This window comes from Rhodococcus sp. 06-470-2 (assembly GCF_002258235.1).
GTDB lineage: Bacteria > Actinomycetota > Actinomycetes > Mycobacteriales > Mycobacteriaceae > Rhodococcoides.
Genome location: NZ_NOYB01000004.1, coordinates 1 through 57671, shown reverse-complemented (window position 1 = coordinate 57671; position 57671 = coordinate 1). Strand labels below are relative to the sequence as shown.

The following is a 57671-nucleotide window of genomic DNA, read 5'->3' as shown; positions in this document are numbered from 1 at the left end:
TGCAGGTGCGTCAACTCACCGGTGACCTGACCGGTGACGCGTCCGTACACCTGGCGCAGATACTCGATCCACGTTCGACGAAAGGACCGCGGCCATGACCGCCAGTTCGACCACCAGCCTCACGCGTCCTACCATCACGGCTCCGACCGACCTGTTCATCGCGGGCACGTGGACCGCCGCAGCGTCCGACGCCCGGTTCGATGTCATCGATCCCGCCAGCGGCGAGGTCATCGCCAACGTCGCCGACGGCGGCATCAAAGATGCCGAGAACGCCATGGCCGCAGCGGTCGACGCCGCCGCCGACTGGGCCGCGACGCCGCCGCGTGCACGTAGCGAAATCCTCCGCGCGGCATACGAACTGATCATGGCGCGGTCGGAGGAGCTCGCTGCGATCATCACCGCGGAAATGGGAAAGCCACTGGCCGATGCGCGGGGTGAGGTGGCGTACGGTGCCGAGTTCTTCCGCTGGTTCTCCGAGGAGGCGGTGCGCATCTCGGGCGATCACACCCTCACCGGAGACGGCAAGAACCGCATCGTGGTCACCCGAGCACCCGTCGGACCGTGCATTCTCGTCACTCCGTGGAACTTCCCATTGGCCATGGGAACTCGCAAGATCGGCCCTGCATTGGCGGCAGGATGCACCGTGGTGTTCAAGCCGGCCGAGCAAACTCCGTTGACGGCACTGGCCCTGGCCGAAATCCTGCGCGACGCCGGTGTTCCGGCGGGAGTGGTCAATGTCGTGACCACCACCGACGCGTCGGGTGTCGTGGGCTCGTGGATGAGCAGCGGTTCGGCCCGCAAGATCAGCTTCACCGGGTCGACGGCGGTGGGCAAGATCCTGCTCGAACAAGCCGCATCGACGGTGATGCGCACCTCGATGGAGCTCGGTGGCAACGCACCCTTCATCGTCATGGACGACGCCGATCTCACGCGCGCCGTCGACGGTGCGATGGTCGCCAAGATGCGCAACATGGGTGAGGCGTGCACCGCCGCCAACCGATTCTTCGTACACCGCAGCGTCACAGCGCAGTTCGCGGAGGCGCTCGCCGAGCGGATGGGTGCACTGTCGGTCGGGGCCGGAAGTGCACCCGGAACCGAGGTGGGTCCACTGATCGACGACGCGGGCCGCACCAAGGTGCAGACACTGGTCGACGACGCCCTCGGGCGCGGCGCACGTGCGATCGTCGGGGGAGTGGCCCCGGACGGACCCGGCTACTTCTACCCACCGACGGTCCTCACGGACGTCGACGCGACGTCGGATCTGATGTCACAGGAAATCTTCGGGCCGGTGGCAGCAATCGTTCCGTTCGACACCGAGGACGAGGTGATCGCCCTCGCGAACGACACCGAATGGGGACTCGTCGGATACGTCTTCACCCAGGACATCGACCGTGCTCTTCGGATGGGTGAGCGCCTCGAGGTGGGCATGGTCGGCCTCAACACGGGGCTGGTGTCCAATCCGGCTGCGCCGTTCGGTGGCGTCAAACAGTCCGGACTCGGCCGCGAGGGCGGAAAAGTCGGCATAGACGAATTTCTGGAGTACAAATATTTCGCCATTCCCCGAGGCTGAGAGAGGTTTTCGATCATGCCCAGTTCGAGACGACTGACGCCCATCGACGCACGCAACACGTCGATGGTCATTGCCGACCAGATTCGCGACCGCATCATCGACGGGTCCTACGCCCCAGGGGAACAGATCAACGAGGCCAACGTCGCCGCGGAACTCGAGATCTCGCGGGGACCGGTCCGGGAGGCGTTGCAGCGTCTCAATCAGGAGGGGCTCCTCGTCAGCTACCGGAATCGAGGCGTGTTCGTCGTCGAGCTGAGCAGCGAGGATGTCACCGAGATCTACGAATCCCGCGCGGCGATCGAGGTCGGTGCCGCGTGGACTCTGGTGCACGGCGATCGCGCTCGTCTGGTTTCGGCTGCCGATGAGCTCTCGGCCATCGTGATGCAGATGCAGCCGTTCATCGATCGGGCGGACTGGCGAGGTCTTGCCGAACGGGATCTGGCGTTTCACACCGCCCTGGTCGCGGCAACGCGCAACAGCCGAATGTCGCGAATGTACGCCACGCTCGCTGCAGAGGCGCGAATCTGCATGGCCAACCTCGAAACCGCGTACTACCGGCCCGAGGCGCTGGTGGAGGAACACCAGCTGATCGTCGACCTCCTGCTCGGATCCGACTGGGACGCACTGGAAAAGGGCGTGCACGAGCACATGGACACCGCTATCCACGATCTGACTCGCGCCATGGTCGAGGAGCAGGCAGAACACTCGGCGCTGGCCACTCCGGGTTAGTCGCCTGCCCGCAACACAGCATTTACATCCGAAGTCTTGCGAACCTCTCGCGCCAGCGCTTAGCCTGATTGTCAACAATCTACTAAAACGACTTCCTTGAAGGGGGTGCCCGTGAACGACTCACCCGACGCCGCCTACGTCACCGCACTCGGACCCGACGAGACCACAGGACGGGCCGCTCCAGGCCTGGCTCGGTACCCCGATGTTCCGAACAGCACGCCGATCACCTTCACCGACGAGGAGTACGCCGCCCGGCTCGCTGCCGTCCGAGAGCGGATGGCAGCGCAGAACCTCACCGCGCTCATCGTCACCGATCCCGCGAACCTGTACTACCTGCTCGGCTACAACGCCCTCTCCTTCTACACCCCGCAGATGCTGTACGTGCCCCTCGACGGAGAGATGTACTTCTTCGCCCGCGAGATGGACGCCAACGGCGCGTTTCGGACGTCATGGCTGCCGCAGGATCGAACGTTCGGCTACCCCGAAACATTCGTACAGCGCAAGGACACCCACCCGTTCGTCTGGGTCGCCGCAAAGCTGCGGGAACTGGGACTGGTGAACAACTTCGAGCACGGCCAGGTCGGGTTGGAGATGGACTCGTACTACTTCAGCCCGAAGGCATTCGAGGCACTGGTGAAGTCGCTACCCGAATACCGCTTCACCGACTCCTACGAACTGATCAACTGGGTGCGAGTGGTCAAGTCGCCGGCGGAGATCGCCCTGATGCGCGGTGCCGCCCAGGTGTGCGAGTCGGCGATGTCGGCCGCGTACCGGTCGATCTCGGTCGGTGAACGGCAGTGCGACGCAGCTGCTGCCATCATGAACGCACAGGTACGCGGCACCGAGGAGTTCGGCGGCGACCACCCCGCCATCGTCCCGATGCTGCCCACCGGTGCCGGAGCCGACACCCCTCACCTGACCTGGTCGCATCAGCGCTTCGTGCGGGGCGAGACCACCGTCGTCGAACTGGCCGGAGTGTTCCGGCGCTACCACGTCCCGATGGCGCGCACCATCGTTCTCGGAAAGCCAAGTCCGCGTTTGGATTACCTCGCCAAGTCCACCGGGGAAGCCCTGAACGACGTGCTCGCAACCGTACGGGCAGGCGTCACCGCCACCGAGCTGGCGCAGGTGTGGAACACCAGCCTGGCCAAGCACGGACTGCACAAACCGTCGCGCATCGGCTACTCGATCGGCATCGCCTACGCACCCGACTGGGGTGAGCGCACCGTCAGCCTGCGCACCGACGACGAGACCGTACTCGCCGAGAACATGACGTTCCACATCATCGGCGGAATGTGGATGGACGACTACGGATACGAGGTATCCGAGGCCGTTCGTGTCACCGAGAACGGCCTCGAAACCTTCACCGCATACCCCCGAGAACTACTGACGAAGGAGTGAGCATGACCGCCACCGCACAAGGTCGCCCCGCAGGCTCCACTCCTGCCACCCATGGTCGTTCCGCAGGCTCCACTCCTGCCATCCATGGTCGTTCCGCAGGCTCCACTCCTGCCATCCCCTGGGCACTACGAACCGACAAGCTGGTGGGATCGGTGATCGATTCGTCGACATCGCTCCTCGCCGCGCAGAAACACGACATCGTTCGATTCGCCATGGGATCTCCTGCAGCCGAGACCGTCCCGGCCGCTGCGTTCACCGAGATCGCCGGCAGCGTACTCACCGCGGACGCATTCGATTACGGTGCCACCGAGGGTGATCCGGGTTTGATCGACGCGTTGCTCGCATACCTCGACTCGGTGGGCGAACCCACGATCGAGGAGCGGGTGGTGATCACCTCAGGCGGAATGCAGGGCCTCGACATCGCGTGCAAGCTGTTCATCGACCCGGGCGACCTGGTGATCGTCGAAAGTCCCACGTACACCAACGGAACTGCCACCGTACTCAGCTACGGAGGTGACATTCTCGAAGCTCCGATGGACAGTGACGGCCTCATCGTCGAGGCGTTGCCCGAGCTCGTCGAGCGCGCAGGTCGAGTGCCGAAGATGATCTACGTGATTCCCAACTTCCAGAACCCGTCCGGGGTCACCCTGTCGCTCGAGCGGCGTCAGCTGCTCATCGAGCTGGCACACCGGTGGGGATCGGTCATTCTCGACGACGATCCGTACGGCCTGCTGCGCTTCTCGGGGGATCCGATTCCCAGTTTCGGCACGCTCAGTCCGAACGACCCGTTGATCTTCTCGGTTCGGACCTTCTCCAAGATGATCGCTCCAGGACTGCGAGTGGGGTGGGTGGACGCCGCCCCCGAGGCTCGGCAACTGATCGTCAACGCCAAACAGGCCATGGACACATGCACCAACCTGCCCGGTCAGCGGATGGTGGCCGAGTACATCCGGCGCGGCCTGCTCGACGAGCATCTTCGATCGTTGGCCTCGGTGTACCTGCCCCGCAAGGTCGCGATGCAGAACAGCATCGAGAGGTACTTCGGCGAGTCGATGTCGACGACGGATCCCGAGGGAGGCTTCTTTCTCTGGGCGACGTTGCGCGGCAACGATGTCGACTTCTCGACGCAGGACCTGTTCGAGACGGCGCTGGCCGAGGGCGTGGCCTACATACCGGGGCCGGCATTGTCGGTGGGTGGGAAGTTCCACGACTCGTTACGGCTGTGCTTCGCCTCGTCGACGCCCGAACGTATCGACGAGGGGATCAGGCGGCTGGCGGCAGCGGTGGAGAAGTCCAAGCATCTGCTCGCCTCCGATCCCACCCGATGACCGTCTCGGATTCCGAACGCGCTCTGCTGGATTCGATCGACGAGCACGAGATCGTCACTCTGACAGCGGCATTGATCGACGCGGGCGGCGAAAACCCCGGCGACACGGAGGAGAAGACCGCAAAGGTCCTTGCCGAGCACTGTCGCGCACTGGGATTCGACGTTCGAACCGTCGAGGTGGTTCCGGGTCGGCCCAACGTCATCGTCTCGATCGGATCCGACGATCGCCCGGGAGTCCTCTTCGTCGGGCACTCGGACGTGGTCCCCGCGGGAACGGGCTGGACCACCGACCCCTTCTCCGCCGTGGTTCGAGACGGCCGCATCGTCGGCCGCGGGGCCTGCGACATGAAGGGCGGCCTCGCCGCCGTCGTGGCCGCGATGACCGCGGTGCAGCGCGCCGGTCTTGCCGACGAGCATCCGATGACGTTGGCGTGCCTGGTCGACGAGGAGGACACCGGTCTCGGCATCCGAGCGTTCGTGGCCGACCCACCACTGCGGAACCACAGCCACTGCGTGGTGGCCGAGCCGACGGATCTGGTCACCATTGTCGGTTGCCGAGGCGCCGCCAATCTGGAGATCGAGATTCGCGGCCGCTCCGCACATGCGGGACAACCTCGTAACGGAGCCAATGCCATAGCGGCTGCAGCGCGCATCATCGCGATCATCGAAGACTGGCAGATCGAGCTGGACGGCAAACCCGACCCCGAGTTGGGCCCCGCCACCTGGAACGTGGGAACCATCTCCGGTGGGACGGGAACCTCGATGGTCGCCGATCGCTGCACGCTCACCATCGATCGGCGACTGCTTCCCGGCGAGCGCGCCATCGATGTCGTCGACGAATTGCGCTCACGTATCGAAGCAGCGGATGTGACCGGATCCGGTATTGAGGTGACAATCGACGTCGCGATGGAGATGCCCGGCTTTCTGACCAGCGCAGACAGCGGATTGGTCAGCACCGCAGTGCAATCGGTCCTCGACACCGGATCTGCGAGTTCGACTGACATCTGGACTGCTTCGTGCGATGGTGGTTTCGTGGCACAGCAGATGGGTATCGGCACCGTCGTGCTCGGTCCGGGGGAGATCGAAAACCAGGCACATCGGCCGGACGAATCCGTGGCCGTGCGGCAATTGACCGACAGCGCAAGGGCGTACGCGTTGATAGCCACCAGAATCGCTGCGCCACCTGGTCTTTAGCTTCCGAGAAGGGGGTTGGCCGAAAAGCACGTTCCGGTTGGCCGTACAGTCGAATGCTGCGAAGTACCACACCGACGCTCCATGTTGTTCACAAAAGCGAGAGGTATTTCGACCGTGACCGAAAATTCAGGGTCGGCATCCACGCCGACCGGATATCCACCGAGCACTGACACGCTGAGCCCGAACGAGACGAAGATCCTGCACCGAGCGATCGGCGGATCGGCGCTCGGAAACGCAGTCGAGTGGTTCGACTACGCGGTGTACGGCTATCTGGCCGTGTACATCGCCGCGAACTTCTTCCCGTCCGAGGACGGGGGCGCAAGCCTGCTCTCCACTTTCGCCGTGTTGGCCGCGTCGTTCATCATCCGCCCCATCGGCGGCATCGTGCTCGGCCCACTCGGCGACCGCATCGGTCGTCAGAAAGTCCTCGTGCTGACCGTCTCGATGATGACGTTGGCCACGGCGACGATCGGTGTGCTGCCGACATTCGACACCATCGGCATCGCCGCACCGTTGTTGCTGCTCGTCTGCCGATTGGTGCAGGGCTTCTCCACCGGTGGTGAGTACGGTGGTGCAGCAGTGTTCATGGCCGAGTACGCGCCGGACAAGAGGCGCGGATTCTTCGGATCGTTCCTCGAATTCGGCACCCTCGCCGGCACCGTGGGCGGTGCCACCCTGTGCACCCTGCTCAACGTCGCGCTCGGCGACGAGACGATGGAGGCCTGGGGCTGGCGCATCCCGTTCCTGGTCACTCTGCCGCTGGGCATCGTTGCACTGTGGTTGCGGACCCGCCTCGAAGATTCTCCGGTGTTCGCCGAGGCCAAGGAGGACGGCGGCACGGTCGACGAGGGTGCGGGCGGAGCGATCACCTCGCTCAAGGCCACCATGACGTACTGGCAGCGGATCCTGATCCTGATGGGATTCGTGTTGCTGCTGAACATCGCCTACTACACGGTGCTGACGTTCTTGCCCTCGTATCTGAGCGACACGTTGGGCCACAGCACGACTCAGTCCAACTTCACTCTCGTGGCCATCATGATCGTCATGATGGCGATCATCAACCCCATCGGCGCTCTGTCCGACCGAGTGGGCCGAAAGCCGTTGCTGCTGGCGGCCTGCGTCGGGTACTTCGTGCTCAGCGTTCCGCTGTTCCTCCTGATCATCAACACCGGACTGATCGGCCAGAGCATCGGCCTGCTCGGTCTCGGAGTGTTGCTGGTCATCATGTGCTCGTGTGTGTCGTCGACCCTGCCCGCGCTGTTCCCCACTCAGGTGCGCTACGGAGCGTTCGCCATCGGATACAACGTCTCGACGGCGCTCTTCGGCGGTACCGCTCCGCTGATCCTGACGTTCCTCATCGAACGGACCGGCTCGAACCTGGTCCCGGGCTGGTACATGATGATCGCGGCGGCCATCGCCTTCGTGCCGATTCTGCTGATGCCGGAAACCGCAGGCCGTTCGCTGCGCGGAACCCAGTGCCCCGGCGACAACGACGACGAGGTGGCCGCGTCCGGCGTCGAACTCGTCGGCTACAAGAAGAAGTAGTGGCACCGGTACTCGTCGTTCTGCACGCCGGCGACCTCCCCGACGGGCTCGACGCCGTCGCGGAGGTCGCCGACGTCCGGTACGCCACTGCCGACACCCTCGGTGATGCGGTCGACGGTGCCGACGCGTTGTTGCTGTGGGACTTCTTCTCCTCCGCAGTCGAATCGGCATGGCCGCGCTGCAGTTCGCTGAAGTGGATCCACATCGCCGCCGCAGGCGTCGACTCGTTGATTTTCGACGATCTGGTCGAATCCGATGTGGTCGTCACCAATTCGCGGGGAGTCTTCGACCGACCGATCGCGGAGTTCGTACTGGCCCAGATTCTGGCGTTCGCCAAGGACTCCGAACGCTCACGTGCTCTGCAGCTTTCGAAGGTCTGGCAGCACCGAGAGACCGAGCGCATCGACGGTGCCCACGCGATGATCGTGGGCACCGGCGCGATCGGCCGCGCGATCGCGAGCCTGCTGAGCGCGGTGGGAATGTCGATCTCGGGTGTGGGTCGAACGGCACGAGAGGGCGACCCAGATTTCGGCACCGTCTGTGGCAGTGCCGATCTCGCGGCTCGAGTAGAGCGTGCCGACTACCTGGTGCTGGTCGCCCCGCTGACCGATCTGACGAGGGGGATGGTCGACGATTCGGTGCTGGCCGCGATGAAGCCCGGCGCGCGGGTGATCAACGTGGGCCGCGGGGAGTTGCTCGACACCGAGGCACTGCTGGCGCACCTGGCCACCGGGCACATCGCAGGTGCCGCACTCGACGTGTTCGAGACCGAACCGCTCTCGGCCGACCATCCGTTGTGGACGGCCGAGAACGTGATCGTCACACCGCACATGAGCGGTGACGCGTCGGGATGGAAGCTGCGACTGGCAGAATTGTTCGCCGACAACGCCCACCGGTACTTCCGCGGCGAACCGTTGCTCAATGTCGTCGACAAGAAGCTCGGCTTCGTGGTCTGAGGTCTCAGTAGGCCCGCTCGTACTGCGGTGCCACGGCCGGGAGCATCTCGACGCCGAGTTCTCGGGCGGCGCGCCGCGGCCAGTACGGATCCCGCAGTAGCTCGCGCGCCAGCAGCACGGCCGTCGCCTCGCCCAGCGAGACGATGTCCTCCGCCTGCTTGGGTTCGGTGATCATGCCGACCGCGGCAGCGGGCATGGTCGTCTCGTTCTGGATGCGCCGCGCGAACGGAACCTGGTAGCCGGGACCGACCGGAATCTTGGCGTGCACGTTTCCGCCGGTCGAGGTGTCGACCAGATCCACCCCGTGCTCGGTGAGGATCTGCGCCAAGGCCACCGTCTGATCCGACGTCCAGCTAGGAGCCTCCAATGCGGGCGTGCCCTCCCCACCGGGTCGTTCCGCAGACTCCACTCCTGCAGCATTCTCGGGCTCGTCGAGCCAATCCGTCGCCGAGAGGCGAACGAAGACCGGAAGCTCGGCCGGCCACACCTCACGCACCGCGTCGACGACCTCGATCAGCAGCCGCGTGCGACCCGAGAAGTCGCCGCCGTACGAGTCGGTCCGCGTGTTGCTGGCGGGGGACAGGAACTGGTGCAGCAGGTAGCCGTGTGCGCCGTGTATCTCGACAACCCGGAATCCTGCTTTCAGCGCGCGCTGGGCGGCAGTCCGGAAGTCGTCGACGATCTTCGCGATGTCCTCGGCTGTGGCCTCCCTCGGGGTCGCGTAGTCACCGAACGCAACCGCGCTCGGGCCGACGGTCTCCCAGCTTCGGGGATCCTCGGCGGGCAAGGACTTGCCACCCGACCAGGGAGCCGCGGTCGACGCCTTGCGGCCCGCGTGTGCCAGCTGGATACCCGGCACGGTTCCGAAGGATTCGATCTCGGTGACGATCGCCGCCAATGCGTCGGCCTGAGTGTCGTTCCAGATACCCAGGTCCGACGGGCTGATGCGACCCTCGGGGCTCACCGCGGTCGCTTCGGTGATGATCAACCCGGCACCGCCGATCGCCCGGCTCACCAGGTGGGTGCGATGCCAGTTGCCGGCGACACCGACACTGTCACCCGCCTCGTCGGCCGAGTACTGGCACATCGGTGCCATCCACACCCGGTTCGGGAAGGTGACCTCACGCAGGGTCAGAGGCTCGAACAGCGCACTCACAAGTGGTTCCTCCGGTCTTCGGGCGGCGTCGACGGTCGGTCGACGATCTTCACGCTGTGCTGCAACGACGCGGCGATGCAGCTTCATTCCCGGCCCCTATTAGTGTGTAGTTCATGACAGCTTCCGTCTCGGCCGAACCGGTGACCACGACTGCCGACGAGCGAGAGAACGTGCACGCCGCAGCCCGCCGAGCGCGCACCGCATCACGCGCGCTCGCGCTGCTGACGACTGCAGAGAAGGACGCTGCGCTGCATTCCGCGGCCGACGCGGTCGTCGCTGCAGCGGAGTCGGTACTCGCCGCGAACGCAGTCGATATCGAGAACGCGCGAGCGGCCGGTACCGACGAGGGGCTGCTGGACCGCCTGCGGCTGACCGCGTCGCGCATCGACGGCATCGCCGCCGGTCTGCGACAGGTGGCCGGGCTGCCCGATCCGATCGGCGAGATCATCCGTGGTTCGACGCTGCCCAACGGGCTGGAGATTCGGCAACTGAGAGTTCCGCTCGGCGTGGTGGGCATGGTCTACGAGGCTCGACCCAACGTCACCGTCGACGCGTTCGGTCTCGCGTTCAAGTCCGGCAACGCGGTGCTGCTTCGTGGTTCGTCGTCGGCGGCACGGTCCAACGCGGCACTTGTCGAGGCACTGCAGGGAGCGTTGCGCGGTCACGGTCTGCCCGAGGCCGCGGTGCAACTTCTCGGAAGCGCCGACCGTGCCACGGTCACCCACCTCATCCAGGCGCGCGGCCTGGTGGACGTGGTGATCCCGCGCGGTGGAGCAGGACTGATCGCTGCGGTCGTGCGCGACGCAACGGTCCCCACCATCGAGACCGGCGTCGGAAACTGCCACGTGTACATCCATGCTTCTGCCGATCCGGAGACGGCCGAGAAGATCGTGCTCAACGCCAAGACCCGACGGGTCAGCGTCTGCAACGCAGCCGAGACCGTGTTGGTGGACTCCGCGATCGCCGAGACCATGGTGCCCCGGCTGCTCCAGGCGTTCCAGATGCACAGCGTCACGGTGCACGGGGACCTGCCCGGGCTCGTGCCTGCGCGCGACGAGGACTGGTCGCAGGAGTATCTCTCCCTCGACATCGCGCTGAAGGTCGTCGGCGGTATCGACGAGGCGATCGAGCACATCGACCGATACGGCACCGGCCACACCGAGGCGATCGTCGCCGCCGACATCGGTGCCGCGCGCGAGTTCACCCAGCGGGTCGATGCGTCCGCGGTGATGGTCAACGCGTCCACGGCGTTCACCGACGGAGAGCAATTCGGCTTCGGAGCCGAGATCGGTATCTCGACTCAGAAGCTGCACGCGCGTGGACCCATGGGATTGCCCGAATTGACCTCGACCAAGTGGACCGTGTGGGGCGACGGACACGTCCGAGACTGACACCCCTCGAAGTACCGGCCAGACCCGATCATCAGGAGCTGTGACATGGATCGTGCCCTACCGACGACACCCCCGCTGTTCGCCAGCGTGGACGACGTCCAGAGGCGCCTGGCCGAGACGGGCTATCTGGCCGACAAGGCCACCGCCACCTCGGTGTTTCTCGCCGATCGCCTCGGCAAGCCGCTGCTGATCGAAGGTCCGGCGGGAGTGGGCAAGACCGAGTTGGCCCGTGCCGTCGCGCAGACGACCGGGGCCGAACTGGTGCGGCTGCAGTGCTACGAGGGTGTGGACGAGGCTCGCGCGCTGTACGAGTGGAACCACGCCAAGCAGATCCTGCGCATCCAGTCCGGTACCGCGGCCGATTGGGACTCGACCAAGCTCGATGTCTTCTCCGAGGAATTCCTGTTGGCGCGGCCGCTGCTGCAGGCGATTCGTCGTACCGATCCCACGGTTCTGCTCATCGACGAGACCGACAAGGCCGATGTCGAGATCGAGGGTCTGCTGCTCGAGGTGCTCAGCGACTTCGCGATCACCATTCCCGAACTCGGCACGATCGTGGCCGAGCGGACGCCGTTCGTGGTGCTCACCTCCAATGCCACCCGTGAACTGTCCGAGGCCCTGAAGCGTCGCTGCCTGTTCCTGCATCTGGACTTTCCCGACGCCGACCTCGAGCGTCGGATTCTCGCCAGCAGGGTTCCCGAACTGCCCGAGGCCGTCGCCGAGCAGATGATCAAGACCGTGCGGGTACTGCGCGCGATGCAGCTCAAGAAGTTGCCCTCGGTGGCCGAGACCATCGACTGGGGACGCACTCTGTTGGCGCTCGGTATGGACACCCTCGACGACGATGCGGTTCGCTCCACACTCGGTGTGGTGCTCAAGCATCAGTCGGACCAGGTCCGCGCGGCAGCCGAACTCCGGCTCAACTGACATGCAGGCCCCGCACGGAATTCCCGGTCACCTCGTCGGTTTCGTCGATGCGCTGCGTCGGCGTGGAATTTCGGTCGGGCCGTCGGAGACGGTCGATGCCGGACGCGTCCTGTCGGTTCTCGACCTGCTCGATCGGGAGGCCGTGCGCGAGGGTCTGGCCTGTGCACTGCTGCGCCGGCCGACGCATCGCGGAGTCTTCGACGCCCTGTTCGACCTGTGGTTTCCGGTGGCATCGGGCACCAGGGACTCGGGGCAGATCGATACCGCGTTGCCTCGCACCGACGCCGGCGACGTCGACATCGATGCGCTCCGCGAGCTGTTGGTGGATCTGCTCTCGGACGACTCGGCCGAGGCCGCGGAGTTGACCCAGATGCTGGCTGCGCAGATGGTCGAGGAACTCGGACAGTACAAGTCCTCCAACGGGCCTTCGTTCTCGGCGTATCAGGCCCTGCGCGACGTTGCGCCCGAAACGTTGCTGCGCAAGATTCTCGACGGATTGCTCGGGCGCAGCGAAAACGCGCCCGATCGCCCCACCGACGACTACGAGTCCGAGGTCGCCAAACGCACTGCCGCGCAACGTATCGCAGACCTACGCAAGATGGTCGAGAGCGAGACGAGGCGTCGTTCGGCAGAGAAGCTGGGCCGTGAGCGGGTAGCGAGCTACGGGGTGCCCAAGCTCGCCGAGGAAGTCGACTTCCTGCGGGCCTCGGACACCGAGATGGCGGCGCTGCGGCGTAACGTCACCCCTCTCGCCCGGCTGCTGGCGTCGCGACTTGCGGTGCGGCGCAGCCGAAGCAGACACGGCTCGATCGATCTGCGTCGCACGCTGCGCAAGTCGATGTCAACCGGCGGCGTCCCGATCGACCTGGTCGAGCGCAAGCCTCGGAGAGCACGCCCCGAACTCGTTGTGCTGTGCGATGTCTCGGGCTCGGTGGCAGGATTCAGCAATTTCACTCTGCTGCTGGTGCATGCACTACGCGAGCAGTTCTCGCGCGTGCGCATCTTCGCGTTCATCGACTCCACCGACGAGGTGACGCGATTCTTCGATTCCGGTTCCGATCTCGGAGCCGCGATGAGCCGAATCATCGGCGAATCCGATCTCGTGACGTACGACGGACACTCGGACTACGGCCATGCACTGACGACGTTCGACGAGAAGTACGCCCATGCGGTCACCAGTCGCAGTTCGGTGCTGATTCTCGGTGACGCCCGCACCAACTACCGCGAGCCGAAGCTGCCGGCGTTGGCGCACATCGTGTCGGTGGCCAAGCATGCGTACTGGCTCAATCCGGAACCGAAATCGCAGTGGGGTTCCGGCGATTCGGCGGCCAAGGTGTACTCCGGCGTGATCGCGATGCACGAGTGCCGATCGGCTCAGCAGCTCGCCACCGTGGTCTCGCGTCTGCTTCCGGTGTGAGGCGTGTGACGCCCAGCGGCAACCCGGACGTAGAATCGGCGGTTGTGCAGCGCGAATCCGAACCCGGCGACGATACCGGTAGGCAGTCCGTCCGCCGTTTGGGCGTGATGGGCGGCACCTTCGACCCGATTCATCACGGGCACCTCGTCGCCGCCAGCGAAGTGGCGAACAAGTTCGCTCTGGACGAGGTGATCTTCGTCCCCACCGGAAACCCGTGGCAGAAGGAAGGCAAGTCGGTCAGCCCGGCAGAGGATCGCTACCTGATGACCGTCATCGCGACGGCGTCCAATCCGAGATTCTCGGTCAGCCGGGTGGACGTCGACCGGGAGAAGTCCACCTACACCGTCGACACCCTGCGCGATCTGCGATCGCAGCATCCCAATGCCGAGCTGTTCTTCATCACCGGCGCGGACGCGCTCGAGTCGATCCTCACGTGGCAGAACTGGGAGGAGTTGTTCGAGCTCGCCAAGTTCGTCGGCGTCTCGCGTCCCGGGTTCGAGCTCGGCGTCGAACATCTGGCCAACCACCTTCGATCGCTACCCGCCGACACTCTCACATTGATGGAAATCCCTGCACTCGCGATATCGTCGACGGACTGTCGACTTCGAGCCGGTGAGAATCGGCCGGTCTGGTACCTCGTACCGGACGGCGTCGTGCAATACATCTCGAAGAGGAATCTCTACAGACCACGAGGCGCTCAGCGTCTCGACGGATCCGTCACCATGTCGGAACCAGCGCCCCAGAAGAAGCAACCGGCAGGGTCGGTCACCAGCGCAATGACCGAGAACCCGAGCCATACGAGTGGGAGTACACCGAAGTGACTGCAACAGCCGAAGCCGCCGAGATGGCGCGGATCGCCGCGCTCGCAGCCGACGACAAACTGGCCGGCGACGTGGTGATTCTGGACGTCTCCGATCAGCTCTACATCACCGATTGCTTCGTCATCGCCTCCGCGCCCAACGAGCGTCAGGTCAACGCGATCGTGGAGAACATCGAGGACCAGCTGCGTGAGGCCGGACACAAGCCGGTCCGCCGCGAGGGCACCAGAGAAGGCCGTTGGGCGCTGCTGGACTACTCCGACATCGTCGTGCACGTCCAGCACAACGAGGAGCGGAACTTCTATGCGCTCGAGCGGTTGTGGAAGGACTGCCCGACCATCGAGGTTCCCGGTCTCGGACAGCATCCGGCTCCGGAATCGGAGCAATGATCAGACGGCTCATCCTGCTTCGGCACGGTCAGACGGAGTACAACGCCACCGACCGCATGCAGGGTCAGCTCGACACCGATCTGTCCGAGCTCGGCCGCAGCCAGGCGAAGACGGCCGCCGCCGAGCTGGCGACGCGTGATCCGATCAGGATCGTCTCCTCGGATCTGCGGCGAGCTCTGGACACTGCGAACGCGCTCGGAGACGCAGCCGGTGTGGCGGTGTCGACGGACGAGCGTCTGCGCGAGACCCATCTCGGTCAGTGGCAGGGGCTGACCCACACCGAGGTCGACGACATCGCTCCCGGGGCACGACCGGCCTGGCGCGCGGACGCCACCATCGCCCCACCCGGTGGGGAGAGCCGCATCGACGTTGCCCGACGCAGCGTGCCGCTGGTTCGTGAACTCACGGCAGGCGTCCCCGAGTGGGGTGCAGGCGGCAGCGAGCGACCGCTCGTCCTCGTCGCGCACGGAGGTCTGATCGCGGCGCTCACCGCCGCGCTGCTCGATCTACCGACCGATCGCTGGCCGGTACTCGGAGGCCTCGCGAACACCAGCTGGGTTCAGCTCGGCGCGCACGGCCCCGGCGAGAACCCGTCCTGGCGACTGGACGTGTGGAACGCCTCCGCGCGGGTGGCCAGTGACGTCCTCTGAGACGGCGCGGCCCGCGCTGCTCGTCCTCGCGGACTCGTTGAGCTACTACGGACCCGAGGGCGGACTGCCCGTCGACGACCCGAGACTGTGGCCCAATCTCGTTGCAGCGGAACTGGATTGGACGGTCGAGTTGGTTGCGCGCATCGGCTGGACGAGTCGTGACGCGTGGTGGGCCCTGACCCAGGATCCGCGAGTGTGGGCAGCCATTCCCCGTGCCGGTGCCGTCGTGCTCGGAATCGGCGGCATGGATTCGCTCCCGTCACCGCTGCCGACTGCGCTCCGGGAGCAGATCAGATACGTCCGACCGCCTGCCCTGCGGCGCGTGGTTCGCGCGGGATACCAAGCGGTGCAACCCGTTCTGTCGCATCTCGGTTGGCCCGTCGCGCTGCCGCCGCGGCTCAGCGTCGAGTATCTGGAACAGACCCGTGCGGCACTGGCGTACGTGCGTCCCGAACTTCCCGTCATCGGAACCTATCCATCGGTGCACCGCTGCGATGCCTACGGCAAGGTGCACTCCGGTCGCGAACCCGCCGTCCGCGCACTGCGTGCGTGGAGCACGGACAGGAACGTCCCCATGGTCGACCTCGCCGACGCCGTACGACCGAACATCGAGTCCGAGAACGCGAACCCCGACGGCATCCACTGGGGATGGGACGCCCACATGGCAGTCGCCGATGCGATGCTCGAGGTGCTGCGACCCGTCGCCGCCGCCCGATCGACGACCGAAACGCCGTGACCGTCTCCGTCGTCACCGACTCCTCCTCCTGCCTGCCGGCCTCACTCGCCGCAGCGCGAGGCATCACGCTGGTGCCACTGCACGTGCTGGTCGACGGAATCGACCACCGTGAGGGTATCGACGAGATTCCTGATCAGTCCTCTTCGGGCAAGCAGGTGACCACTGCGGGGGCCTCTCCGGGTGAGCTCACCGAGGTCTACGCCGCGGCTCTCGAACGCAGTCGAGGTGCCGGTGTGGTGGCACTGCACATCTCTCGGGGACTCTCGAGCACCTGGGAAGCTGCGCGCCAGGCCGCAGATCACGTGGGCTCGGCCGTCCGAGTCGTCGATTCCGCCTCGGCCGGAATGGGACTGGGCTTCGCAGTACTGGCTGCGGCAGCCACCGCCGCCGGGGGAGCAGAACTGGACGCGGTGTACCGCGACGCCGTCGCCGCGTCGACGACGTCGCGATGCTTCATCGTCGTCGATCGACTCGACCACCTGCGACGCGGCGGCCGAATCGGTGCCGCTGCCGCCTTGCTCGGCACGGCGCTGGCGATGAAGCCGGTCCTGCACATCACCGACGGCAAACTCGTGTTGCGGGAGAAGACGCGGACCTCGTCCAAGGCGCTGACCAAGCTGGTCGATGCAGCCGTCGCTGCCGCGGAGGAGGTCGGTGACGAATCGGGGGTTGCGCTCGCGGTGCACCACATGCAGTGCCCCGAGCGGGCCGAGGACGTAGCCGCGATGCTGACCTCCCGGATACCGCATTCGACCAGCATCGACGTCTATCCTTTCGGTGCCGTTCTGGGTGCTCACGTAGGCCCGGGCGCGGTCGGTGTCGTCGTGGCGTCCGGACGTCGATAGGCGCGTCGCGTCCCGCGTTCATCCACAGCCTCCGGGTTCGTGCACAGGGCAGTCTGCGACCTGCAGTCCTCGGTGAACGAACCGATCGTGCGCACTAGCGTCCTCGAGCATGGGCGGCAACGACGATCGGGCGCACACGGTGGCGCGATTGAACTCCGTGCGCAGACAACACGATTCCTCCCGCGATCGTGCCGTGCCCGAGGGCGTGCGACCCGACGCCGAGTCCACGGATCCGGATTGGCTGCTGCCGGAAGCACAACGAGAAGGTGCCCCGTGGTCGGCCCTGCTGCCGGCGCGGTGGCGATCCGCCCGCGTGAACCCGGGGAAACAGGGGGCGCTGGCGATGGCGGCGGCCGGAGTCTTCGTCGTGCTGGTCGCGGGATTCGCGGTGGCCAGGGACGCACCGAGTCCCGCACCGGCACCACCCCTCGCTGTGGTCGCGACCGACAGCTCGGACACCGATGGCACGGTGGATACCGATGGCACGGTGGATTCTGTGCCGACCGCCGAGGCCGAACTCGTGGTGAGCGTCGTCGGGCTCGTGACGCGTCCCGGATTGGTTCGGCTGCAACCGGGTTCGCGAGTTGCCGACGCGCTGGCCGCGGCAGGCGGCGCTGTCGAGGGTGCCGACCTGCTGGCGCTCAACATGGCCGCGCGAGTCGCCGACGGTGATCAGGTCGTCGTCGGCGTCGTGCCGCCCGAGGCAGCTCCACCGGTCAGCAGTACGACATCCGAGATCGAGGCATCGACAGACGGTAGCGGCGTACCGGCCGGGGTCGGAGGTTCCGCGCCCGGCGGGACGGTGGACCTCAACGCCGCGACCGTGGCAGAACTGGACGCGTTGCCCGGGGTAGGGCCGGTCACCGCGACTTCGATCGTGAAGTGGCGAGAGATCAACGGCCGCTTCACATCCGTGGATCAGTTGTCCGAGGTGGACGGCATCGGGCCCGGCAGACTGGCGAAGATCCGCGACCTGGTGCACGTCGGATGACCACCGGTGCCGCGTCCGCCCCTGCGCCACAGACCGAGGATCTTCTGCCGTTCGACGTGCGACTGGTTCCGGCCGCTGCGGTGTGCTGGTCGATCACCGCGGTCGGAATTCTCGGAGGACCCGCTGCTGCCCTGGCTGCTACCGCCTCGGCGGTTGCGGTGGTCCTGCTCCTCGCGGTGGCACTGCACGGGTTGTCTGCTCGGCGTGCCTGGCCGGGTCCGAGTCGGTCCGGTGCGGCGGCGGTGATCGTGCTGGCGCTGTGCTTCGGGGGAGCGATCTGGCTTCAGATGCGCTCGCTGGCAGAGCATCCCGTGGCGGCGGCGGCAGAGAACGGAGCCTGGATCACCGCGACGGTGCGGCCGGCGGAGGACCCGCGCCGTCTGACGGCTCCCGGGCCCGCGACCGTGATGGTGAGGGCCGCGATGACGCGCGTCGACGTGGGCGGCGAGGCGTGGAACGTCGGTGGAATGGTGTCGATCATCGCACCGGAGTCCAGTTGGTCGGCATTGCTGCCGGGCCAGGTGGTCACCGTGCGGGGCAGGCTCGGCGAGCCGATTCGGTCGGACATGACCGTGGCCGTGATCCGCACTTCGGGTCCGCCGGTCACCGTGGACGAGCCTGGAACGATCTCTGCTGCGGCCGGCACTTTCCGATCGAATTTGGCTGTGGTGGCGCAGAATTCGATGCCACCCGATCGTTCGGGTCTGCTGCCCGGTCTCGTGGTCGGCGACGTGTCGCGGCTGGACGAGACGGTATCGGACAATTTTCGGGCGGCAGGCCTCACACATTTGACGGCTGTGTCCGGAGCGAACTTCTCGATCCTGATCGGTGCGATTCTGTTGGTGTTGCGAGGTATCGGGGTCGGACCCCGCACCACGGTCGCGGTGGCGTTCGTCGTAGTCGTGGCGTTCGTGATCGTGGCCCGGCCGTCGCCGAGTGTGCTGCGGGCGGCAGTGATGGGGTCGATCGGCTTGGTGGCGTTGGTCACCGGCAGGCGCAGGCAAGCGGTACCGGCACTGTGCGGTGCGGTGTTGGGGCTGCTCGCGTGGTGGCCGAGGCTCGCGGTGGACGTCGGGTTCGTGCTGTCGGTGTTCGCCACCGCCGGGCTCGTACTCGTCGCTCCGATCTGGGTCGACTGGCTTCGGGCCCGTGGCTGGCCGAGAGCTGCAGCGGAAGTGGTGGCGGTCGCCGCGGCAGCGCACGCGGTGACGGCGCCTATGGTCGCGGCCGTGTCAGGAACGTTCAGCGTAGTGGGAGTGGCCGCGAACGTGCTTGTGGCACCGGTCGTCGCTCCGATCACCGTGGTGGGCTTTCTGACGGCCGTGACCGCCACCGCCAGCACCTCGCTCGCGGAGCTGATCGCGCAGTTGGTGTCGGCACCGCTGTGGTGGCTGATCACGGTGGCAGAGAGGGCCGCGTCGGTGCCGGGCGCGGGCGTCGTGGTCCCCGATGGCGTCGGGGGCGCAGCACTGGCAGCGTTCTCGACGACCGCGCTGCTGACGGCGTTGCGTTTCAGGGTGTTTCGATGGACGGCCGCGGCCGTGGCGATGGCGACACTCGCGATGTGGACGGCGCACGTTCTCTGGTGACCGCTCGGTCTTCGAGCGGATGCTCGCAGTGTCGGTCGCACATGGCACGATCATGGTCGTGACTTCGAGTGTGGCTCCTCTGCATCTGGTCCTCGGCGACGAGGAACTTCTGATGGATCGCGCGGTAGCCGCGATCGTGGCTCAGGTGCGTACGAATGCTGCGATTCCGGGGGAGGACCTGCCGGTCACGCGGTTGCGCACCGGTGATGCCAGTGCCCCGGAACTCGCCGAACTGCTCAGTCCCTCGCTGTTCGCCGAGGATCGCGTCGTGGTGCTCGAGGCCGCGGCCGAGGCAGGCAAGGACGCTGCTGCTCTGGTACTCGACGCCGCTACCGATCCGCCCGAGGGTGCAGTGGTCGTGGTCATGCACTCCGGCGGCGGCCGGGCCAAGGCGATGGTCGGTGCGCTGCAGAAATGCGGTGCTCAGGTGCACGAGTGCGCCAAGCTCACCAAGCCCGCCGAACGTATCGACTTCGTACGCGGAGAGTTCCGTACCGCCGACGTCCGGGTGAGCGGCGACGTGATCGAGGCGGTCGTCGAGTCGGTGGGCAACGAACTTCGTGAATTGGCGTCGGCCTGTTCGCAGTTGGTCTCCGATACCGGGGGCAAGGTCGATCTCGCCGCGGTGCGTCGGTACTACTCCGGCAAGGCCGAGGTGTCCGGGTTCGACGTCGCAGACAAGGCGGTGATCGGAGACCGAGCCGGCGCGCTGGAGGCTCTGCGGTGGGCCATGCACCGGGGCGTGGCGCACGTGTTGCTCGCCGATGCGTTGGCCGACGCCGTCCGCACGATCGCGCTGGTGGGTTCGGCGGGCCGCGGCGACCCCTTCCGCATGGCAGGGGAGTTGGGCATGCCGCCGTGGAAGATCAAGAAGGCGCAGGGTCAGGCGCGCGGGTGGAACGGTCGATCCATCGCCCAGGCGCTGCGTGTGGTGGCGCAGTTGAACGCCGACGTCAAGGGTCAGGCAGCGGACGCGGACTATGCAGTGGAGAAAGCGGTGGCCGAGGTCGCATCACTGGGCAGGTAGCGTCGACCGACCGCAGAGCGCAGGACAGGCACAGCGCAGTACAAGCCCTGCGCACTGGAAGTTCGGCGCACGAGAAAGCCCGCCGCGTCCTTCTCGGATGCGGCGGGCTTTCTCGAGCTCAGAGAGTTATCAGAGCTTGTTGACTGCGAGAGCCAGTGCCGACTTCTTGTTGGCTGCCTGGTTCTTGTGGATGACGCCCTTGCTGGCGGCCTTGTCGAGCTTGCGGCCTGCATCGAGAAGAATCTCGGAAGCCTTGTCCTTGTCGCCCGCAGCCTGTGCCTCGCGGAACGAGCGGATGACGGTGCGAAGGGAGGACTTCACCGACTGGTTGCGCAGGCGTGCACGCTCGTTGGTGAGAATCCGCTTCTTCTGGGACTTGATATTGGCCACGCGTAAAATCCTTGTCGTCTTCGTCGGTATTCCGGTCAGGGCGATCCATGCTGGAATGCCCGAAGTCTGCTGCTGAGCGTTGGAGCCCTGCGCCGAAGATCGAGAATACCAGCACGATCGGCCAGAACCCAATCCGGACCGGGGTGACGATGCGTTTCAAGAAATTAACGCTTCTACCGCGCCTAACTCCTGTCTCTGTAGCAACATGGCCAGAATGAGTCCGCGATCGGCAACGCATGCCACCACCAAGGCCAAAGCGACCAAAACCAAGTCAGCGGATCGTGACGAACCCGAAGCCGACGGAGTGTTCGGCGGGTATTCCGACGTCGGAAAGTACAGTCTCGCCTTCGACGAGATGTTCGACGCCGACGGGCGCACCCGAACTCCGTACAAGGGCATCCACACCGCACTCGCCCCGGCGAACGCGGTGGACCTGGATGCGAGATCCGACGCGCTGGGACGAGCCTTCATCGACCAGGGCATCACCTTCTCTCTGTCCGGCCAGGAACGCCCCTTCCCGCTCGACCAGGTACCCCGTGTCATCGCGGCGGGCGAGTGGTCACGTCTCGAGCGCGGCATCAAGCAGCGCGTCAAAGCTCTCGAGATGTTCCTCGCCGACATCTACGGCGACCAGGAGATCCTGCGCGACGGAGTGGTACCCAAGCGGCTGGTGACCTCCTGCGAGCACTTCCACCGAGAGGCGGTCGGCATCACACCGCCCAACGGTGTGCGTATCCACGTCGCGGGCATCGACCTCATTCGCGACGCGCAGGGCACGTTCCGTGTCCTCGAGGACAACCTCCGGTCACCGTCGGGCGTGTCCTACGTCATGGAGAACCGTCGCACCATGGCCCGGGTGTTCCCCGATCTGTTCGCCAGCCACCGCGTCCGCGCCGTCGGTGACTACGCCTCGCATCTGCTGCGGGCACTGCGCGCGTCGGCCGCCCTCAACGAGGCCGACCCGACCGTGGTGGTTCTCACTCCTGGCGTCGCCAACTCGGCGTACTTCGAGCACTCGCTGCTCGCGCGACTGATGGGCGTCGAGCTCGTCGAAGGACGCGACCTGTTCTGCCGAGACAACATCGTCTACATGCGCACCACCGAGGGCGAGCGTCAGGTCGACGTCATCTACCGACGCATCGACGACGACTACCTCGACCCCATGCAGTTCCGTCCCGACTCGGTGCTGGGAGTTGCAGGTCTGGTCAATGCCGCTCGGGCAGGCAACGTCGTCATCTCGAGCGCTGTCGGGAACGGCGTCGGCGACGACAAGCTCGTCTACACCTACGTGCCGACCATCATCGATTACTACATGGGCGAGAAGCCGCTGTTGGCCAACGTCGACACGTTCCGGTGCTGGCTCGACGACGAGTGCGAGGAAGTTCTCGACCGCATCGACGAACTGGTCATCAAGCCGGTGGAAGGCTCGGGCGGCTACGGCATCGTCTTCGGGCCCGACGCCTCGCCGAAGGAACTCGCCACGATCAGCAAGAAGGTCCGCGCGGATCCGCGCGGTTGGATCGCCCAGCCCGTCGTGCAGCTCTCGACGGTGCCGACCAAGATCGGCGATCGATTGGTACCGCGCCACGTCGACCTGCGGCCGTTCGCCGTCAACGACGGCGACGACGTCTGGGTGTTGCCCGGCGGCTTGACCCGGGTTGCGTTGCCGGAGGGATCCCTGGTGGTCAACTCGAGCCAGGGCGGCGGCAGCAAGGACACCTGGGTACTCGCCACCCGAACCTCTCTGGAGGAGCAGGAGCTTGCCGGCGAGGAGATCGTCAGCGTTCCACCGGAGTCGCCGATGGCCGAACAGGGCCCGGAGCTGACGATGGACCAGCAGATGAATCAGCAACAGCAACAACAGCAGCAGCAACAGCAGGCAACGAACTCGGACTCGAACGGCGGTGGACAGTAAATGCTCGCGCGCAACGCAGAGTCGCTCTACTGGATCGGACGGTACGTCGAGAGAGCGGACGACACCGCCCGCATTCTCGACGTCACCGTCCACCAGCTTCTCGAGGACGCCACGGTCGATCCGGACCACACGTCGCGAGTGTTGTTGCGAGTACTCGGCTTCAAGCACGAGCCGGACGTCTCGCTCGACGTGTGGTCGCTCACCGAGGTCGTCGCCTTCAGCCGGGACGGGTTGGGTTCGATCGTGGACTCACTGTCCAGCGCACGTGAGAACGCCCGTGGTGCACGAGAAGTCACGTCCAGTGAGATGTGGGAGTGCTTGAACACCACGTACAACGGTTTGAACGAGCGCATCAGGGCGTCCAAGCGCACCGGCCCGGCCGAGTTCTTCAGCTACATCGAGGAGCGCGCCGCGATGTTCGCCGGTCTCGCGGACTCCACCCTCAGTCACGACGACGGCTATCGCTTCCTCCTGCTCGGTCGCTCGGTCGAGCGCATCGACATGATCGTTCGGTTGTTGCTCTCGCGAGCCGGTGACCGGCCGTCGTCGCCGGCTTGGGTCACGGTGCTGCGCTCCGCCGGTGCTCACGACACCTACTTGCGCACCTACCGCGGCGCGCTCGACGCCCAGCGAGTTCTCGAATTCATGTTGCTGGACAGGCTCTTTCCGCGCTCGGTGTTCTACGCACTCAACGAGGCGGAACGTTCGCTCGATCAGCTCGACCATCAGCCCAACAGTCGAGTCGGTGCACGCGCCGAAGCGCAGCGCCTACTCGGCCGCGCTCGTAGCGAACTCGAATTCCTTCGTCCCGGTGAAATTCTCGACGATCTGCAGGAGCGCCTGCTCTCCCTGCAGGAAACCTGCCGTGAACTCGGTGACGCGATCTCCAAGCAGTATTTCCATGCAGCTCCGTGGGTTGCGTGGACGGACGCCGGCTCGGGAACATTCGAAGATCAACTGGAAGGTGAACTGTGAGCTGGCGTATGCGTGTCGTGCACACCACGGGCTATCAGTACGACGCACCGGTGACGTCGTCGTACAACGAGGCTCGGTTGACGCCGCGAAGTGACAACCGGCAGAACGTGATTCTGAACCGAGTCGAGACCGACCCGGTGACGCGTTCCTACCGCTACACCGACTACTGGGGCACAGCGGTGACGGCGTTCGACCTGCACGCACCGCACACCGAGCTCGAGGTCACCGGATCGTCGGTGGTCGAGACCGACCCCTTCGTCTACCCGGACGAGAACGCCTCCTGGGAGGAGCTCGCGAGCGAGCAGGTGATCGATCGCTTCAACGAGGTCCTCGACAACACCGAGTACGTGCCGAAGAACAGGCAACTGGCGTCGGTGGCGAAGAAGCTGTCCAAGGGCCTACCGCCGCAGGAATCGGTGGTGGAGATCGCCAACTGGGTCAACCAGGAGATGTCCTACGTGCCGGGGACCACCGGCGTGCACACCTCGGCCGTCGAGGCGTGGTCGGAGAAGAAGGGCGTCTGCCAGGACTACGCCCACTTGACGTTGTTGATGCTGCGCAGCATCGGCATCCCCAGCCGGTACGTCTCGGGCTACCTGCACCCGAAGAAGCAGGCCGCGATCGGTGCGACCGTCGAGGGCCAGAGCCACGCCTGGATCGAGGCGTGGACCGGCGCCTGGTGGGGTTACGACCCGACCAACGCGATCGCCGTCAACGAGCAGCACGTGTCGGTCGGACTCGGCCGTGACTATGCCGACGTGCCACCGCTGAAGGGCATCTTCTCCGGCGGCGGTTCGACGGCTCTCGACGTGGTCGTGGAAATCACCCGGTTGGCGTGAGCCCGATGCGCGTTGTGCGTCCTTCGCGGGACGCACAACGCGCGCGCATCAGTTCCAGCCGAAGTCGCGACGCAATCTGTTTGCGACGGAATCGAATTGGGGCTTGCTCAGAATCGCACCCTCGCGGCGGATGCCGTCCTCGGGCACATCGAGCACTCGATCCAGTCGAATCCAGCTCGGTCGGCCCTCGGCGTCCCAGGACCCGGACCCGATCGACTGCCAGTCACGGTCTCCGTCGCGGCTGCTCTGGCTCGACAACATCAGGCCGAGCAGGTCGTTGCCCTCGCGTCCGATGACCAGCACCGGGCGGTCCTTGCCCTGGCTGGCATCTTCCTCGTAGGTGACCCAGGTCCAGACGATCTCACCGGGGTCGGCCTTGCCGTCCAGGTCGGGGGAGTACTCGATGGTGCGGGCGCGCTGCGCTGTAGGTCTGGTCTGCGATGCCACCGGACGCCCCGGACGAGGTGCCGGAGCGGACGTGCGCGCGGCCGTTCCGCTGATCGCGTCCTTGCCCTTCTGCAGGGCTCCGGACTTCTGCAGTTGACGCAGCAGCCGAGGTCCCTCGCGCATCGCGATCTTGCCCAGTTCCTTGCCGAATCTGCTCCAGTTGCCAGCCATGCGGCGAGTGTAGCGATGCAGACGCTGCTGCTCATCGCCCGAACCGCGGCAACGTGAACACCCGACTCGGACAGCCGGGGACGGCGCACCGTTCTCGGCGTGGGACGATAGGGAAACCCGTTCGCTCATTTCGAACACGCCAGCCGAAGGATACGAGTGCCCAGCTTCGCCGACACGACGTTCACCGATCCGTCCAGGATCAGGAACTTCTGCATCATCGCCCACATCGACCACGGCAAGTCGACGCTGGCCGACCGGATGTTGCAGCTCACGGGCGTCGTCGACGACCGGTCGATGCGCGCTCAGTACCTCGACCGGATGGATATCGAGCGCGAGCGCGGCATCACCATCAAGGCGCAGAACGTCCGGCTCCCATGGGTCGTCGACGGTGAGGAGTTCGTGCTGCACCTCATCGACACGCCAGGCCACGTCGACTTCACCTACGAGGTGTCGCGCGCACTCGAGGCCTGCGAGGGTGCGGTGTTGCTCGTCGACGCCGCGCAGGGCATCGAGGCGCAGACGCTCGCGAACCTGTACCTGGCCCTGGACAAAGAGCTCACCATCATTCCGGTGCTCAACAAGATCGACCTGCCCGCTGCCGACCCGGATCGCTACGCCGCCGAGATCGCCCACATCATCGGCTGCGAGGCCGACGATGTGCTGCGCGTGTCCGGCAAGACCGGTGTGGGCGTGGAGGAACTGCTGAACGAGGTCGTCAAGCTGGTTCCGGCCCCGGTCGGCAATCCCGACGGCCCGGCCCGCGCGATGATCTTCGACTCGGTCTACGACACCTACCGCGGCGTCGTCACCTACGTCCGCGTCGTCGACGGTGCGCTGAACCCGCGCGAGAAGGTCACGATGATGTCGACCGGCTCGACGCACGAGCTGCTCGAGGTCGGGATCGTCTCTCCCGATCCGAAGGCCACCAAGGGCCTCGGCGTCGGCGAAGTGGGCTACCTCATCACCGGTGTGAAGGACGTCCGCCAGTCCAAGGTCGGCGATACCGTCACCACCTTCCGCAAGGGCGCGACCGAGCCGCTGACCGGCTACCGCGAACCCCGTCCGATGGTGTACTCGGGCCTCTACCCGCTCGACGGCTCGGATTACCCCGACCTGCGCGACGCACTCGAGAAGCTGCAACTCAACGACGCGGCCCTGACCTACGAGCCGGAGACCTCCGTCGCGCTGGGATTCGGCTTCCGCTGCGGCTTCCTCGGTCTGCTGCACATGGAGATCACCCGCGAGCGGCTCGAGCGGGAGTTCAACCTGGACCTGATCTCGACCTCGCCGAACGTGGTCTACCGCGTCGAAATGGAAGACGGTGCCGAACACATCGTCACCAACCCGTCGTACTGGCCCGAGGGCAAGGCGCGGGAAGTGTTCGAGCCGATGGTCAAGTGCACCATCATCTCGCCGAGCGAGTTCATCGGCTCCATCATGGAACTCTGCCAGGGACGACGCGGAGAACTCGGCGGTATGGACTACCTGTCCGAGACCCGAGTGGAGCTGCGCTACACCATCCCCATGGCGGAGATCATCTTCGACTTCTTCGACATCCTGAAGTCCCGGACGCGTGGATACGCCAGCCTCGACTACGAGGAGATCGGCGAGCAGAGCGGCGCGCTGGTGAAAGTCGACATCCTGCTGCAGGGTGAAGCCGTCGATGCGTTCTCGGCAATCGTGCACAAGGACGCTGCTGCCGCCTACGGCAACAAGATGACCACCAAGCTCAAGGAACTCATTCCGCGTCAGCAGTTCGAGGTACCGATCCAGGCCGCCATCGGCTCTCGCATCATCGCCCGCGAGAACATCCGCGCGATCCGCAAGGACGTGCTGGCCAAGTGCTACGGCGGTGACATCAGCCGTAAGCGCAAGCTGCTCGAGAAGCAGAAGGAAGGCAAGAAGCGGATGAAGACGATCGGTCGCGTCGAGGTGCCGCAGGAAGCCTTCGTCGCCGCTCTGTCCTCGGAATCCTCGTCGGACAAGCCGAAGAAGTAGAGCAGCTCCTGGTCGCCGGCAGCGACCTCACACCCTTTCTGTCGACTGCGCGCCCCCGCTCACCTCGGAGCAGGGGCGCGCAGTTGTCAGCAGGGACGCGCGGTCCCCACCGAATCCGGTCACGAACGGCGCGCGAGTACATTTCGAAACTGTGACGACCCCGATTCTGAAGCAGTTACGTGTTCCCGTCGTCGGTGCGCCGATGGCAGGCGGCCCGAGTACTCCCGAACTCGCCCGTGCAGTCTCGGAGGCGGGTGGGCTCGGCATGATCGCCGGTGCGTTGCTGACGCCCGAAGCCTTTGCAGCGCAGATCGATTCGGTCCGCGATCTGCTGTTCGGAGTCAATCTCTTCCTGCCCGAGGAGCCATCGGGTGCGGACGTGAAGTCCTACGCCGAGCACCTCGCGTCCTGGTTCGAGCGTTTCGACGCGGAGCCGGGAGAGCTGGTCCGACGCGACGACTTCTACGCCGAGAAGTTCGCCTGGTTGCTCGCGCACCCGGTACCGCTGGTGTCGAGCACGTTCGCGACGTTCGACGCGGACGAAGTCGCGCAACTGCACGCCGTAGGAACAGAGGTGTGGGCCACCGTCGCCACCGCGTCGGACGCGTCGGTGGCCACCGCCAACGGTGTGGACGCTCTCGTGGTGCAGGGTCCCGAAGCGGGCGGGCATCGCGGCACTTTCGACGGCTCGGCCCCCGACGAGCCGCTGACCGAACTGCTGACCGCGGTGCGTGAGATATCCGATCTACCGCGAATCGCCGCCGGCGGACTGATGGACGGCAACGACATTGCGCCACTGCTCGATTCGGGTGCCGCACATGCCGCGCAGCTCGGAACCGCGTTTCTGAACACACCCGAGGCCGGCACCAAGCCGGTGCATCGACAGCAACTGACGGTCGCTTCCGACACTGCAGTGACCAGGGCGTTCTCCGGCCGACCTGCGCGGGGGTTGGTGAACGAGTTCATGCGCGAGAACTCCGAGGCCGCACCACTGGCGTATCCCGATCTGCACTACCTGACCGCGCCGATGCGGGCGAAGGCCGCGGCTGCTGGTGATCCGTCCGGACTCTCGATGTGGGCCGGCACCGGTTTTCGCCGGGCACAGGCGAAGCCCGCGGCCGAGCTGGTCGCCGAATGGGCGAGGCAACTCGGCCGCTGAGCCCTCCCGATCAGGGGTTGGAGTGGGCGGGCTGGAAGTGCCCTGCCACCTGAGCTTCCTCGGCGCGGATGACGTGCACCACCGCGTTGATCAACGCGAGATGGGTGAACGCCTGCGGGAAGTTGCCGAGATGACGGCCGGTGCGATGGTCGATCTCCTCGGCGTAGAGCTTGAGTGGGCTCGCATACCCGAGCAGACGCTCGCAGAGGTGCTTGGCGCGAGGAAGTTCGCCGATCTCGACCAGCGCCGACACGAGCCAGAAGGAGCAGATCGTGAACGTCCCTTCCTCGCCCGCCAGACCGTCGTCGGTGGTGTCGGTTCGGTAGCGCAGGACCAGGCCGTCCTCGGTCAACTCGTCGGCGATGGCCAGCACAGTCGCACGAATGCGTTCGTCCTCGGCAGGCAGGAACCGAAGCAGCGGTGCCAGTAGCAGTGACGCATCCAGCGACGGGTCACCGTAGCGCTGAGTGAGAACACCCCGAGAGTCGGTGCCGTTCTCGAGAATGTCCGCCTTGATCTCGTCGGCGATCTCGTTCCACTTGGCCGAATACTCCGTCTCGCCGTGGATGTCGGCGAGCTTGGCACCTCGGTCGAGCGCAACCCAGCACATGAGCTTCGACGAGGTGAAGTGCTGGGGTTCACCGCGCACCTCCCAGATGCCGCGATCGGGCTTGCGCCAGTTGGCGATCGCCTCCTCCACCTGCCGCCTGAGCAGGGGCCACAGGAATTCGGGCACGTGCTCGCGCGACTTGACATGCAGGTACACCGAGTCGAGCATCGTCCCCCAGATGTCGTGCTGCTCCTGGTCGTAGGCTCCGTTGCCGATACGTACCGGACGTGCGCCGTCGTATCCGGACAGGTGCGGCAGTTCGCTCTCGTCGAGCGTTTTCTCGCCACCGATGCCGTACATGACCTGGAGGGGATTGACCTCGCCGTTCGCCGTTGTCGCCACGTCGGACATGAACGCGAAGAAGTCGTTGGCCTCGCGGTCGAGTCCGAGTGTGTAGAGGCCCCACAGCGCGAACGTCGAATCACGCACCCATGTGTAGCGATAGTCCCAGTTACGTTCTCCACCAGGGGTTTCCGGAAGCGATGTAGTCGACGCAGCCAGCAGGGCACCGGTGGGGGCGTAGGTCAGACCCTTGAGTGTCAGGGCGCTGCGCTGCAGGTAGCCTCGCCACGGGTGATCGGGGAATCGGCCGATCGTGATCCACTGCCGCCAGCATTCGGAGGTGCGCCACATCTTGTCCGCGGCTTCGTCGAACGTCTGCGGCGCAGGCAGATCCGACCACGAGAGAGCAACGAAGACGTTGTCGCCCTCCGTCATTCGGGTGCGGGCGCGGGCTTCGCGTCCTTCGATGCCGATGCGGAGGTTGGTGGTCAGCTTCAACGTGGGCTGATCACCGCCCGCGCTGGCCTCGCAGGTGGCGGTGGTTTCCTCGTACACCTTGCCGGTGTACTCCCACTTCGCGGGCGCGCGGTGGTAGTCGAAGGCCGGCTCGCAGCTCATCTCGAGTTCGACCGTTCCGCTGACGCACTTGATGGTGCGCAGCAGGATGTGCTCGGCGTCCCAGTCGCTCGGTGCGCGCTTGTGAGTACGAGAGCGCTGGTCGGTGTTGTGCCACGGTCCCATGACGAGTGCATCGCGCACCACGAGCCAGCCGGTTTCGGTCTGCCACGTCGTCTCGACGATCAGGCCACCGGGCAGGTATCGCCGCGCTGCGGGCACCGATTGACCGTACGGCCCGACCCGGAAGTGTCCCGCGCTGCGATCGAGGACCGCGCCGAAGATACTGGGGGAGTCAGGGCGAGGCACGCACATCCACTCGACCGATCCGTTGCGAGCGATCAGACAGGTCGTCTCGCAGTCCGAGAGGAACGCGTAGTCGTCGATCGGCGGAAAGGCACTGCGATAGGACGTCAGGGTGGACACCGGTGCGTCGGTGCTGCCCAACGCTCCCTGAACTTCGACCCCGCCCAGACCTGGATGCCCCGACCCCATGGCGGGCTCGTCGGCCACCGGGGGCACTGGCGAAACATCTTCGTATGCCGTCATGGCGTAATCATCGACCGATCCACGGCATGCGTCCACTGCTGGTCGTCGGTCGGCGTGGCGTGAGAGCGGAACGAGCTGGTTTAAGCTGCGAGGGTGGAATCGATCGCACGCTGGTGGGACGGCGTCGAACTGTGGGTGACGGGTTTGCCGTTCGTGCCACAGTCGATAGTCGTGCTGCTGGTCATCGTGCCTACCGCGTTCCTGCTGGCACGTGTCTTCGATCGCGTGCTCGCGGTGGTTCTGCACCTGCTCGGGCGTGATGCACGGGCTGCTCGCGACGCGGAGCTGACGGGTGCGACCACCACTACGACGAAGGATGGACAGTAATGCCTCGGTCTCGGGTCACGTTGGCGCTCATCGCGCTCCTGGTGCTGGTTGTCATCGCCTGGTTGCTGACTCGCTAGCCGATTAGAGTCGGTCCGGATCCTCTGCTAGATTCCTGACCGTGTCTTCTGCCGCCGAGTACCGCGTCCGCCATCAGTTGGCGTTGATTGCTGTCGGCATCCTGGCAGTCGCCGATATCGACTGTTGTTGATTTCTTCCTTCGTCGAATCGGTTCCGTCGATCCGTTGCCCGCGCGCCTGCATCTCGCGGTCGGGTTCGTGGCGAACCCTTTGTGGTTCACGGTGATCTCGCGATGGCACGCGGACACGGTGGTGCTCCGGTTCGACTTCGGCCATGTCGACTTCTGCCCAGCTCGCATTCACTGCACATCATCACGAAAGGTCCTCTCTCGATGAGGCACAACTCTCGCTACCTACTGACCACCTTCGCGGCCGTGGGAACCCTTCTCCTCACTGCATGCGGGGGTGGATCGAGTGACGTCGTCGGCGGTGAGCCGGACACCGCCAGCGGTCCCGCATTGACTCTCGTAGGGTACGCCGTACCCAAGAACGGTTGGGACGCAATCGGTCCGGCGTTCGCAGCCACCGAGGACGGCGAGGGCACGGCGATCAACGCCGACTACGGCGCATCGGGCAATCAGTCTCGCAAGGTGGCCGACGGCGCACCCGCCGATATCGTCAATTTCTCGGTCGAACCCGACATCACCCGTCTGGTGCAGGCGGGCAAGGTCGACGAGGACTGGAACCAGAATGCCTACGGCGGAGTGCCGTTCGGCTCCGTGGTGACCATCGTCGTGCGCGAGGGCAACCCCAAGAACATTCGTACCTGGGACGATCTGATCAAGCCGGACGTTCAGGTGATCAGCCCCAGCCCGCTCAGCTCGGGCTCGGCCAAGTGGAACCTGCTCGCCCCGTACGCGGCGAAGAGCAACGGCGGCCAGGACAGGCAGGCCGGTCTCGATTTCGTTCGCACCCTCGTCGCCGATCACTTCCCGGTTCAGCCCGAATCCGGCCGCGCCGCAACCGAAGCCTTCCTGCAGGGCCAGGGTGATGCGTTGCTCAGCTACGAAAACGAGGCGCTGCTCATCGAGGAGCAGGGACAGAACGTCGAGCACGTGGACGTTCCCGTCACGTTCCGCATCGACAATCCAGTGGCCGTGATCAACAGCAGTGCCAACCTCGACCGCGCCAATGCGCTGAACGATTTCATCTACACCGACGAGGGGCAGAAGATCTGGGCGGAGTCGGGCTTCCGACCGACGAACCCCGACATCGCGTCGGAGTACTCCGACAAGTTCTTCACCCCCGAACAGCTCTACACCATCGATGATCTCGGTGGTTGGACCCAGGTGGATGCCGATCTGTTCGGTGACAGCGGTGCGATCACGACGATCTATCAGGAAAGTACTCGGTAGCGATCGATGTCATCTTCGACCACCGAAGCCGCAGCTGCGGGTTCGACCGTCTCGCCCGGCACGAGACCACGGTTTCGTGCCGGGCGGGAAGGCCGAAAGTTCAGGGGTCCGGGATCGGTGGGGCCGTTCGGCCTCGGAGTTGCCGTGTTGTGGCTCAGCGTGATCGTGCTGCTTCCGTTGGCAGCATTGACGGTTCAGTCGTTCGACGGCGGTCTGGCCGGCTTCTGGGATGCGGTCACCGTGCCGCGTGCACTGGCCACGTTCAAGGTCACCCTCCTGGTGTCCGTCGCGGCGGCGGTGATCAATCTGTTCCTGGGAACCCTCATCGCGTGGGTCCTGGTGCGGGACGAATTCCCGGGTAAGCGATTCGTCAACGCCCTGATCGATCTGCCGTTCGCGCTGCCGACCATCGTGGCCAGCCTGGTGTTGCTGTCTCTCTACGGACCGGCGAGTCCGATCGGATTGGTGTTCAACGCAACCAAGCCCGCAGTGATCGTCGCGCTGCTGTTCGTGACGTTGCCGTTCGTGGTGCGTGCGGTGCAACCGGTGCTGATCGAGCTGGACAAGGACGTCGAGGAGGCGGCCGCCTCACTGGGTGCGAACAACTGGACCATCTTCCGACGCATCGTGCTGCCGGTGCTGTTGCCCGCCGTGCTGTCGGGAGGAGGTCTCGCGTTCGCCCGAGCGATCGGCGAATTCGGATCGGTGGTGCTCATCGGAGGCAACATCCCGAACGACACGCAGGTGGCGTCGCAGTACATCCGCGAACTCATCGAATACGACCGGCCCACCGATGCCGCCGCGATCTCGGTGGTGCTGTTGGCGATCGCGTTCGCAGTGTTGTTCGTACTTCGCGTGGTGGGCAATCGCCTGGCCCGACGTGAGGAGCAGATCTCGTGAAAATCGGCCTGCCGATCAAGTTGACGCTGCGCACCGTGGCTCTGCTCTACCTCGCCGTTCTGGTGCTGTTCCCCCTCGGGGCAATTCTCTATCGCACCTTCGAGAACGGCGTGGTGACGTTCTTCGAGCAGATCACCACGCCTGCAGCTCAATCCGCCCTGCAGTTGTCTCTGCTCATCGTCGCGATAGTGGTTCCGATCAACATCGTGTTCGGCGTGATCACTGCATTGGCGCTCGTGCGAGGACGGTTCCGCGGCAAGGGCGTACTCGAAGCCGTCGTCGATCTTCCGTTCGCGGTGTCGCCGATCATCACGGGCGTTGCGCTGATCCTGTTGTGGGGAGCCAACGGATGGTTCGGTGGCGTCGAGAGCCTCGGCTTCAAGGTCATCTTCGCACTTCCCGGCATGGTCATCGCGACGATCTTCGTCACGCTTCCGTTCGTCGTGCGCGAGGTCGAACCCGTGCTCTACGAGATCGGTGAGGAGCAGGAAGAGGCCGCCTCGACGCTGGGTGCGTCGTCGTGGCAGACGTTCTGGCGCATCACTCTTCCGGCGATCCGGTGGGGCCTGACCTACGGTGTCGTACTCACCGTCGCGCGTTCGCTCGGCGAGTTCGGTGCCGTCATCATGGTCTCGACCAACCTGCCCGGCATCTCTCAAACACTGACGCTGCTGGTCAATTCACGATACGAGGACTTCAACCAACAGGGCGCGTACGCCGCGTCCACACTGCTCATGGCGATCGCCGTCATCGTGCTGCTGTTGATGACTGCCCTCGACAAGAAGAGGACGAAACAATGACCGAGGCATCCCCCGAGATCGAGATCTCCGTCGTTGGCGGCAACAAGCACTACGGCGATTTCGCCGCGCTCGACAACGTCAGCATCGACATTCCCAAGGGATCGCTGACGGCGCTGCTCGGACCCAGTGGTTCGGGCAAGTCCACTCTGCTCCGCTCCATCGCCGGACTCGAGCAGCTCGACTCCGGTCGAGTGGTGCTCGCAGGCCAGGACGTGACGTGGGTGAGTCCGCAGCGCCGCGAGATCGGATTCGTCTTCCAGCACTACGCGGCGTTCAAACACCTGACGGTGCGTGACAACGTCGCGTTCGGCCTTCAGATTCGCAAGCGGCCCAAGGCCGAGATCGCCAAGAAGGTCGACGAGTTGCTCGAGATCGTCGGGCTGGCCGGTTTCCAGACCCGCTACCCGGCGCAGCTGTCCGGTGGACAACGCCAGCGCATGGCACTGGCTCGCGCTCTCGCCGTCGACCCGCAGGTGCTGCTGCTCGACGAGCCCTTCGGCGCGCTCGACGCGAAGGTGCGTGCCGATCTGCGGACGTGGCTGCGTCGGCTGCACGACGAGGTCCACGTCACCACCGTGCTGGTGACCCACGATCAGGAGGAGGCGCTCGACGTCGCCGATCGGATCGCGGTGCTGAACAAGGGCAGAATCGAACAGGTCGGCACCCCAGAGGATCTCTACGATCGCCCGGCCAATAACTTCGTGATGTCGTTCCTCGGTCAGGTGGCCAAGCTCAACGGACTTCTGGTGCGGCCGCACGACATTCGCGTCGGACGTGACCCGTCGTTGGCGCAGGCTCAGGCGAGCGGGACGGCCGAATCGGCCGGTGTGACGCGTGCCGTCGTCGAGCGGGTGGTGCACCTCGGCTTCGAGGTGAAGGTCGAATTGAAGAACGCGGCAACCGGTGAACTGTTCGCGGCCCAGATCACCCGAGGAGACAGCGAGGCTCTCGGCCTGCGCGAGGGCGAGACCGTCTACGTACGAGCCACCCGCGTGCCCACGATCGCCGACGCCACCGACTCGCGTGCGACGGTGGAGTCGTAGCGGCGCGACGCCAGTTCGGCCACGGCCGGGTGCGCGCCGATGACCTCGGCGTGCACCACGCCCGGTAGGCCTGCCACCGACGCTTCGATCCGGTCGGTGAGCAGTCCCGGGGCCAGGAACCAGGGTGCCACGACGATGCGGTCGGCTCCCAGCGCGCGCAGCTGTGCGATCGCGTCGGTGGGGGACGGGGACACCGATGTGGCGAAGCAGGTCACGGCTCCGGCCCAGTGCGTTCCGGCGAGCAGCTTCTGTGCGATCACACGGGTGCGCTGATTCGCCGGTGCCACCGAGGAGCCGACGGCGGCCAGGGCGATGCCGACCGTCGAATCGGAGACTCCGACGCCGGTATCGGCGATCCGATCACGGACCGCCTCGATGAGGAGTCGGTCGTCTCCCAGAACCTCGGCCTGCCTGATCGACACGAGAGGGTGTCGCGTCCTCGCTGAGTCCAACAGCTCGGGCAGATCGACTTTCGCGTGGAAAGCCTTGCCCAGCAACATCGGAACGGCGACGATACGGCTGTGACCGGCAGCGGCCAGGTCGTCGACCACCTGATCGACGCGGGGCTCGGAAAGATCGAGAAACGCGACACGCACGTCCAGGTCCGGTCGCCGCCGACGCAGGACGTCGACGGCGCGGTGGACCGCTGCGCTCGAACGCGGGTCACGGCTGCCGTGGGCAACCGCGATCAGTGCGCTCACGCCGGAACTGCCGACCCCAGCTCGACGGCAGCCAGAGCGTTACCCACGAGTCCGGCAGCCAACGTGTTGCCACCGGCCGGATCGATCAGCAGGAAGCTGCCCGTGTGCCTGTTGACGGCGTAGTCGTCCGCCACGATCGGCTCGGCGACGCGCACGGAGATGCGGCCGATCTCGTTGAGCTCCAACGACTCCGGTCCTTCGTGCGCGATGAGCTCCTGCTCGTCGAACCGTTCGACCAGTGTTCCGACGATGGCCTGGGTGGTGCGAGTGCCGTGCTTGAGCAACAGACGAGCACCCGGGCGAAGCGGCTTCTCGGCGAGCCAGCACACAGTGGCCTCGAAGTCGCCGATCGGCTCGGGCGCATCCTGTGGTGAGGCGATGGTGTCGCCGCGGGAGACGTCGACGTCGTCGGCCAGGACGAGGGTGACGCTGCGTCCGGCATGAGCGGTACGCAACTCGCCGTCGGCGGTGTCGATGCGCTCGACTGTGGTTCGGGTGCCGGAGGGCAGGATGACGACCTCGTCGCCGACGTCGACGGAGCCCGCTGCGACCTGCCCTGCGTATCCGCGATAATCCGGGAATTCCGCGGTGCGGGGCCGGATCACGTATTGCACGGGGAAACGTAGACCGACCCGGTGCGGTTCGGCATCGACCGGAACCGACTCGAGGTGCTCGATGAGGGTCGGACCGTCGTAGTACGGGGTCTTGTCGGACTTCACCGCGACGTTGTCGCCGTGCAGTGCGGACACCGGGATCTCGATGACGTCCTCGCTGGACCACCCGAGCGAGGAGGTCAGCGAGTTGAACTCGGCCGAGATCTCGGCGAACACCGTTGCCGGGTCCTCGACCAGATCGATCTTGTTGACCGCGAGCACCAGGCGCGGAACGCCGAGCAGGGCGAGAACCGCTGCGTGCCTACGAGTCTGGGTGATGACACCCTTTCGGGCATCGACCAGAAGGATGACCAGCTGAGCCGTCGACGCGCCGGAGACGGTGTTGCGGGTGTACTGCACGTGGCCGGGGGTATCGGCGAGCACGAAGGAGCGGTGCGGCGTCGCGAAGTAGCGGTAGGCGACGTCGATGGTGATGCCCTGTTCGCGCTCGGCGCGTAGGCCGTCGACGAGCAGCGACAGGTCCGGTGTCGCCAGTCCCTTGTCCACCGAGGCCCGTGTGACGGCATCGATCTGGTCTGCCAGAACGGATTTGGTGTCGTACAACAGCCGTCCGACGAGGGTCGACTTACCGTCGTCGACGCTACCTGCGGTGGCGAGGCGAAGAAGTTGCGTTCCCGTGCTGCTCATCAGAAGTATCCTTCTCGTTTGCGATCTTCCATGGCAGCCTCGGAGACGCGGTCGTCTCCGCGGGTGGCTCCGCGTTCGGTCAGTCGTGACGCCGCTACTTCGGCGAGGATTGCCTGGTTGTCGGCGGCCTCGGACAGCACGGCACCGGTGGTGGATCCGTCGCCGACGGTGCGGTAGCGCACCGACAGGGTCTGCAGCTCTTCGCCCTCGGCCGGTCCGCCCCAGACGCCGGGCGTCATCCACATGCCGTCGCGCTGATACACCGGGCGCTGGTGGGCGTAGTAGATGCTGGCCAACTCCACATCGTCACGGGCGATGTAGCGCCAGATATCGAGTTCGGTGAAGTTGCTGAGCGGGAACACACGCACCTGCTCGCCGGGAGAGTGCTTGCCGTTGTACAGGTTCCACAGTTCGGGGCGCTGCTTCTTGGGCTCCCATTGGCCGAATGCGTTGCGCAGCGAGAAGATTCGTTCCTTGGCGCGGGCGCGTTCCTCGTCGCGTCGAGCACCACCGAACACGGCATCGAACCGGTTCTCGGAGATCGCGTCGAGAAGAGGCACGGTCTGCAGCGGGTTGCGGATGCCGTCGGGACGCTCGGTGAGGCGTCCGTCGGCGAGGTACTCCTCGACGCTGGCCACGTGCAGGCGCAGGTTGTACTTGGCGACCACGTGATCGCGGAAGTCCAGCACCTCCTGCAGGTTGTGGCCGGTGTCGACGTGGAGCAGCGCGAACGGCAGGGGAGCGGGCCAGAACGCCTTGATCGCCAGGTGCAGCAGAACGGTCGAGTCCTTGCCGCCGGAGAACAGGATGACGGGGCGCTCGAACTCGCCCGCCACCTCGCGGAAGATGTGGATGGCCTCGGATTCGAGTGCGTCGAGGGTGTCGAACCGATCTGCATCGAGATGGGTTCGACCGACGGTTGCCGAGGTGAGGTCGAGTGTCATGAGGCGTGCAACCCACATTCGGTCTTGGCCTTGCCGGCCCAACGACCGCTGCGCGGGTCGGCTCCGGGGGCAGGTTTGACGGTGCACGGTGCGCACCCGATGGACGGATAGCCCTCGTCGACGAGGGGATTGACCAGAATCGAATGCTCGTCGATGTAGGCCTGCATCTGCTCGTCCGACCATGGTGCGATCGGGTTGATCTTGACCAGGCCGAAGGCGTCGTCGAACGAGATCAGCGGAGCGTTGGCACGGGTGGGGGCCTCCACTCGCCGGATACCGGTGACCCAGGCGCTGTAGTTCGCCAGTTCCTTCTTCAAGGGTGCGACCTTGCGCATCGCGCAGCACCGGTTGGGCTCGCGGGCGAACAGGTCCTTGCCCTCGATCGAATCCTGTTCGGCGACAGTCTTCTCGGCGCGGGCATTGACGACATTGACGCCGTAGACGGCCTCGACGGCGTCGCGCGTTCCGATGGTCTCGGCGAAGTGGTAGCCGGTGTCGAGGAACAGCACGTCCACACCCGGGTGAACCTGTGCGGCGAGGTGAACGAGAACCCCGTCCTGCATGTTGGAGGCAACGATGAAGTCATTACCGAAGGTGTCCTCGGTCCACTGCAGCAGCTCCAGTGGGCTCGCCCCGTCGAGTTCGCGGGCACCGCGCTCGGCGATGTCCTTCAGTTCCTCCACCGTCAAATTCAGCCTGGTACTCATCGCAAATCCGCCTCGTCTGCTCGCACGGCCCACTGAGCGAACCGTTCGCCGTCCTCGCGGTGCTTGTCGAAATTGCGCACCACTCTGTCGATGTAATCTCCCAGCTCGGAGCTGTTCACCTTGTGCTGGCGCAACTTTCGGCCGAACGCACTGTCCAGACCGAGGCTGCCTCCGAGATGAACCTGGAAACCCTCGATCTGATTCCCGGCTCCGTCGTCGACCAACTGCCCCTTGAAGCCGATGTCCGCGATCTGCGACCGCGCGCACGAGTTGGGGCAGCCGTTGATGTTGATCGTGATCGGAACGTCGAGTCGACTGTTGATGTCGGACAGGCGCTCTTCGAGCTCCGGCACCAGAACCTGTGAACGCTTGCGGGTTTCGGCGAACGAGAGCTTGCAGAACTCGATGCCGCTGCAGGCCATCAGGTTCTTGCGCCAGTGCGACGGCCGGGCAGGCAGGCCCAGCGCATCGAGATCGGAGATCAGCTGTTCGAGCGTCTCGTCGGGAACGTCGAGCACGATCAGCTTCTGGTACGGCGTGAATCGCACGCGATCCGATCCGGCCTTCTCGGCGGCGTCGGCGACGGCGGCGAGGACAGTGCCCGAGACACGCCCCGCGATGGGTGCCACGCCGACGGCGTTGAGGCCGTTCTTGAGCTTCTGGATGCCGACGTGGTCGCGGGGCCGAGCGGGCTTCTCGGGAGCCGGGCCGTCGATGAGCTTGCGGTGCAGGTACTCGTCTTCGAGGACCTGGCGGAACTTCTCGATGCCCCAGTCCTTGATGAGGAACTTCAGGCGCGCCTTGGTGCGAAGCCGGCGGTATCCGTAGTCGCGGAAGATCGAGACGACGCCCTCCCACACATCGGGAACGTCCTCGAGCGGGACCCAGACGCCGACGCGCTGCGCGAGCATGGGGTTGGTGGACAGTCCGCCGCCGACCCACAGGTCCAGACCCGGTCCGTGCTCGGGATGCACCACGCCGACGAAGGCGCAGTCGTTGATCTCGTGCACCACGTCCTGCAGGCCGGAGATCGCCGTCTTGAACTTACGCGGCAGATTGGAGTACTCGGGCTTGCCGATGTAGCGCTCGACGATCTCGTCGATGGCGGAGGTGGGGTCGAGGATCTCGTCGACGGCCTCACCTGCGAGCGGGGAGCCGAGAACGACACGGGGGCAGTCGCCGCACGCTTCGGTGGTCTTCAGGCCGACCGCTTCGATTCGACGCCAGATCTCGGGGACGTTCTCCACCTCGATCCAGTGGAACTGCACGTTCTCCCGATCGGAGAGGTCGGCGGTGTCGCGGCCGAAGTCCTGGGAGATCTGCGCCAGTGTGCGCAGCTGCTCGAGATTCAACGCGCCCGCGTCGCAGCGAATGCGCATCATGAAGTACTTGGCCTCGAGCAGATCGATGTTGTCGTCACCGGTGAACGTGCCGTCGTAGCCCTGTTCGCGCTGGGTGTAGAGGCCCCACCACCGGAAACGGCCGCGAAGATCGCCCTTGTCGATGCTGTCGAAACCCTGCTTGGAGTAGATGTTCTCGATGCGGGCACGCACGTTGAGCGGGTTGTCGTCCTTCTTGGACTGCTCGTTGGCGTTCAGTGGCTCCCGGTAACCCAAGGCCCACTGGCCCTCGGCCCGACGCTTGGTCGGCCGCGGCGTGCGCTCCCGTGGTGTGGCGGGGACAGCGTCGGTGGTCGCGTCGCTGGTCGACGACATGCATTGCTCCTGCATCTTTGTGCTGGCCGGTAACCGGGACGAAACCGCGGACATCTGCGCTTTCGACGACAGCGGGAAACCGGTGGATCGAATGGACGTGCTCGAAGGAGGGCTGGTCAGCAGCCGGTCGTGTGTCGACACGACGCGCTGCAGACACGGCCGAGGTCGACGTGGCGGCGCGCCACGAGTCGAATTCCTGAGTCGGTCACGGGAGCCATTGTGCCACGTCATCGCGGCGACGGACGACGGCGGCAGCTATTTACCCCGATTTCGGGGTAAATAGGCTGGCAGGGCGAGTGGGATCGGGTGGGCCTGGACTCTGGGACACTGGAGGGCGTGAATACCGTCCTACCCGTCCCGTCCACCTTCGAGCTGCCGACCGAGGCATTCGACGGGGTGGGGGACCGCGCATTCGGGATCTACGTTCACGTCCCGTTCTGCGCCACCCGATGTGGGTACTGCGACTTCAACACCTACACGGCCGGTGAACTGGGAACGTCGGCGTCACCGCAGTCCTGGTTGGAGGGCCTGCGACGTGAGTTGGACATCGCTGCGGGGCTGATCCAGGCCGGTACGGGCCGCGTTCCGACGGCAGACACCGTCTTCGTCGGCGGTGGCACGCCGTCATTGCTCGGGGGCGACGGGTTGGCCGACGTCCTGGGGGCGGTGCGGTCCAGCTTCGGCCTGACCGACGGCGGCGAGGTGACCACGGAATCCAACCCCGAATCGACGTCGCCTCGATTCTTCGACCGGCTCCGTGATGCGGGCTTCACTCGTATCTCGCTCGGAATGCAGTCCGCTGCGCCACACGTGCTCGCCGTGCTCGATCGCACGCACACGCCCGGTCGCGCGGTCGCCGCAGCCAAGGAAGCACGTGCGGCGGGATTCGAGCACGTCAATCTCGACCTCATCTACGGCACCCCGGGCGAGCGTGACAGTGACCTGGACCAGTCTCTCGCCGCGGTTCTCGACGCCGGTGTCGACCACGTCTCGGCCTACGCGCTGATCGTCGAGGACGGCACCGCCATGGCCCGCAAGGTTCGCCGAGGTGAGCTGCCTGCCCCCGACGACGACGTACTGGCGAGCCGATACGAGCGCATCGACACGGCGTTGAACGCCGCAGGCCTGTCCTGGTACGAGGTGTCGAACTGGGCCACCGACGCCGCAGCGCAGTGCCGCCACAACATCGGCTACTGGGACGGCGGCGACTGGTGGGGCGCGGGACCCGGTGCACACAGTCACATCGGCGGCACCCGGTTCTGGAACGTCAAGCACCCGGCCGCATACGCCGATCGCCTCGCCGCAGGTCACCTACCGGTGCTGGGCAGCGAACTGCTCAGCGCCGAGGATCGGCACCTCGAGGAGCTGATGTTGACCGTGCGGCTCCGCTCGGGAGTGCCGAGAACTCTGCTGGGGCCGGCCGAGCGCGCCGCTGCCGAGCAGACCGTCGCGGACGGGTTGATGGTGGCCCGGGGTGACCATCTCGTGCTGACCGACCGAGGCAGACTGCTGGCCGACGCGGTGGTGCGCACCATCGCGGCCGCCTGAAAAACCTGGCTCAGGCTCCGAGGGCGTCGTAGTCGAACACCCTGGCGTGCAACACAGTTCGATTTCTCAGTGCCGCACGCACAGCGCGGTGCAAGCCGTCCTCGAGATAGATGACGCCGCGGAACTGCACCGCGTGGGGAAACAGATCGCCGTAGAAGGTGGAGTCCTCGGACAGCAATCTGTCCAGCTCGAGCACCTTGGTGGTGGTGACGATCTCGTCCAGGCGGAGCTGGCGCGGCGGGATTCTCGACCAGTCGCGGATGGACAGGCCGTGCTCGGGGTACGGCTTTCCGTCACGAACACCCTTGAAGATCATCGCGAGCCTCGAGCCGCTGGACCGAATCGAAAGAACGTTTCCACTCGGACCACAGTAAGGCCTTGCACGAGCATGTGTTCGCCGGCTACTAGACTCGAGCGACGATTGGAAACGAGAACGGAGGTGGGCACCGATGTCGAGCACCGACGACAGGCGGTTCGAGGTTCTACGAGCGATCGTGGCGGACTACGTGTCCACCCAGGAACCCGTCGGTTCGCGTGCGCTGGTCGAGCGCCACAACCTGGGAGTGTCCAGTGCAACGGTGCGCAACGACATGGCTGTGCTCGAGGCCGAGGGCTACATCGCCCAGCCGCACACCAGCTCCGGTCGGGTGCCGACCGACAAGGGCTATCGGCAGTTCGTCGACCGGATAGCCGACGTCAAGCCACTGTCTGCTGCCGAACGTCGCGCCATCCTGGAGTTTCTCGAGAACGGCGTCGACCTGGACGACGTGTTGCGACGCGGCGTTCGATTACTGGCCCAGTTGACCCGCCAGGTGGCCGTGGTGCAGTACCCCACGCTGTCGGCGTCCTCGGTGCGCCACCTGGAAGTGGTGGCGCTCACCCCGGCCCGGCTGCTGCTGGTGCTCATCACCGACTCCGGTCGAGTCGATCAGCGCATCGTCGAACTCGGTGACGTGATCGACGACGAGAACTTGGCTCAGCTGCGGCGTCTCCTCGGTGGTGCGCTGGAAGGCAAGCGGCTGGCGGCGGCGTCGGCTGCGGTGGCCGAACTCGCCGAGAACGCCCCGCCCGCGCTGCGCGACGCGATGATTCGATCGGCAACGGTGCTGGTGGAATCACTCGTCGAGCACCCCGAGGAACGCCTGGTACTCGGCGGCACGGCGAACCTGACGCGCAACGCCGCGGACTTCGCGGGCGACGCGGGGTTTCCCGGGTCGCTCAGAGCGGTACTCGAGGCGCTGGAAGAGCAAGTGGTGGTGCTCAAGCTGCTCGCCGTGACACAGGACACCCGAACGGTCACGGTGCGGATCGGCGAGGAAACGCAGGTCGAGGAGATGCGCGGAACGTCGGTGATTTCCACCGGGTACGGGTCGGCTGGCATGGTCCTCGGAGGAATGGGTGTTCTCGGGCCGACCCGAATGGACTACCCAGGAACAATCGCGTCGGTCGCCGCGGTTGCCAGGTACATCGGCGAGGTCCTCGCCGAACGCTGACGACGAGCGAGAACCGATCGAACGACGGCCGCGGGGGCGCGGGCGGCCGCACACAGCACTATCGAACGAGATTCATCTTCTAGGACGAAAGAGACGACGTGGCACGGGATTATTACGGGACTTTGGGCGTCGGCCAGCAGGCGACGGACCAGGAGATCAAGCGCGCCTACCGCAAACTGGCGCGAGAACTGCACCCGGACGTCAACCCGGACGAGGCCGCGCAGGCACGGTTCAAGGACATCTCCACCGCATACGAGGTGCTCTCGGATCCGGAGAAGCGTCGCATCGTCGACCTCGGCGGGGACCCGCTCCAGCAGGGCGGCGGAGGCGGCGGCGGTGGATTCGGTGGAGCCGGATTCGGCGGCGGCCTCGGGGACGTGTTCGAAGCGTTCTTCGGTGGCGGCGCGGGCGGCTCCCAGCGCGGGCCCAAGGGCCGTGTGCAGCCGGGCGCGGACTCGCTGCTGCGTACCAAGCTCACTCTCGACGAGTGCGCCACCGGCGTGACCAAGCACATCACCGTCGACACGGCGATCCTGTGCGACCTGTGCACGGGCTCGGGCACCAACGGCGACTCCAAGCCGGTCCGCTGCGAAACCTGCGGAGGTGCCGGTGAAGTGCAGTCGGTACAGCGCTCGTTCCTCGGCCAGGTCATGACCAGCCGTCCGTGCCCCACCTGCCGCGGCGCGGGCGAGACGATCCCCGACCCCTGCCGCAAGTGCGGCGGCGACGGTCGCGTCCGGTCGCGTCGCGACATCTCGGTCAAGGTGCCGGTCGGCGTGAGCAACGGCATGCGGATCCGACTGGCCTCGCAGGGCGAGGTCGGTCCGGGCGGCGGACCCGCTGGTGACCTGTACGTGGAGATCGTCGAACAGCAGCACGAGGTGTTCGTGCGCGACGGTGACGACCTGCACTGCACCGTCCGCGTCCCGATGGTCGACGCGGCACTCGGCACCTCGGTCACCGTCGACGCGATCATCGACGGACCCACCGAGATCTCGATCGAGCAAGGCACACAACCGAATTCGACCACGGTGCTACGCGGTCACGGTATGCCCAAGCTGCGGTCGGGCATTCGCGGCGATCTGCACGCGCACCTCGAGGTGATCGTGCCGACCAAGCTCGACAGCAAGCAGACCCATCTGCTCGAACAGCTCAGGTCGATGCGCGACCGCGACTCGGCGGAGGTGGTCACCACCGGCTCGGCGCACAGCGGTGGCCTGTTCTCGCGGTTGCGGGAAGCTTTCAGCGGTCGCTGATCGATGGCCCCCACGGTCTTCTACCTCTCCCCGCTGCCGAACGTCGGCGAGGTCGCGGTGCTCGACGGCAAGGAAGGTCATCACGCCGCGACGGTGCGACGCATCCGCGTCGGCGAGCGGGTGCTGCTCGGTGACGGAGCGGGCGGTCTGGCCGACACGGTCGTGGCCGCAGCGGAGAAGAACCGACTGGAGCTGACAGTCCAAGCACGCAGCGAGATGCCGCGTCCCACTCCGGTGGTGACGCTGGTGCAGGCATTGCCGAAGGCGGACCGATCGGAACTGGCCGTCGAGCTGGCCACCGAGGCAGGCGTCGACGCCGTGGTTCCCTGGCAGTCCGCGCGATGCGTCGCCCGGTGGGATGGCCCGAAGGCATCCAAGGGCGTCGCGAAGTGGCGGAGTACCGCGGCCGAGGCCGCCAAGCAGTCGCGTCGGGCATTCATCCCCGAGGTCTCCGAGCTGCACGATTCGCGTGCGGTCGACGCCTTCGTGCGCGGCGTCGTGGAGCGCGGTGGAATCGTGGCGGTGCTGCACGAGGCGGCCACCTCGGCGTTCCGAGACCTGCCGTTCGACTCGGTGCCCGAGGTCGCGATCGTCGTGGGACCCGAGGGTGGCCTCGACGACCGAGAGGTGGCCGCCCTGACCGAGGCGGGTGCAACCCCGGTCGTGCTCGGCCCTACGGTGCTGCGGACCTCGACGGCAGGAGCGGTGGCCCTCGGCGCGCTCGGGGTTCTGACCTCGCGGTGGGCACAGTTGCCGCCCGACTTCCAGAACGCATGAGCGCACGGATCAAGATCGCCTACGGCGACCACCCGGAGCAGTTCGGCCATCTCTATCTGCCGGCCGAACCCGTCGACGACACGACCCCGGTGGTCGTGGTGGTGCACGGCGGGTTCTGGAGCGGACAGTACGGATCCAATCTGGGTACCCAGTTCGCCCGCGCCGTGGCCGGAGCCGGAGCGGTGGCGTGGAACATCGAGTACCGACGCGTCGGCGCAGGCGGACACTGGCCGGAGATGCAGTCCGACGTGACCGCAGCACTCGACGTGGTCGCGGGGGAACTGCAGCACCACGCCCCGGTCGGGATCGACGACGTGCGCGTGATCGGGCACTCCGCAGGCGGGCACCTGGCCGTGTGGCTCGGCGGAGAGACCGGCACGAAGGTCCGCCCGTCACGCATCGTCTCGCAGGCCGGCGTTCTCGATCTCGAACCGCGAGGTGCGTCGGGACGCACCAACCCGGCGGTCGAGGCGCTGTTGCAGGCCCGGTACCAGGACGACCCCGCGCTGTACCGATCCGCCTCGCCTGCTGCCCGTGCACCCATCGGTATCCCGACGATCTGCCTGCACGGGGCCGAGGACGTCCAGGTGCCCGCCGCGCAGAGCGAGCGGTACGTCGCGCTGGCGCGAGCCGCCGGAGACGACGCCCGACTGACGATCGTGCCTGGGGAAGACCACTTCGCTTTCCTGAACCCCGATTCGCGGTGTTGGGCGCTCTCGCTCAACGCCGTGCTCGGTGCCACCGCCGGTTAATGGGAATGCGCATCGTTGCTGCGGCGTTAAACTCCATCCATAGCAAGTGCACATCCGAGCAGCCGACACCAGAGAGCAGGCCATAGCCACCACGTGAGTGAACACAGCGAATTTCCCGCCGAGCGTGACGTTCGGTCCACCTTGGAACTCGCCCCCGAAGCGGTGATGCCACTGCTGGGACAGTCCGACGAGAATCTGCGGGCGCTCGAGCAGATGCTGACGGCAGACATCCACGTACGAGGAAACGCCGTGACGCTCACCGGAAAAGTGGCGGATGTGGCGCTGGCCGAACGGGTGATCTCCGAGTTGGCCGCGCTGGCCAAGCGTGCTCAGCCACTGACTCCCGATGCGGTGCGCCGATCGATCGCCATGCTCACCGAGGGCGTGTCGGATTCACCGGCCGAGGTGCTCAGCCTCGACATCCTCTCGCGCCGCGGCAAGACGATCCGGCCCAAGACGCTGAACCAGAAGCGGTACGTCGATGCGATCGACGCCAACACCATCGTGTTCGGCATCGGCCCGGCCGGTACCGGCAAGACGTACCTGGCGATGGCGAAGGCCGTGCAGGCATTGCAGACCAAGCAGGTCAGCCGCATCATCCTGACGCGTCCTGCAGTGGAGGCGGGGGAGCGCCTCGGCTTCCTGCCCGGAACGCTGCACGAGAAGATCGACCCGTACCTGCGTCCGCTGCACGATGCGTTGCACGACATGATGGACGACGAAGCGATCCCCAAGCTGATGCAGGCGGGGGTCATCGAAGTCGCCCCGCTCGCCTACATGCGCGGCCGCACGCTCAACGACGCATTCATCATTCTCGACGAGGCACAGAACACCACCGCCGAGCAGATGAAGATGTTCCTGACGCGACTCGGATTCGGGTCGAAGATCGTCGTCACCGGCGACGTGACGCAGGTGGATCTTCCCGGTGGCGCGCGATCCGGGCTGCGCGCGGCGTCGGAGATCCTCACCGACGTCGACGACATCCACTTCGCGCAGCTGACCAGCAGCGACGTGGTGCGGCACCGATTGGTTTCGGAGATCGTCGACGCGTACGAGCGGTTCGAGTCGACGTCGGAAGGCGTCATTCCCAATCGGGCGCAACGGCGGACCGGTGGACCGCGTTCGGCGAGAAGATGATTCAGGCGTACGGAACGACAGATGCAGGCAACGAGAGCGTGGGTAGTGGCTAGATGAGTATCGAAGTGTCCAACGAGTCGGGGATGGACATCTCCGAACCCGAGCTGGTCTCGGTCGCACGGTTCGCGATCGCCGGCATGGACGTGCATCCCGCCGCGGAACTGTCGATGGTGCTGGTGGATTCGGCCACGATGGCCGATCTGCACATGCGGTGGATGGATCTGCCCGGCCCCACCGACGTGATGTCGTTTCCGATGGACGAGCTCGAGCCGGGCGGTCGTCCCGATGCGCCCGAGCCAGGACCGGCGATGCTCGGCGACATCGTGCTGTGCCCGTCGTTCGCCGCGGATCAGGCTGCAGCTGCGGGACATTCGCTCGAGCACGAGTTGGCGTTGCTGACCGTGCACGGTGTGTTGCACCTGCTCGGTTACGACCACGCCGAGCCGGACGAAGAGAAGGAAATGTTCGAGCTGCAGAACCGACTGCTGGCCGAATGGTACGAGGACGCAAGGCGAGCGGAACAGGCTGCCGAACAGGCCGCCCGCGATGCCCGGCTCCTCGGCAAGGCCGGTTTCGTCGATGGACTCGATCGATGAGCTGCGTCGTCGAACAGGTGGAAGTGTGGGGTCGTAGCGCGTGAGCAGTGCTGCTGCGCTCATCGTGTTCGCTGTCCTTCTGGTGCCTCTCGGAGGCCTGTTCGCTGCCGTCGATTCCGCGCTGAACACGGTGTCGCGGGCGCGAATCGACGACATGGTCAAGGACGAGCGCCCCGGTGCCGCCGGCCTCGTCGTGGTGGTCGGCGACCGCCCGCGGTACGTCAACCTGATGGTGCTGCTGCGCATTCTGTGCGAAATCGGCGGCACGGTGTTGCTCGCGGGTGGCCTGACGCAGTTGATCGACTCCACCACGGCACTGGTGATCAGCGCGGTGGCGATGGTGTTGGTCAGTTACGTCGTGATCGGTGTCGGTCCGCGAACCCTCGGTCGGCAGAACGCGTACTCGATCGCGTTGGCGGCAGCACTGCCGCTGCGTGCACTCGGGTGGCTCCTCGGGCCGATCAGCCGCCTGCTCATTCTCATCGGTAACGCGATCACCCCCGGTAAGGGATTTCGCAACGGCCCGTTCGCTTCCGAGATCGAACTGCGTGAACTGGTGGACATGGCCCGCGAGCGCGGTGTCGTGGCCGACGACGAACGGCGGATGATCCAGTCGGTGTTCGAGCTCGGAGACACCTCCGCCCGTGAGGTCATGGTTCCGCGCCCCGAGATGGTGTGGATCGAGTCCGACAAATCAGCAGGGCAGGCCACTTCGTTGGCCGTGCGCAGCGGCCACTCCCGCATCCCGGTGATCGGCGAGAACGTGGACGACGTGGTGGGGGTCGTCTACCTCAAAGACCTTGTGCAGCAGACGTATCACTCCACAGACGGTGGCCGCGGAGTGCAGGTGTCCGAGGTGATGCGTCCGGCCGTCTTCGTTCCCGACTCCAAGGCGCTCGACAGTCTGCTCGCCGAGATGCAGCGCGATCGCAACCACATGGCCCTGCTCGTCGACGAGTACGGAGGCATCGCCGGACTGGTGACCATCGAGGACGTGATCGAGGAAATCGTCGGCGAGATAGCCGACGAATACGACTCGGACGAGGTTGCGCCCATCGAGGAACTGGACGACGGACGTTATCGGCTGTCCTCGCGGTTGCCGCTCGAGGACCTCGGCGAGATCTTCGGCATCGACATCGAATCCGAGGAAGTCGACACCGTCGGTGGACTCCTCGGCTACGAACTCGGCCGAGTACCGTTGCCCGGTTCGCAGGTCATCACCCACGGACTCCTGCTGCGCGGAGAAGGTGGAGCCGACCCGAAGGGGCGCGTCCGTATTGCCACGGTCCTGGTCGAGAAGCTCGAACCGGACGAAGAAACCACCGAGGACGACGACTCGTCGGACGTCACTCGCCAACACTGAAATCTGGAGGTGCTCTTGTGTCAGAGCAGAACAACGGTGAGTTCCGATCCGGATTCGTCTGTTTCGTAGGTCGACCCAACACCGGCAAATCCACGCTGACCAATGCGTTGGTGGGATCGAAGATCGCCATCACGTCCTCACGTCCCCAAACGACGCGGCACACCATTCGCGGCATCGTGCACCGAGAGCACGCCCAGCTGATCCTGGTCGACACGCCGGGCCTGCACCGACCGAGAACGCTACTGGGTCAACGCCTCAACGACCTGGTGCAGGACACCTACTCCGAGGTCGACGTCATCGGACTCTGCATCCCCGCGGACGAGAAGATCGGGCCCGGCGACCGGTGGATTCTCGAACAGGTGCGGCACATCGCGCCCAAGACGACGCTCATCGGCATCGTGACCAAGATCGACAAGGTCAAGAAGGAACGCGTCGTACAGCAGCTGATGTCGCTGTCGAAGCTGCTCGGTGAGAATTCGCACGTCATTCCGGTGTCGGCCGAATCGGGCGAGCAGATCGAGAAGCTCGTCGACCTGTTGGCCTCCGAGCTCCCCCCGGGCCCGGCGTTCTACCCCGACGGAGAGTTGACCGACGAGCCCGAGGAAATCCTCATGGCCGAACTCATCCGTGAGGCCGCGCTCGAGGGCGTCCGCGACGAGTTGCCGCACTCGCTGGCCGTCGTCATCGACGAGGTCCTCCCTCGGGAGGGCCACGACAACATGCTCGACGTGCACGCAATTCTGTACGTCGAGCGATCGAGTCAGAAGGCGATCATCATCGGCAAGGGCGGTTCACGACTCAAGGAAGTCGGTACTGCATCGCGACTGCAGATCGAGAAGCTGCTCGGCACCAGGATCTACCTGGACCTGCACGTGAAGATCGCCAAGGACTGGCAGACCGACCCGAAGCAGATGGGCAAGCTCGGATTCTGACCGGAGCGGCTTCGCCGCACGTGCACGACAATTCGTAGCAGACTACGAAGTTTCGCTCACCTGGTCCACCAGGGATCGGGGCGCTTGCGGTGCCACTGCAACACGTTCTCGAGCTGAGCGGCCACCGACACCAGTAGCGGCTCCGAGGATTCGTGGCCCATCAGTTGCAGGCCGATCGGAAGGCCGGCGGTGGTGAACCCTGCCGGCACGTTGACGCTCGGCCAGCCAAGCACGTTCCACGGCCAGGTGTAGGGACAGTGCTCGGTGATCACCCGATCGGTGTCGGCATTGGAGATGCCGTCGATGGCCTCGATCCGCGGCGGTGGGGTGGCCGTCGTCGGGGCGAGCACGATGTCGTACTCGTCGAAGAATCGGCCGATACGACGCCCGATGCGCGGCTCGGCGGCGCGGGCTGCACGGAGCGGCGCTCCGGCGAGAGCTCGGCCGCTCCTGGCATTGGCTCGGGTCCTCGGGTCGGCGAGAGACGGCTCCGGCAGACGGTCCACCCAGGCCGCCACACCGGCCAGCGAGCGGGGTAAGAAGTTGAGCCCCAACAGCATTCCGTAGGCGGGGTCGTCGACGACCACTCGATGTCCAAGCAGTCGCAGCACCGCGGCCATCTCGTACGCGGCAGCCGCGATCTCGGGGTCCAGGGGTGCGGGCGTCGGGATGAAGGGCTTACGCAGGCTGAGCGCGATGCGCAGCGAGCCGGGGTTGCGTCCGACGGCATCGGAGACGGTCAGTGGTTTCGGACGATGCAGATCTCCGTCGTGACTACCCGAGACCACGTCGAGGAGCAGTGCCGCGTCGGCCACGGTACGTGCGAGCGGGCCGATGACGGTGATGCCGTTGAACGCCTCGGGCTCCGGCCACGACGAGATGCGTCCGCGTTGCGGCTTGATCCCCACGAGATTGGTCCAGGAGGCCGGAATTCGCACCGAGCCGGCACCGTCGGAACCGAGAGCGGCAGAGACCAATTCGGCAGCCACTGCGGCAGAGCTCCCACCCGAGGAGCCGCCGGGGGTGCGCTCGCGGTCCCATGGATTGCGGGTGTGCCCGAAGGTGCCGCCGGTGAAGGGCCATTGGCCGAGTTCGGGGCTGTTGGTCTTTCCGACGATGACGGCCCCGGCCGCACGCAGTCTGCGCACCACCTCCGAATCCGTGGTGGCCGGTGGAAAGTTGCCCGCGCAGCCGAAGGCGGTCGGCTCCCCGGTGACGTCGACGTCGTCCTTGACGGCAACGGGAACGCCGAGCAGGGGAGCGCTGGTGCCGGCGGCGCGCAGCCGGTCCGCTTCGGCGGCCTCGGCGAGGGCGGCGTCGCGGCGCACGAGGCGGAACGCGTTGAGCGTGGGTTGGCTCTTGTCGATCCGATCGAGCGATTCGGTGACCGCCTGTACCGAGGTGATGCGACCCGACGCGAGAGCGGCGGCCTGGGCAACGAGAGTCGACCGATGGAAATCCACGCCTGCACAGTATCGACTTCTCGTCAGCGCGGGAACGGTCGCCGCCGCTGCGCGCGTGGGACACTGGACGACGTGAGGCCGTACCGTGACAACGCAGTCGTCCTGCGCCAGCACAAGCTGGGCGAGGCCGACCGTATCGTCACGTTGTTGACCAGGGAGAACGGCATCGTGCGGGCCGTCGCAAAAGGGGTTCGCCGCACCAAATCCAAGTTCGGTGCACGGCTGGAACCGTTTGCGCACATCGACGTCCTGCTCTATCCGGGACGCAACCTCGACATCGTCACCCAGGTGCACACCGTCGACGCGTTCGGTGGAGACATCGTCGCCGACTACGGCCGCTACACCACCGGCTGTGCGGTTCTCGAAACGGCCGAACGGCTGGCCGGTGAGGAACACGCGCCCGCGCAGCGGCTGCATCAGCTGACTGTCGGTGCCCTGCGCGCCCTCGCGCAGCACGTGCGGCCGCCCGAGTTGGTGCTCGACGCATACCTGCTGCGCGCGATGGGTTTCGCCGGATGGGCACCCGCACTGACCGATTGCGCGCGGTGCGCCGCGGTGGGGCCGCACCGTGCGTTCCACGTCGCTGCCGGTGGTGCGGTGTGCGTGCATTGCCGACCGCCGGGCTCGGCGACGCCGTCGACCGGGGTACTCGACCTGATGGTGGCGCTCGAGCGAGGCGAGTGGGACTACACCGTCACCACCTCCGATGCCGTCCGCAAGCAGGCCAGTGGCCTGGTGGCGGCTCATCTGCAGTGGCATCTCGAACGACAGTTGCGCACCCTTCCGCTCATCGAACGCTCGCACCCGCACCAGGTGCCGCTGGCCCAACCTGACTCCGTGTTCGCCGACACCGTCGGGCAGGATGGGGACCGTGATTCGACGACGCGAGCCGCAACCCCGGCCTGACGAACGGCCGGCGGTGCGCCCGCCGGACCCGCACCCCTCGGGTGCGCGGCCACCGATCCTGCAGCCGGAACTGATTCCTCGTCACGTCGCTCTGGTCATGGACGGCAACGGTCGGTGGGCACAGGATCGTGGATTGCCGCGAACCGCAGGGCACGAGCAGGGCGAAGCGGTACTGATGGACGCCGTCTGTGGCTGCATCGAGATCGGTGTGCAGTGGTTGTCCGCGTACGCATTCTCGACGGAGAACTGGAAGCGCAGTCCCGACGAGGTCAAGTTCCTGATGGGCTTCAACCGGGACGTCATTCGTCGTCGACGCGACGAGATGAACGAGATGGGCGTCCGGGTTCGCTGGGCCGGCCGTCGCCCGAGGTTGTGGGGCAGTGTCATCAAGGAACTCGAGGTTGCCGAGGAGTTGACGAAACGTAACACCGTGATGACCTTGACGATGTGCGTCAACTACGGCGGCCGAGCCGAGATTGCCGATGCCACAAGGGAAATCGCTCGACAGGTGGCCGCGGGCAAGCTGAACCCGGAGAAGATCACCGAGGCCACCGTCGCCAAGTACCTCGACGAGGCGGACATGCCGGACGTGGATCTGTTCCTGCGTCCGTCGGGGGAGCAGCGGACGTCGAACTTCCTGCTGTGGCAGTCGGCGTACGCGGAGTTCGTGTTCCAGAAGAAGCTCTTCCCGGATTTCGACCGTCGGGATCTGTGGGAGGCGTGTATCGAATACGCCTCGCGGGACCGACGATTCGGTGGAGTCAAGTATGAGTGAGGACGCGAACGGGACGCCGGACGAGGGGCTTTCGTTGCAGGCCCGCGCCCAGTTGGCGCTCTCGCAGTTCGCGACGGTGACACTCGGCGACGAGGGATCTCTCGGTTTCGACTACGCGGGCGCTCTGTGCTCGCTGCGTGCCGTTCGACTCTCGCCCGAACTCGAGGTGCTCTCGCTCACCGCGGTCTTGGCTTGGGACCGGCCGCTGAAGCCGGCTCTGCACAAGAAAGTTGCCGACCGCAATGCGGACTCGCAATTCGGCGCGATCTCGGTCAACACCCACGGCAAGCTCGCGGATGTGTTGTTGCGCTACACCTTTCCCGCGAACGGTCTGGACGACGAGGCGATGTTGACGATGCTCATTCTGGTGCTCGCCGGAGTCGAGAAGGCGCGTGAGGGCCTACTTCCCTGACTCGTCAGCTAAGGTTTGCCTGTACTTAGTTTCTAGTAGAGGTGGATGCGATGACTGTGCGGTGGACCCGAATGCTCACGGTAGTGGTGGCGGTGATCACCCTCGGTGCGGCCGTGACGGCCTGTTCGACCACCGACGACGTCGACACGGCGACGCAGTCGGCGGACGGTGCGTTCCCGGTTGTCATCGACCACATCTACGGCAGCACGACCATCGCCGAGAAGCCCACGCGCATCGTCACCCTCGGGGTGTCCGACGCCGATGCCGTCATCGCGCTCGGCACCGTTCCCGTCGGGAACACCGGGTACACGTTCTACGAGACCGGACTCGGTCCCTGGACCGACGAGTTGGTCGGTGACGCGCCGTTGACGCTGCTGGGCTCGGAGTCCGAGCCTAACTTCGAGCTGATCGCCTCGCTGGCGCCGGATCTCATCACCGGACTCAACGCGGGTTTCGACGAGGCGACGTACGACAGGCTCAGCGGCATCGCGCCGACGGTCGCCCGACCTGCAGGATCTGCTGCCTATGCCGTCGATCGTGAGGTTGCCACCGACACCATCGCTCGCGCGATGGGTGAACGCGACCGCGGTGAGCAGTTGAACGCGCAGACCGACGCCGCGCTCGAGCAGGTTCGAAACGAACATCCGGAGTTCGCGGGCAAGACTGCAGCAGTGGTGCTTCCGTACGACGGCCAGTTCGGCGCATATCTGCCCGGTGATGCCCGCGGCACATTCGTCACCTCACTGGGCTTCGAGGTCCCGGAATCGATCCGCGCCCAGGACGACGGCACCAACTTCTTCGTTCCGGTCTCGTCCGAGAACATTTCGATGCTCGATGCGGACCTGGTGCTCTATCTCGGTACCGGTGCCGACATCGACGTGGTGGCGGAGAACCCGATCTTCGGAACTCTCGATGCTGCTCGGCGCGATGCGATCGTGCCGTTGTCCACCGATCAGCGTGGAGCGATCACGTACAACTCGGTGCTGTCGATTCCGTTCGCCATCGACGCGTTGGTACCTCGCATCGCTGAGGTCGTCGCCTGAGCGGAATCACTGGGGGGCTGCGGTGCACTGACTGCAGGTGCCGAAGATCTCGATCGTGTGGCTCACGTCGCTGAAGCCGTTGGATTCGGCGACGCTCTGCGACCACTTCTCGACGGTGGGGCCTTCCACCTCTACGGTGAAACCGCACGAGCGACACACCAGGTGATGGTGATGTCCGGAGGAGCAGCGCCGGTAGACCGACTCGCCGTTGTCGGTGCGCAGAACGTCGACCGTCCCGGCGTCGGCCAAGGTCTGCAGTGTCCGATACACCGTGGTGAGCCCGATACCCTCACCGCGCTTGCGCAATTCGTCGTGCAGATCCTGTGCGGACTTGAACTCCTCGATGGTGTCGAGCAGATCGGAGATGGCACTGCGCTGCTTGGTGGCCCGCACTCCGACGACGACGGGTCGTCGCGATGTCGCGGTGTCGGTGGACTTGTCGGTCACAGGTTCCGGCCTTCCTCGGCGTGGGCCACGGCGTCGACGACGATATGGGAGAGGTGATCGTCGACCAATCGGTACAGGACCTCGCGTCCGTTGCGTTCTCCGCGCACCACACCCGCTGCCTTGAGCACTCGAAGGTGCTGGCTGATCAACGGTTGCGTGACGCCGAGGGCGACGACGAGTTCGTGTACGCACCGCTCGGACTCACGCAGCTGCAGCACGATGGCGATGCGCACCGGGGCCGCGAGTGCCCGCAGGATGTCGCCCGCCGCGGTCAGAGTCTCCTTCGGCGGGATGTGAGCCGGGGGAGCGGCGGCGAACGGATCGCCGGAGTGCAACGGGTGCTCCGGGTCCTGCCGGTGGGTCGAACTTGCTTCCACTGTCGAATCCGTGGACACGGTTGCGGCTCCTTCGGTCGCCGGTTCGTTGTCGGCGGACTCTCCCTGCACGAGCGACGTCATGACACCAGGTTAGTGCAGTAGTTGTTATTGCAAATCGTATTCATTGTGATATGCACAGGTGCGCATGTCAACTTCCGCAGCCGACCGCTGTTCGGTTTAGACCGCCGAGCCAGATAGTCTGATCAGGGCGAAAACCGCCCGTCACCTCTTACACGATGTAACCGAAGATGGAGAGCTCCGCCAGTGGCACCCAAGTCCAAAGTCGAAACCGTCGCCAACCTCGCCAAGCGCAGAGGCCTCGTCTACCCGTGCGGCGAGATCTACGGCGGTACCAAGTCGGCCTGGGACTACGGCCCGCTGGGCGTCGAGCTCAAGGAGAACATCAAGAAGCAGTGGTGGCGCAACATGATCACCAGCCGCGACGACACCGTCGGGCTGGACTCCTCGGTGATCCTGCCCCGGCAGGTGTGGGAGGCGTCGGGTCACGTCGAGACGTTCTCCGACCCGCTGGTGGAGTCGTTGCACACGCACAAGCGGTACCGCGCCGATCACCTCATCGAGGCCTACGAGGAGAAGCACGGCCACCCGCCGGAGAACGGCCTGGCCGACATCCGCGACCCGGAAACCGGTGAACCCGGCTCCTGGACCGAACCGCGTGCATTCTCGGGTCTGCTCAAGACCTTCCTCGGCCCGGTCGACAACGAAGAGGGCCTGCATTACCTGCGTCCCGAGACCGCACAGGGCATCTTCGTCAACTTCGCCAACGTGCTGACCACCTCACGCAAGAAGCCACCGTTCGGCATCGGCCAGATCGGCAAGAGCTTCCGCAACGAGATCACTCCGGGAAACTTCATCTTCCGCACCCGTGAGTTCGAGCAGATGGAGATGGAATTCTTCGTCAAGCCCGGCGAGGACGACGAGTGGCATCAGTACTGGATCGACTACCGCATGAAGTGGTACACCGATCTCGGTATCGATCCGGAGAACCTGCGGCTCTACGAGCACGCCAAGGAAAAGTTGTCGCACTACTCCAAGCGCACCGTCGACATCGAGTACAAGTTCGGCTTCCAGGGCAGTGCGTGGGGCGAGTTGGAGGGCGTGGCGAACCGCACCGACTACGACCTCTCGGTGCACTCCAAGGCGTCGGGCCAGGACCTGAGTTACTACGAGCAGGCCACCGACACCCGCTACACCCCGTACGTCATCGAGCCTGCGGCCGGTCTGACGCGTTCGCTGATGGCGTTCCTCGTCGACGCGTACACCGAGGACGAGGCCCCCAACGCCAAGGGCGGCGTCGACAAGCGCGTCGTGCTCAAGCTCGATCGTCGCCTGGCACCGGTGAAGGTCGCGGTGCTTCCGCTCTCGCGTAACGCAGACCTGACGCCCAAGGCGAAAGACCTTGCGCAGCAACTGCGTCAGTACTGGAACGTCGAATTCGACGATGCCGGAGCCATCGGTCGCCGTTACCGTCGACAGGACGAGATCGGCACCCCGTTCTGCATCACCGTCGACTTCGACACCCTCGACGACCACGCAGTCACCATCCGCGAGCGCGACACGATGGCGCAGGAACGCGTGGCACTCGATCAGGTCGAGGGCTACATCGCCTCCCGTTTGATCGGCGCGTAAAGGACCTCACTCACCCGACAGGGCCCGATCTCGCGATGAGATCGGGCCCTGTCGGCTGTCGAGGGGTGGGTCAGAAGCGGCCGCCACCACCACCGAATCCGCCGCCACCGCCGCCTCCGCCGCCTCCGCCGCTCCCGCCGCGACGGCCGAGGGCCAGGTAGGCGAGGCTTCCGACGAACGGGGCGATCACGATGAACGCCACCCAGGCGACCTTCGCGACCTTCGAGAGCCGCGGATTCGACACCACTCCCTGAATCGCGAACAGC

General features: G+C 65.7%; 58 protein-coding genes (1 of these 58 running past the window's edge). 44 read left to right on the top strand and 14 right to left on the bottom strand.

The window, feature by feature from the left end:
- The 8 genes from CH276_RS01760 to CH276_RS01725 all read left to right on the top strand — a co-directional run.
- On the top strand, positions 1-98 hold the final stretch of the coding sequence (locus CH276_RS01760) for an FAD-binding and (Fe-S)-binding domain-containing protein (RefSeq protein ID WP_094631090.1). 2815 nt of this gene lie to the left of the window's left edge; only the last 98 of its 2913 coding nucleotides appear in the window; the start codon falls outside the window, past its left edge; its stop codon occupies positions 96-98.
- The gene (locus tag CH276_RS01755; protein ID WP_094631091.1) at positions 95-1570 is read left to right on the top strand and encodes an NAD-dependent succinate-semialdehyde dehydrogenase; all 1476 of its coding nucleotides are present in this window, start codon (positions 95-97) and stop codon (positions 1568-1570) included. The genes CH276_RS01760 and CH276_RS01755 overlap by 4 nt, the downstream gene beginning before the upstream one ends.
- A gap of 15 nt (positions 1571-1585) precedes the next feature.
- Positions 1586-2299 carry a GntR family transcriptional regulator gene (locus CH276_RS01750; protein WP_230596661.1) on the top strand — a complete coding sequence of 238 codons (714 nt, stop codon included), beginning with the start codon at positions 1586-1588 and terminating at the stop codon, positions 2297-2299.
- A 222-nt stretch (positions 2300-2521) separates the two neighbouring features.
- Positions 2522-3700, top strand: a complete 1179-nt coding sequence (locus tag CH276_RS01745; protein WP_176459079.1) for a M24 family metallopeptidase — start codon at positions 2522-2524, stop codon at positions 3698-3700.
- A gap of 2 nt (positions 3701-3702) precedes the next feature.
- Entirely contained in the window at positions 3703-5028 is a 1326-nt protein-coding gene (locus tag CH276_RS01740) for an aminotransferase-like domain-containing protein (RefSeq protein WP_254924277.1), read from the top strand.
- Positions 5025-6221: a M20 family metallopeptidase gene (locus CH276_RS01735; protein ID WP_094631092.1), complete on the top strand. Its 1197-nt coding sequence runs from the start codon at positions 5025-5027 to the stop codon at positions 6219-6221. The genes CH276_RS01740 and CH276_RS01735 overlap by 4 nt, the downstream gene beginning before the upstream one ends.
- A gap of 114 nt (positions 6222-6335) precedes the next feature.
- Positions 6336-7766 (top strand): MFS transporter, encoded by a 1431-nt coding sequence (locus CH276_RS01730; protein WP_230596658.1) that lies wholly within the window; start codon positions 6336-6338, stop codon positions 7764-7766.
- Positions 7766-8722, top strand: a complete 957-nt coding sequence (locus tag CH276_RS01725; protein ID WP_094631093.1) for a D-2-hydroxyacid dehydrogenase — start codon at positions 7766-7768, stop codon at positions 8720-8722. The genes CH276_RS01730 and CH276_RS01725 overlap by 1 nt, the downstream gene beginning before the upstream one ends.
- A 4-nt stretch (positions 8723-8726) precedes the next feature.
- Here CH276_RS01725 and CH276_RS01720 read toward each other — a convergent pair whose 3' ends face one another.
- The gene (locus CH276_RS01720; protein WP_176459071.1) at positions 8727-9878 is read right to left on the bottom strand and encodes an NADH:flavin oxidoreductase/NADH oxidase; all 1152 of its coding nucleotides are present in this window, start codon (positions 9876-9878) and stop codon (positions 8727-8729) included.
- A 113-nt stretch (positions 9879-9991) separates the two neighbouring features.
- Here CH276_RS01720 and CH276_RS01715 point away from each other — a divergent pair, with 113 nt between their 5' ends.
- The 11 genes from CH276_RS01715 to holA all read left to right on the top strand — a co-directional run bounded on the left by CH276_RS01715 (position 9992) and on the right by holA (position 20658).
- Positions 9992-11269, top strand: coding sequence for a glutamate-5-semialdehyde dehydrogenase (locus tag CH276_RS01715; protein ID WP_032394570.1), 1278 nt, complete (start codon positions 9992-9994; stop codon positions 11267-11269).
- 45 nt (positions 11270-11314) lie between these two features.
- Positions 11315-12196: an AAA family ATPase gene (locus CH276_RS01710; RefSeq protein ID WP_032394569.1), complete on the top strand. Its 882-nt coding sequence runs from the start codon at positions 11315-11317 to the stop codon at positions 12194-12196.
- Position 12197: 1 nt separating this feature from the next.
- On the top strand, positions 12198-13613 hold the full coding sequence (locus CH276_RS01705; protein ID WP_094631094.1) for a vWA domain-containing protein: 1416 nt from the start codon (positions 12198-12200) through the stop codon (positions 13611-13613).
- A 107-nt stretch (positions 13614-13720) separates the two neighbouring features.
- Positions 13721-14434, top strand: coding sequence for a nicotinate-nucleotide adenylyltransferase (nadD, locus tag CH276_RS01700; RefSeq protein ID WP_045194641.1), 714 nt, complete (start codon positions 13721-13723; stop codon positions 14432-14434).
- Positions 14431-14820: a ribosome silencing factor gene (rsfS, locus tag CH276_RS01695; RefSeq protein ID WP_032394567.1), complete on the top strand. Its 390-nt coding sequence runs from the start codon at positions 14431-14433 to the stop codon at positions 14818-14820. The genes nadD and rsfS overlap by 4 nt, the downstream gene beginning before the upstream one ends.
- Entirely contained in the window at positions 14817-15470 is a 654-nt protein-coding gene (locus CH276_RS01690) for a histidine phosphatase family protein (RefSeq protein ID WP_094631095.1), read from the top strand. The genes rsfS and CH276_RS01690 overlap by 4 nt, the downstream gene beginning before the upstream one ends.
- Complete coding sequence (octT, locus tag CH276_RS01685; RefSeq protein ID WP_094631096.1) at positions 15457-16206, top strand: diglucosylglycerate octanoyltransferase; 750 nt, start codon at positions 15457-15459, stop codon at positions 16204-16206. The genes CH276_RS01690 and octT overlap by 14 nt, the downstream gene beginning before the upstream one ends.
- On the top strand, positions 16203-17051 hold the full coding sequence (locus CH276_RS01680; protein ID WP_094631097.1) for a DegV family protein: 849 nt from the start codon (positions 16203-16205) through the stop codon (positions 17049-17051). Before octT ends, CH276_RS01680 begins: the two co-directional genes overlap by 4 nt.
- Before the next feature lie 109 nt (positions 17052-17160).
- A complete protein-coding gene (locus tag CH276_RS01675; protein ID WP_094631098.1) occupies positions 17161-18042 on the top strand; it encodes a ComEA family DNA-binding protein in 882 nt (293 codons plus the stop codon).
- Complete coding sequence (locus CH276_RS01670) at positions 18039-19631, top strand: ComEC/Rec2 family competence protein (protein WP_094631099.1); 1593 nt, start codon at positions 18039-18041, stop codon at positions 19629-19631. The genes CH276_RS01675 and CH276_RS01670 overlap by 4 nt, the downstream gene beginning before the upstream one ends.
- 52 nt (positions 19632-19683) lie before the next feature.
- Positions 19684-20658: a DNA polymerase III subunit delta gene (gene holA / locus CH276_RS01665; RefSeq protein ID WP_176459078.1), complete on the top strand. Its 975-nt coding sequence runs from the start codon at positions 19684-19686 to the stop codon at positions 20656-20658.
- A 129-nt stretch (positions 20659-20787) separates the two neighbouring features.
- Here the strand turns inward: holA and rpsT are convergent, their stop codons facing one another.
- Positions 20788-21048, bottom strand: coding sequence for a 30S ribosomal protein S20 (gene rpsT / locus CH276_RS01660; RefSeq protein WP_027497522.1), 261 nt, complete (start codon positions 21046-21048; stop codon positions 20788-20790).
- A gap of 355 nt (positions 21049-21403) precedes the next feature.
- On the opposite strand from rpsT, the gene CH276_RS01655 reads away from it, so the two are divergent.
- Genes CH276_RS01655 through CH276_RS01645 form a run of 3 tightly spaced genes read left to right on the top strand, consistent with a single transcriptional unit; the run spans position 21404 to position 24777 of the window.
- On the top strand, positions 21404-22963 hold the full coding sequence (locus tag CH276_RS01655) for a circularly permuted type 2 ATP-grasp protein (RefSeq protein ID WP_254924288.1): 1560 nt from the start codon (positions 21404-21406) through the stop codon (positions 22961-22963).
- Positions 22964-23938, top strand: coding sequence for an alpha-E domain-containing protein (locus CH276_RS01650; protein WP_032394562.1), 975 nt, complete (start codon positions 22964-22966; stop codon positions 23936-23938).
- 8 nt (positions 23939-23946) lie between these two features.
- Positions 23947-24777 (top strand): transglutaminase family protein, encoded by an 831-nt coding sequence (locus CH276_RS01645; protein WP_032394561.1) that lies wholly within the window; start codon positions 23947-23949, stop codon positions 24775-24777.
- A gap of 48 nt (positions 24778-24825) precedes the next feature.
- Here CH276_RS01645 and CH276_RS01640 read toward each other — a convergent pair whose 3' ends face one another.
- Positions 24826-25395 carry a type II toxin-antitoxin system PemK/MazF family toxin gene (locus tag CH276_RS01640; RefSeq protein ID WP_032394560.1) on the bottom strand — a complete coding sequence of 190 codons (570 nt, stop codon included), beginning with the start codon at positions 25393-25395 and terminating at the stop codon, positions 24826-24828.
- 150 nt (positions 25396-25545) lie between these two features.
- On the opposite strand from CH276_RS01640, the gene lepA reads away from it, so the two are divergent.
- Positions 25546-27393 carry a translation elongation factor 4 gene (gene lepA / locus CH276_RS01635; RefSeq protein ID WP_045194648.1) on the top strand — a complete coding sequence of 616 codons (1848 nt, stop codon included), beginning with the start codon at positions 25546-25548 and terminating at the stop codon, positions 27391-27393.
- A gap of 151 nt (positions 27394-27544) precedes the next feature.
- Positions 27545-28552 (top strand): nitronate monooxygenase, encoded by a 1008-nt coding sequence (locus CH276_RS01630; protein WP_094631101.1) that lies wholly within the window; start codon positions 27545-27547, stop codon positions 28550-28552.
- Between the two features lie 10 nt (positions 28553-28562).
- Here the strand turns inward: CH276_RS01630 and CH276_RS01625 are convergent, their stop codons facing one another.
- On the bottom strand, positions 28563-30554 hold the full coding sequence (locus CH276_RS01625) for a glycoside hydrolase family 15 protein (RefSeq protein ID WP_373453500.1): 1992 nt from the start codon (positions 30552-30554) through the stop codon (positions 28563-28565).
- Positions 30555-30701: 147 nt separating this feature from the next.
- Here CH276_RS01625 and CH276_RS01620 point away from each other — a divergent pair, with 147 nt between their 5' ends.
- From CH276_RS01620 to CH276_RS01595, 6 genes are all read left to right on the top strand, one after another.
- The gene (locus CH276_RS01620; protein ID WP_045194654.1) at positions 30702-30935 is read left to right on the top strand and encodes a hypothetical protein; all 234 of its coding nucleotides are present in this window, start codon (positions 30702-30704) and stop codon (positions 30933-30935) included.
- Positions 30936-31053: 118 nt separating this feature from the next.
- Entirely contained in the window at positions 31054-31143 is a 90-nt protein-coding gene (locus tag CH276_RS29235) for an Ms4533A family Cys-rich leader peptide (RefSeq protein WP_327205197.1), read from the top strand.
- A 201-nt stretch (positions 31144-31344) separates the two neighbouring features.
- On the top strand, positions 31345-32367 hold the full coding sequence (locus tag CH276_RS01610) for a sulfate ABC transporter substrate-binding protein (protein WP_032394555.1): 1023 nt from the start codon (positions 31345-31347) through the stop codon (positions 32365-32367).
- 6 nt (positions 32368-32373) lie between these two features.
- Positions 32374-33267, top strand: coding sequence for a sulfate ABC transporter permease subunit CysT (gene cysT / locus CH276_RS01605; protein WP_032394554.1), 894 nt, complete (start codon positions 32374-32376; stop codon positions 33265-33267).
- Positions 33264-34067, top strand: a complete 804-nt coding sequence (gene cysW / locus CH276_RS01600) for a sulfate ABC transporter permease subunit CysW (RefSeq protein ID WP_032394553.1) — start codon at positions 33264-33266, stop codon at positions 34065-34067. The genes cysT and cysW overlap by 4 nt, the downstream gene beginning before the upstream one ends.
- Positions 34064-35110, top strand: a complete 1047-nt coding sequence (locus tag CH276_RS01595) for a sulfate/molybdate ABC transporter ATP-binding protein (RefSeq protein ID WP_032394552.1) — start codon at positions 34064-34066, stop codon at positions 35108-35110. Before cysW ends, CH276_RS01595 begins: the two co-directional genes overlap by 4 nt.
- Here the strand turns inward: CH276_RS01595 and CH276_RS01590 are convergent.
- Genes CH276_RS01590 through CH276_RS01570 form a run of 5 tightly spaced genes read right to left on the bottom strand, consistent with a single transcriptional unit; the run spans position 35041 to position 40478 of the window.
- The gene (locus CH276_RS01590; RefSeq protein ID WP_094631103.1) at positions 35041-35811 is read right to left on the bottom strand and encodes a sirohydrochlorin chelatase; all 771 of its coding nucleotides are present in this window, start codon (positions 35809-35811) and stop codon (positions 35041-35043) included. The genes CH276_RS01595 and CH276_RS01590 overlap by 70 nt on opposite strands.
- A complete protein-coding gene (locus CH276_RS01585) occupies positions 35808-37112 on the bottom strand; it encodes a sulfate adenylyltransferase subunit 1 (protein WP_045194662.1) in 1305 nt (434 codons plus the stop codon). Before CH276_RS01585 ends, CH276_RS01590 begins: the two co-directional genes overlap by 4 nt.
- Complete coding sequence (gene cysD / locus CH276_RS01580) at positions 37112-38056, bottom strand: sulfate adenylyltransferase subunit CysD (protein ID WP_032394549.1); 945 nt, start codon at positions 38054-38056, stop codon at positions 37112-37114. The genes CH276_RS01585 and cysD overlap by 1 nt, the downstream gene beginning before the upstream one ends.
- A complete protein-coding gene (locus CH276_RS01575; protein WP_032394757.1) occupies positions 38053-38763 on the bottom strand; it encodes a phosphoadenylyl-sulfate reductase in 711 nt (236 codons plus the stop codon). Before CH276_RS01575 ends, cysD begins: the two co-directional genes overlap by 4 nt.
- Positions 38760-40478, bottom strand: a complete 1719-nt coding sequence (locus CH276_RS01570; RefSeq protein WP_032394756.1) for a nitrite/sulfite reductase — start codon at positions 40476-40478, stop codon at positions 38760-38762. The genes CH276_RS01575 and CH276_RS01570 overlap by 4 nt, the downstream gene beginning before the upstream one ends.
- A gap of 336 nt (positions 40479-40814) precedes the next feature.
- Between CH276_RS01570 and hemW the strand changes: the two genes are divergently transcribed.
- Complete coding sequence (gene hemW / locus CH276_RS01565; RefSeq protein ID WP_094631104.1) at positions 40815-42026, top strand: radical SAM family heme chaperone HemW; 1212 nt, start codon at positions 40815-40817, stop codon at positions 42024-42026.
- A 10-nt stretch (positions 42027-42036) separates the two neighbouring features.
- Here the strand turns inward: hemW and CH276_RS01560 are convergent, their stop codons facing one another.
- Positions 42037-42342 (bottom strand): type II toxin-antitoxin system VapB family antitoxin, encoded by a 306-nt coding sequence (locus CH276_RS01560; protein WP_008715485.1) that lies wholly within the window; start codon positions 42340-42342, stop codon positions 42037-42039.
- Between the two features lie 133 nt (positions 42343-42475).
- Here CH276_RS01560 and hrcA point away from each other — a divergent pair, with 133 nt between their 5' ends.
- The 8 genes from hrcA to era all read left to right on the top strand — a co-directional run bounded on the left by hrcA (position 42476) and on the right by era (position 50332).
- Positions 42476-43519, top strand: coding sequence for a heat-inducible transcriptional repressor HrcA (hrcA, locus tag CH276_RS01555; RefSeq protein ID WP_027497502.1), 1044 nt, complete (start codon positions 42476-42478; stop codon positions 43517-43519).
- A 98-nt stretch (positions 43520-43617) separates the two neighbouring features.
- The gene (gene dnaJ / locus CH276_RS01550) at positions 43618-44775 is read left to right on the top strand and encodes a molecular chaperone DnaJ (RefSeq protein WP_032394547.1); all 1158 of its coding nucleotides are present in this window, start codon (positions 43618-43620) and stop codon (positions 44773-44775) included.
- A gap of 3 nt (positions 44776-44778) precedes the next feature.
- Positions 44779-45552, top strand: a complete 774-nt coding sequence (locus tag CH276_RS01545) for a 16S rRNA (uracil(1498)-N(3))-methyltransferase (protein WP_094631105.1) — start codon at positions 44779-44781, stop codon at positions 45550-45552.
- Positions 45549-46304 carry an alpha/beta hydrolase family protein gene (locus tag CH276_RS01540; protein ID WP_094631106.1) on the top strand — a complete coding sequence of 252 codons (756 nt, stop codon included), beginning with the start codon at positions 45549-45551 and terminating at the stop codon, positions 46302-46304. Before CH276_RS01545 ends, CH276_RS01540 begins: the two co-directional genes overlap by 4 nt.
- A 93-nt stretch (positions 46305-46397) precedes the next feature.
- Positions 46398-47441 (top strand): PhoH family protein, encoded by a 1044-nt coding sequence (locus tag CH276_RS01535; protein WP_032394544.1) that lies wholly within the window; start codon positions 46398-46400, stop codon positions 47439-47441.
- A gap of 53 nt (positions 47442-47494) precedes the next feature.
- Positions 47495-48037 (top strand): rRNA maturation RNase YbeY, encoded by a 543-nt coding sequence (gene ybeY, locus CH276_RS01530; RefSeq protein ID WP_032394543.1) that lies wholly within the window; start codon positions 47495-47497, stop codon positions 48035-48037.
- Positions 48038-48077: 40 nt separating this feature from the next.
- Complete coding sequence (locus tag CH276_RS01525; RefSeq protein WP_032394542.1) at positions 48078-49400, top strand: hemolysin family protein; 1323 nt, start codon at positions 48078-48080, stop codon at positions 49398-49400.
- Positions 49401-49417: 17 nt separating this feature from the next.
- Positions 49418-50332: a GTPase Era gene (gene era / locus CH276_RS01520; protein ID WP_045194673.1), complete on the top strand. Its 915-nt coding sequence runs from the start codon at positions 49418-49420 to the stop codon at positions 50330-50332.
- Between the two features lie 56 nt (positions 50333-50388).
- On the opposite strand, the gene CH276_RS01515 is transcribed toward era, so the two are convergent.
- Positions 50389-51795, bottom strand: a complete 1407-nt coding sequence (locus tag CH276_RS01515) for an amidase (RefSeq protein WP_094631130.1) — start codon at positions 51793-51795, stop codon at positions 50389-50391.
- A 72-nt stretch (positions 51796-51867) separates the two neighbouring features.
- Between CH276_RS01515 and recO the strand changes: the two genes are divergently transcribed.
- Genes recO through CH276_RS01495 form a run of 4 tightly spaced genes read left to right on the top strand, consistent with a single transcriptional unit; the run spans position 51868 to position 54931 of the window.
- Positions 51868-52701: a DNA repair protein RecO gene (gene recO / locus CH276_RS01510; protein ID WP_008715506.1), complete on the top strand. Its 834-nt coding sequence runs from the start codon at positions 51868-51870 to the stop codon at positions 52699-52701.
- Positions 52658-53476: an isoprenyl transferase gene (locus CH276_RS01505; RefSeq protein ID WP_045194677.1), complete on the top strand. Its 819-nt coding sequence runs from the start codon at positions 52658-52660 to the stop codon at positions 53474-53476. The genes recO and CH276_RS01505 overlap by 44 nt, the downstream gene beginning before the upstream one ends.
- Positions 53469-53888: a hypothetical protein gene (locus tag CH276_RS01500; RefSeq protein ID WP_045194679.1), complete on the top strand. Its 420-nt coding sequence runs from the start codon at positions 53469-53471 to the stop codon at positions 53886-53888. Before CH276_RS01505 ends, CH276_RS01500 begins: the two co-directional genes overlap by 8 nt.
- Before the next feature lie 50 nt (positions 53889-53938).
- Complete coding sequence (locus CH276_RS01495) at positions 53939-54931, top strand: iron-siderophore ABC transporter substrate-binding protein (protein WP_082073669.1); 993 nt, start codon at positions 53939-53941, stop codon at positions 54929-54931.
- A 6-nt stretch (positions 54932-54937) separates the two neighbouring features.
- Here the strand turns inward: CH276_RS01495 and CH276_RS01490 are convergent, their stop codons facing one another.
- Positions 54938-55378 carry a Fur family transcriptional regulator gene (locus CH276_RS01490; RefSeq protein ID WP_094631107.1) on the bottom strand — a complete coding sequence of 147 codons (441 nt, stop codon included), beginning with the start codon at positions 55376-55378 and terminating at the stop codon, positions 54938-54940.
- Positions 55375-55836 (bottom strand): ArsR/SmtB family transcription factor, encoded by a 462-nt coding sequence (locus CH276_RS01485; protein WP_306436624.1) that lies wholly within the window; start codon positions 55834-55836, stop codon positions 55375-55377. Before CH276_RS01485 ends, CH276_RS01490 begins: the two co-directional genes overlap by 4 nt.
- Positions 55837-56019: 183 nt before the next feature.
- Here CH276_RS01485 and CH276_RS01480 point away from each other — a divergent pair, with 183 nt between their 5' ends.
- Entirely contained in the window at positions 56020-57405 is a 1386-nt protein-coding gene (locus CH276_RS01480) for a glycine--tRNA ligase (RefSeq protein WP_032379159.1), read from the top strand.
- A gap of 70 nt (positions 57406-57475) precedes the next feature.
- Here the strand turns inward: CH276_RS01480 and CH276_RS28325 are convergent.
- Positions 57476-57671, bottom strand: a 196-nt coding sequence (locus CH276_RS28325; protein WP_176459070.1) for a PLDc N-terminal domain-containing protein, incomplete at its 5' end; no start/stop codon positions are given.

Coding starts and splice junctions, on each gene's coding strand:
- CH276_RS01755 (WP_094631091.1), top strand. CDS start 95: ATGACCGCCAGTTCGACCACCAGCCTCACGCGTCCTACCATCACGGCT.
- CH276_RS01750 (WP_230596661.1), top strand. CDS start 1,586: ATGCCCAGTTCGAGACGACTGACGCCCATCGACGCACGCAACACGTCG.
- CH276_RS01740 (WP_254924277.1), top strand. CDS start 3,703: ATGACCGCCACCGCACAAGGTCGCCCCGCAGGCTCCACTCCTGCCACC.
- CH276_RS01735 (WP_094631092.1), top strand. CDS start 5,025: ATGACCGTCTCGGATTCCGAACGCGCTCTGCTGGATTCGATCGACGAG.
- CH276_RS01715 (WP_032394570.1), top strand. CDS start 9,992: ATGACAGCTTCCGTCTCGGCCGAACCGGTGACCACGACTGCCGACGAG.
- CH276_RS01710 (WP_032394569.1), top strand. CDS start 11,315: ATGGATCGTGCCCTACCGACGACACCCCCGCTGTTCGCCAGCGTGGAC.
- CH276_RS01705 (WP_094631094.1), top strand. CDS start 12,198: ATGCAGGCCCCGCACGGAATTCCCGGTCACCTCGTCGGTTTCGTCGAT.
- nadD (WP_045194641.1), top strand. CDS start 13,721: ATGGGCGGCACCTTCGACCCGATTCATCACGGGCACCTCGTCGCCGCC.
- CH276_RS01690 (WP_094631095.1), top strand. CDS start 14,817: ATGATCAGACGGCTCATCCTGCTTCGGCACGGTCAGACGGAGTACAAC.
- CH276_RS01675 (WP_094631098.1), top strand. CDS start 17,161: ATGGGCGGCAACGACGATCGGGCGCACACGGTGGCGCGATTGAACTCC.
- CH276_RS01670 (WP_094631099.1), top strand. CDS start 18,039: ATGACCACCGGTGCCGCGTCCGCCCCTGCGCCACAGACCGAGGATCTT.
- holA (WP_176459078.1), top strand. CDS start 19,684: ATGGTCGTGACTTCGAGTGTGGCTCCTCTGCATCTGGTCCTCGGCGAC.
- CH276_RS01655 (WP_254924288.1), top strand. CDS start 21,404: ATGTTCGACGCCGACGGGCGCACCCGAACTCCGTACAAGGGCATCCAC.
- CH276_RS01650 (WP_032394562.1), top strand. CDS start 22,964: ATGCTCGCGCGCAACGCAGAGTCGCTCTACTGGATCGGACGGTACGTC.
- CH276_RS01645 (WP_032394561.1), top strand. CDS start 23,947: ATGCGTGTCGTGCACACCACGGGCTATCAGTACGACGCACCGGTGACG.
- CH276_RS01640 (WP_032394560.1), bottom strand. CDS start 25,395: ATGGCTGGCAACTGGAGCAGATTCGGCAAGGAACTGGGCAAGATCGCG.
- CH276_RS01625 (WP_373453500.1), bottom strand. CDS start 30,554: ATGGGGTCGGGGCATCCAGGTCTGGGCGGGGTCGAAGTTCAGGGAGCG.
- CH276_RS01610 (WP_032394555.1), top strand. CDS start 31,345: ATGAGGCACAACTCTCGCTACCTACTGACCACCTTCGCGGCCGTGGGA.
- cysT (WP_032394554.1), top strand. CDS start 32,374: ATGTCATCTTCGACCACCGAAGCCGCAGCTGCGGGTTCGACCGTCTCG.
- CH276_RS01595 (WP_032394552.1), top strand. CDS start 34,064: ATGACCGAGGCATCCCCCGAGATCGAGATCTCCGTCGTTGGCGGCAAC.
- CH276_RS01585 (WP_045194662.1), bottom strand. CDS start 37,112: ATGAGCAGCACGGGAACGCAACTTCTTCGCCTCGCCACCGCAGGTAGC.
- cysD (WP_032394549.1), bottom strand. CDS start 38,056: ATGACACTCGACCTCACCTCGGCAACCGTCGGTCGAACCCATCTCGAT.
- CH276_RS01575 (WP_032394757.1), bottom strand. CDS start 38,763: ATGAGTACCAGGCTGAATTTGACGGTGGAGGAACTGAAGGACATCGCC.
- CH276_RS01570 (WP_032394756.1), bottom strand. CDS start 40,478: ATGTCGTCGACCAGCGACGCGACCACCGACGCTGTCCCCGCCACACCA.
- CH276_RS01560 (WP_008715485.1), bottom strand. CDS start 42,342: ATGATCTTCAAGGGTGTTCGTGACGGAAAGCCGTACCCCGAGCACGGC.
- hrcA (WP_027497502.1), top strand. CDS start 42,476: ATGTCGAGCACCGACGACAGGCGGTTCGAGGTTCTACGAGCGATCGTG.
- CH276_RS01545 (WP_094631105.1), top strand. CDS start 44,779: ATGGCCCCCACGGTCTTCTACCTCTCCCCGCTGCCGAACGTCGGCGAG.
- CH276_RS01540 (WP_094631106.1), top strand. CDS start 45,549: ATGAGCGCACGGATCAAGATCGCCTACGGCGACCACCCGGAGCAGTTC.
- ybeY (WP_032394543.1), top strand. CDS start 47,495: ATGAGTATCGAAGTGTCCAACGAGTCGGGGATGGACATCTCCGAACCC.
- CH276_RS01505 (WP_045194677.1), top strand. CDS start 52,658: ATGGGGACCGTGATTCGACGACGCGAGCCGCAACCCCGGCCTGACGAA.
- CH276_RS01500 (WP_045194679.1), top strand. CDS start 53,469: ATGAGTGAGGACGCGAACGGGACGCCGGACGAGGGGCTTTCGTTGCAG.
- CH276_RS01495 (WP_082073669.1), top strand. CDS start 53,939: ATGACTGTGCGGTGGACCCGAATGCTCACGGTAGTGGTGGCGGTGATC.
- CH276_RS01485 (WP_306436624.1), bottom strand. CDS start 55,836: ATGACGTCGCTCGTGCAGGGAGAGTCCGCCGACAACGAACCGGCGACC.